The 57,671-nt window shown below is 38.1% G+C and carries 58 protein-coding genes (1 of these 58 running past the window's edge); 43 read left to right on the top strand and 15 right to left on the bottom strand.

The window, feature by feature from the left end:
* The 7 genes from BGO88_RS02000 to BGO88_RS01970 all read left to right on the top strand — a co-directional run.
* Positions 1 to 6,634: the 3' portion of an Ig-like domain-containing protein gene (locus tag BGO88_RS02000; protein WP_286705764.1), read on the top strand. 392 nt of this gene lie to the left of the window's left edge; 6,634 of the gene's 7,026 nt are visible here — the last part of the coding sequence; its start codon lies beyond the left edge, outside the window; it ends in the stop codon at positions 6,632 to 6,634.
* A 36-nt stretch (positions 6,635 to 6,670) separates the two neighbouring features.
* Positions 6,671 to 7,597: a PorP/SprF family type IX secretion system membrane protein gene (locus tag BGO88_RS01995; RefSeq protein WP_101472421.1), complete on the top strand. Its 927-nt coding sequence runs from the start codon at positions 6,671 to 6,673 to the stop codon at positions 7,595 to 7,597.
* An 11-nt stretch (positions 7,598 to 7,608) separates the two neighbouring features.
* Positions 7,609 to 9,543, top strand: a complete 1,935-nt coding sequence (locus BGO88_RS01990) for an OmpA family protein (RefSeq protein WP_286705763.1) — start codon at positions 7,609 to 7,611, stop codon at positions 9,541 to 9,543.
* Between the two features lie 155 nt (positions 9,544 to 9,698).
* Positions 9,699 to 9,899, top strand: a complete 201-nt coding sequence (locus tag BGO88_RS01985; RefSeq protein ID WP_056073815.1) for a hypothetical protein — start codon at positions 9,699 to 9,701, stop codon at positions 9,897 to 9,899.
* 14 nt (positions 9,900 to 9,913) lie between these two features.
* Positions 9,914 to 10,093 (top strand): hypothetical protein, encoded by a 180-nt coding sequence (locus tag BGO88_RS01980; RefSeq protein WP_056073817.1) that lies wholly within the window; start codon positions 9,914 to 9,916, stop codon positions 10,091 to 10,093.
* Positions 10,094 to 10,234: 141 nt separating this feature from the next.
* A complete protein-coding gene (locus tag BGO88_RS01975) occupies positions 10,235 to 11,089 on the top strand; it encodes an SDR family oxidoreductase (RefSeq protein ID WP_056073819.1) in 855 nt (284 codons plus the stop codon).
* Positions 11,090 to 11,234: 145 nt separating this feature from the next.
* Positions 11,235 to 11,486 carry a hypothetical protein gene (locus BGO88_RS01970; RefSeq protein ID WP_286705762.1) on the top strand — a complete coding sequence of 84 codons (252 nt, stop codon included), beginning with the start codon at positions 11,235 to 11,237 and terminating at the stop codon, positions 11,484 to 11,486.
* A gap of 82 nt (positions 11,487 to 11,568) precedes the next feature.
* On the opposite strand, the gene BGO88_RS01965 is transcribed toward BGO88_RS01970, so the two are convergent.
* Positions 11,569 to 11,874: a hypothetical protein gene (locus tag BGO88_RS01965; protein ID WP_101472425.1), complete on the bottom strand. Its 306-nt coding sequence runs from the start codon at positions 11,872 to 11,874 to the stop codon at positions 11,569 to 11,571.
* Positions 11,875 to 12,330: 456 nt separating this feature from the next.
* Between BGO88_RS01965 and BGO88_RS01960 the strand changes: the two genes are divergently transcribed.
* The 5 genes from BGO88_RS01960 to BGO88_RS01940 all read left to right on the top strand — a co-directional run bounded on the left by BGO88_RS01960 (position 12,331) and on the right by BGO88_RS01940 (position 18,557).
* Entirely contained in the window at positions 12,331 to 12,888 is a 558-nt protein-coding gene (locus BGO88_RS01960) for a helix-turn-helix domain-containing protein (RefSeq protein ID WP_056073824.1), read from the top strand.
* A 45-nt stretch (positions 12,889 to 12,933) separates the two neighbouring features.
* On the top strand, positions 12,934 to 13,380 hold the full coding sequence (locus BGO88_RS01955) for a response regulator (RefSeq protein WP_369814333.1): 447 nt from the start codon (positions 12,934 to 12,936) through the stop codon (positions 13,378 to 13,380).
* Between the two features lie 18 nt (positions 13,381 to 13,398).
* A complete protein-coding gene (locus BGO88_RS01950; RefSeq protein ID WP_286705761.1) occupies positions 13,399 to 15,177 on the top strand; it encodes an ATP-binding protein in 1,779 nt (592 codons plus the stop codon).
* A 158-nt stretch (positions 15,178 to 15,335) separates the two neighbouring features.
* Entirely contained in the window at positions 15,336 to 17,723 is a 2,388-nt protein-coding gene (locus BGO88_RS01945) for a TonB-dependent receptor (RefSeq protein WP_286705760.1), read from the top strand.
* Positions 17,724 to 17,735: 12 nt separating this feature from the next.
* Positions 17,736 to 18,557: a DUF4249 domain-containing protein gene (locus BGO88_RS01940; protein WP_277014742.1), complete on the top strand. Its 822-nt coding sequence runs from the start codon at positions 17,736 to 17,738 to the stop codon at positions 18,555 to 18,557.
* On the opposite strand, the gene BGO88_RS01935 is transcribed toward BGO88_RS01940, so the two are convergent.
* From BGO88_RS01935 to BGO88_RS01920, 4 genes are all read right to left on the bottom strand, one after another.
* Positions 18,558 to 18,941 carry a rhodanese-like domain-containing protein gene (locus BGO88_RS01935; protein WP_286705759.1) on the bottom strand — a complete coding sequence of 128 codons (384 nt, stop codon included), beginning with the start codon at positions 18,939 to 18,941 and terminating at the stop codon, positions 18,558 to 18,560.
* 424 nt (positions 18,942 to 19,365) lie between these two features.
* Positions 19,366 to 19,680 carry a rhodanese-like domain-containing protein gene (locus BGO88_RS01930; protein ID WP_082482263.1) on the bottom strand — a complete coding sequence of 105 codons (315 nt, stop codon included), beginning with the start codon at positions 19,678 to 19,680 and terminating at the stop codon, positions 19,366 to 19,368.
* Positions 19,681 to 19,693: 13 nt separating this feature from the next.
* Complete coding sequence (locus tag BGO88_RS01925; RefSeq protein WP_286705758.1) at positions 19,694 to 20,311, bottom strand: thioredoxin family protein; 618 nt, start codon at positions 20,309 to 20,311, stop codon at positions 19,694 to 19,696.
* A 24-nt stretch (positions 20,312 to 20,335) separates the two neighbouring features.
* Positions 20,336 to 20,863 (bottom strand): TlpA disulfide reductase family protein, encoded by a 528-nt coding sequence (locus tag BGO88_RS01920; RefSeq protein WP_286705757.1) that lies wholly within the window; start codon positions 20,861 to 20,863, stop codon positions 20,336 to 20,338.
* 146 nt (positions 20,864 to 21,009) lie between these two features.
* On the opposite strand from BGO88_RS01920, the gene BGO88_RS01915 reads away from it, so the two are divergent.
* The 9 genes from BGO88_RS01915 to BGO88_RS01875 all read left to right on the top strand — a co-directional run bounded on the left by BGO88_RS01915 (position 21,010) and on the right by BGO88_RS01875 (position 28,954).
* Entirely contained in the window at positions 21,010 to 21,471 is a 462-nt protein-coding gene (locus tag BGO88_RS01915) for a MarR family winged helix-turn-helix transcriptional regulator (RefSeq protein ID WP_286705756.1), read from the top strand.
* An 8-nt stretch (positions 21,472 to 21,479) separates the two neighbouring features.
* Complete coding sequence (locus BGO88_RS01910; RefSeq protein WP_273237452.1) at positions 21,480 to 22,112, top strand: NAD(P)H-dependent oxidoreductase; 633 nt, start codon at positions 21,480 to 21,482, stop codon at positions 22,110 to 22,112.
* Between the two features lie 28 nt (positions 22,113 to 22,140).
* Positions 22,141 to 22,710 (top strand): YceI family protein, encoded by a 570-nt coding sequence (locus tag BGO88_RS01905; protein WP_056073849.1) that lies wholly within the window; start codon positions 22,141 to 22,143, stop codon positions 22,708 to 22,710.
* Between the two features lie 206 nt (positions 22,711 to 22,916).
* Positions 22,917 to 23,486: an anthranilate synthase component II gene (locus BGO88_RS01900; protein ID WP_286705755.1), complete on the top strand. Its 570-nt coding sequence runs from the start codon at positions 22,917 to 22,919 to the stop codon at positions 23,484 to 23,486.
* 192 nt (positions 23,487 to 23,678) lie between these two features.
* Positions 23,679 to 24,305, top strand: a complete 627-nt coding sequence (locus BGO88_RS01895; RefSeq protein WP_101472434.1) for a TetR/AcrR family transcriptional regulator — start codon at positions 23,679 to 23,681, stop codon at positions 24,303 to 24,305.
* A complete protein-coding gene (locus tag BGO88_RS01890) occupies positions 24,295 to 25,638 on the top strand; it encodes a TolC family protein (RefSeq protein ID WP_286705754.1) in 1,344 nt (447 codons plus the stop codon). Before BGO88_RS01895 ends, BGO88_RS01890 begins: the two co-directional genes overlap by 11 nt.
* Before the next feature lie 11 nt (positions 25,639 to 25,649).
* On the top strand, positions 25,650 to 26,729 hold the full coding sequence (locus tag BGO88_RS01885; protein WP_286705753.1) for an HlyD family secretion protein: 1,080 nt from the start codon (positions 25,650 to 25,652) through the stop codon (positions 26,727 to 26,729).
* A 73-nt stretch (positions 26,730 to 26,802) separates the two neighbouring features.
* On the top strand, positions 26,803 to 28,389 hold the full coding sequence (locus BGO88_RS01880; protein ID WP_056073857.1) for a DHA2 family efflux MFS transporter permease subunit: 1,587 nt from the start codon (positions 26,803 to 26,805) through the stop codon (positions 28,387 to 28,389).
* A 217-nt stretch (positions 28,390 to 28,606) separates the two neighbouring features.
* Positions 28,607 to 28,954 (top strand): hypothetical protein, encoded by a 348-nt coding sequence (locus BGO88_RS01875; protein ID WP_143395042.1) that lies wholly within the window; start codon positions 28,607 to 28,609, stop codon positions 28,952 to 28,954.
* 418 nt (positions 28,955 to 29,372) lie between these two features.
* Here BGO88_RS01875 and yaaA read toward each other — a convergent pair whose 3' ends face one another.
* A complete protein-coding gene (gene yaaA / locus BGO88_RS01870; protein WP_286705752.1) occupies positions 29,373 to 30,131 on the bottom strand; it encodes a peroxide stress protein YaaA in 759 nt (252 codons plus the stop codon).
* A 149-nt stretch (positions 30,132 to 30,280) separates the two neighbouring features.
* Here yaaA and BGO88_RS01865 point away from each other — a divergent pair, with 149 nt between their 5' ends.
* The 7 genes from BGO88_RS01865 (at position 30,281) to BGO88_RS01835 (ending at position 34,694) form a co-directional block, all read left to right on the top strand.
* Positions 30,281 to 30,862 (top strand): Crp/Fnr family transcriptional regulator, encoded by a 582-nt coding sequence (locus BGO88_RS01865; RefSeq protein ID WP_056073862.1) that lies wholly within the window; start codon positions 30,281 to 30,283, stop codon positions 30,860 to 30,862.
* 440 nt (positions 30,863 to 31,302) lie between these two features.
* Positions 31,303 to 32,022, top strand: a complete 720-nt coding sequence (locus BGO88_RS01860) for a pirin family protein (protein ID WP_286705772.1) — start codon at positions 31,303 to 31,305, stop codon at positions 32,020 to 32,022.
* 44 nt (positions 32,023 to 32,066) lie between these two features.
* Positions 32,067 to 32,597, top strand: coding sequence for a YceI family protein (locus BGO88_RS01855; RefSeq protein ID WP_056073866.1), 531 nt, complete (start codon positions 32,067 to 32,069; stop codon positions 32,595 to 32,597).
* 50 nt (positions 32,598 to 32,647) lie between these two features.
* On the top strand, positions 32,648 to 32,956 hold the full coding sequence (locus BGO88_RS01850; RefSeq protein ID WP_101472436.1) for a hypothetical protein: 309 nt from the start codon (positions 32,648 to 32,650) through the stop codon (positions 32,954 to 32,956).
* 61 nt (positions 32,957 to 33,017) lie between these two features.
* Complete coding sequence (locus BGO88_RS01845) at positions 33,018 to 33,434, top strand: OsmC family protein (RefSeq protein WP_286705751.1); 417 nt, start codon at positions 33,018 to 33,020, stop codon at positions 33,432 to 33,434.
* A gap of 132 nt (positions 33,435 to 33,566) precedes the next feature.
* A complete protein-coding gene (locus BGO88_RS01840; protein WP_101472437.1) occupies positions 33,567 to 34,034 on the top strand; it encodes a response regulator transcription factor in 468 nt (155 codons plus the stop codon).
* A gap of 120 nt (positions 34,035 to 34,154) precedes the next feature.
* On the top strand, positions 34,155 to 34,694 hold the full coding sequence (locus BGO88_RS01835) for a DUF4199 domain-containing protein (RefSeq protein ID WP_101472438.1): 540 nt from the start codon (positions 34,155 to 34,157) through the stop codon (positions 34,692 to 34,694).
* A gap of 71 nt (positions 34,695 to 34,765) precedes the next feature.
* Here the strand turns inward: BGO88_RS01835 and BGO88_RS01830 are convergent, their stop codons facing one another.
* The 4 genes from BGO88_RS01830 to BGO88_RS01815 all read right to left on the bottom strand — a co-directional run bounded on the left by BGO88_RS01830 (position 34,766) and on the right by BGO88_RS01815 (position 37,444).
* Positions 34,766 to 34,957, bottom strand: a complete 192-nt coding sequence (locus tag BGO88_RS01830; protein WP_056073874.1) for a hypothetical protein — start codon at positions 34,955 to 34,957, stop codon at positions 34,766 to 34,768.
* A gap of 168 nt (positions 34,958 to 35,125) precedes the next feature.
* Positions 35,126 to 35,554 carry a DoxX family protein gene (locus BGO88_RS01825; RefSeq protein WP_056073875.1) on the bottom strand — a complete coding sequence of 143 codons (429 nt, stop codon included), beginning with the start codon at positions 35,552 to 35,554 and terminating at the stop codon, positions 35,126 to 35,128.
* Positions 35,555 to 35,798: 244 nt separating this feature from the next.
* On the bottom strand, positions 35,799 to 36,839 hold the full coding sequence (locus BGO88_RS01820; protein ID WP_286705750.1) for an RluA family pseudouridine synthase: 1,041 nt from the start codon (positions 36,837 to 36,839) through the stop codon (positions 35,799 to 35,801).
* On the bottom strand, positions 36,836 to 37,444 hold the full coding sequence (locus tag BGO88_RS01815) for a PASTA domain-containing protein (RefSeq protein WP_273237472.1): 609 nt from the start codon (positions 37,442 to 37,444) through the stop codon (positions 36,836 to 36,838). The genes BGO88_RS01820 and BGO88_RS01815 overlap by 4 nt, the downstream gene beginning before the upstream one ends.
* A gap of 173 nt (positions 37,445 to 37,617) precedes the next feature.
* On the opposite strand from BGO88_RS01815, the gene BGO88_RS01810 reads away from it, so the two are divergent.
* From BGO88_RS01810 to BGO88_RS01800, 3 genes are all read left to right on the top strand, one after another.
* Positions 37,618 to 38,604, top strand: a complete 987-nt coding sequence (locus BGO88_RS01810; protein WP_286705749.1) for a D-alanine--D-alanine ligase — start codon at positions 37,618 to 37,620, stop codon at positions 38,602 to 38,604.
* Entirely contained in the window at positions 38,592 to 39,050 is a 459-nt protein-coding gene (gene coaD, locus BGO88_RS01805; protein ID WP_056073884.1) for a pantetheine-phosphate adenylyltransferase, read from the top strand. The genes BGO88_RS01810 and coaD overlap by 13 nt, the downstream gene beginning before the upstream one ends.
* Positions 39,051 to 39,481: 431 nt before the next feature.
* Positions 39,482 to 40,048, top strand: coding sequence for a PhnA domain-containing protein (locus BGO88_RS01800; protein ID WP_056073886.1), 567 nt, complete (start codon positions 39,482 to 39,484; stop codon positions 40,046 to 40,048).
* A 125-nt stretch (positions 40,049 to 40,173) separates the two neighbouring features.
* On the opposite strand, the gene BGO88_RS01795 is transcribed toward BGO88_RS01800, so the two are convergent.
* Positions 40,174 to 41,505 (bottom strand): DEAD/DEAH box helicase, encoded by a 1,332-nt coding sequence (locus tag BGO88_RS01795; RefSeq protein ID WP_286705748.1) that lies wholly within the window; start codon positions 41,503 to 41,505, stop codon positions 40,174 to 40,176.
* 88 nt (positions 41,506 to 41,593) lie between these two features.
* Here BGO88_RS01795 and BGO88_RS01790 point away from each other — a divergent pair, with 88 nt between their 5' ends.
* Positions 41,594 to 43,330: a M14 family metallopeptidase gene (locus BGO88_RS01790; protein WP_286705747.1), complete on the top strand. Its 1,737-nt coding sequence runs from the start codon at positions 41,594 to 41,596 to the stop codon at positions 43,328 to 43,330.
* Between the two features lie 11 nt (positions 43,331 to 43,341).
* Here the strand turns inward: BGO88_RS01790 and BGO88_RS01785 are convergent, their stop codons facing one another.
* Complete coding sequence (locus BGO88_RS01785; RefSeq protein WP_101472444.1) at positions 43,342 to 43,944, bottom strand: NUDIX hydrolase; 603 nt, start codon at positions 43,942 to 43,944, stop codon at positions 43,342 to 43,344.
* 7 nt (positions 43,945 to 43,951) lie between these two features.
* On the opposite strand from BGO88_RS01785, the gene pyrE reads away from it, so the two are divergent.
* Positions 43,952 to 44,617, top strand: a complete 666-nt coding sequence (gene pyrE, locus BGO88_RS01780) for an orotate phosphoribosyltransferase (protein WP_286705746.1) — start codon at positions 43,952 to 43,954, stop codon at positions 44,615 to 44,617.
* A 16-nt stretch (positions 44,618 to 44,633) separates the two neighbouring features.
* Positions 44,634 to 45,026, top strand: coding sequence for an SRPBCC family protein (locus BGO88_RS01775; protein WP_286705745.1), 393 nt, complete (start codon positions 44,634 to 44,636; stop codon positions 45,024 to 45,026).
* A 54-nt stretch (positions 45,027 to 45,080) separates the two neighbouring features.
* Here BGO88_RS01775 and BGO88_RS01770 read toward each other — a convergent pair whose 3' ends face one another.
* Positions 45,081 to 45,812, bottom strand: coding sequence for a biotin--[acetyl-CoA-carboxylase] ligase (locus BGO88_RS01770; RefSeq protein WP_286705744.1), 732 nt, complete (start codon positions 45,810 to 45,812; stop codon positions 45,081 to 45,083).
* Between the two features lie 94 nt (positions 45,813 to 45,906).
* On the opposite strand from BGO88_RS01770, the gene rsfS reads away from it, so the two are divergent.
* From rsfS to BGO88_RS01735, 7 genes are all read left to right on the top strand, one after another.
* A complete protein-coding gene (gene rsfS / locus BGO88_RS01765; protein ID WP_056073898.1) occupies positions 45,907 to 46,278 on the top strand; it encodes a ribosome silencing factor in 372 nt (123 codons plus the stop codon).
* 16 nt (positions 46,279 to 46,294) lie between these two features.
* On the top strand, positions 46,295 to 48,235 hold the full coding sequence (ftsH, locus tag BGO88_RS01760; RefSeq protein WP_286705743.1) for an ATP-dependent zinc metalloprotease FtsH: 1,941 nt from the start codon (positions 46,295 to 46,297) through the stop codon (positions 48,233 to 48,235).
* A 111-nt stretch (positions 48,236 to 48,346) separates the two neighbouring features.
* The gene (locus tag BGO88_RS01755) at positions 48,347 to 48,946 is read left to right on the top strand and encodes a lactate utilization protein B/C (protein WP_056073901.1); all 600 of its coding nucleotides are present in this window, start codon (positions 48,347 to 48,349) and stop codon (positions 48,944 to 48,946) included.
* A 1-nt stretch (position 48,947) separates the two neighbouring features.
* Entirely contained in the window at positions 48,948 to 49,751 is an 804-nt protein-coding gene (locus BGO88_RS01750; RefSeq protein ID WP_286705742.1) for a phosphatidate cytidylyltransferase, read from the top strand.
* Positions 49,744 to 50,403, top strand: a complete 660-nt coding sequence (locus tag BGO88_RS01745) for a phosphatidylserine decarboxylase family protein (RefSeq protein WP_056073904.1) — start codon at positions 49,744 to 49,746, stop codon at positions 50,401 to 50,403. The genes BGO88_RS01750 and BGO88_RS01745 overlap by 8 nt, the downstream gene beginning before the upstream one ends.
* Positions 50,403 to 50,669 carry an acyl-CoA-binding protein gene (locus BGO88_RS01740; protein ID WP_056073905.1) on the top strand — a complete coding sequence of 89 codons (267 nt, stop codon included), beginning with the start codon at positions 50,403 to 50,405 and terminating at the stop codon, positions 50,667 to 50,669. Before BGO88_RS01745 ends, BGO88_RS01740 begins: the two co-directional genes overlap by 1 nt.
* Before the next feature lie 2 nt (positions 50,670 to 50,671).
* Positions 50,672 to 51,457, top strand: a complete 786-nt coding sequence (locus BGO88_RS01735; RefSeq protein ID WP_082482261.1) for a superoxide dismutase — start codon at positions 50,672 to 50,674, stop codon at positions 51,455 to 51,457.
* Positions 51,458 to 51,523: 66 nt separating this feature from the next.
* On the opposite strand, the gene BGO88_RS01730 is transcribed toward BGO88_RS01735, so the two are convergent.
* On the bottom strand, positions 51,524 to 54,157 hold the full coding sequence (locus tag BGO88_RS01730; RefSeq protein WP_286705741.1) for a valine--tRNA ligase: 2,634 nt from the start codon (positions 54,155 to 54,157) through the stop codon (positions 51,524 to 51,526).
* A gap of 234 nt (positions 54,158 to 54,391) precedes the next feature.
* Here BGO88_RS01730 and BGO88_RS01725 point away from each other — a divergent pair, with 234 nt between their 5' ends.
* Positions 54,392 to 54,820 carry a DUF1573 domain-containing protein gene (locus BGO88_RS01725; protein ID WP_056073909.1) on the top strand — a complete coding sequence of 143 codons (429 nt, stop codon included), beginning with the start codon at positions 54,392 to 54,394 and terminating at the stop codon, positions 54,818 to 54,820.
* A 26-nt stretch (positions 54,821 to 54,846) separates the two neighbouring features.
* On the opposite strand, the gene BGO88_RS01720 is transcribed toward BGO88_RS01725, so the two are convergent.
* Positions 54,847 to 56,172 carry a PDZ domain-containing protein gene (locus BGO88_RS01720; protein ID WP_286705740.1) on the bottom strand — a complete coding sequence of 442 codons (1,326 nt, stop codon included), beginning with the start codon at positions 56,170 to 56,172 and terminating at the stop codon, positions 54,847 to 54,849.
* Between the two features lie 127 nt (positions 56,173 to 56,299).
* Between BGO88_RS01720 and BGO88_RS01715 the strand changes: the two genes are divergently transcribed.
* Positions 56,300 to 57,493 carry a pyridoxal phosphate-dependent aminotransferase gene (locus tag BGO88_RS01715; RefSeq protein WP_286705739.1) on the top strand — a complete coding sequence of 398 codons (1,194 nt, stop codon included), beginning with the start codon at positions 56,300 to 56,302 and terminating at the stop codon, positions 57,491 to 57,493.
* Positions 57,494 to 57,671: the final 178 nt, after the last annotated feature.

Here is a 57,671-nt window from a genome sequence, read left to right as displayed (position 1 = left end):
ATTTACCGTTCAGGCAAAAGACGGAAATAACGTCCTTTTGCAGGGCGATAGCCAGGACATAGGCGAATTCGCAACGGAAAGGCTTCGAATTGTAACCGATGAAACAGGCGATTATTTTGTTGCCATAACTCCTGCCCAATCCTATAACAGAATCCGTTTGAGAAACAGGATAGGAAGTCTTTTGGGATTATTCAACACAAAACAACTGGGTGTCTTTGATGCTTTTTATATTTCAGACCCGGATGATTGTGGCTATGCTTCCTATACTTCTTATAGTGGACAGGGCATCAGCCTGGACCTTTTGAATCTTGGCGGTGCCGGAGTAACCAACCCAAAAAATGTATTGGATTCTGACCCTAACAGTTTTTCCCGATTGAGTTTGGGCGTTTTAGGCGTAGCAGCATCAATAGAACAAACCGTTTATTTTGACGGCCTCTCACAAACCACAGACGAGTTCGACATCAGGTTAAAAGTCGACCCGTCTTTATTAGCTTTAGGTGTCGCGAACAATATCCAGATTATTGCGTATAATGGCCCTGCAATTGTAGATTCCAGGTCTCTGAGTTCTTTATTAAATCTGGATTTACTGACATTGCTGCAAGGAAATCAAGTCGCTACTATCCCTTTTTCCCCAAATGCACCAGCCGATAGAATTACAGTCCGCTATACTTCCCTGCTCAATTTGCAGCTGACACAGCGTCTTGACCTTTATGATATTGTTCGCGTTCCTAAAATGCCTACCATAACAGACCCGGCTACTTTAAATGCTGTAGTATGTTCAGGAAGCACCGCTTCGCTGATTGCGAATACCGCTGCCGGTAATGAAATCCGATGGTACAATACTCCAACAGGTGGCCCTATTTTAGCAACTGTTGCATCCGGTGCGCCATTTCAAACAGCACAATTAAGTGCCAATACTATTTTTTATGTAGCTGCCGCAAAAATAGGCTGTACAGAAGAATCGCGAAGAGTAGCTGTTCCTGTAAAGGTTATCAGCCTGCCAACTGCTGCCGATATCAACATACAGAGTACACTTACCGCCTGTCAGGGAAATATTGTCCTTACTCCGACTACAACAATCGGAGGCGCACTAATCCGATATTATACTGACCAGAACAAAACACAGGAAATCACTACCGGATTTGCCGGACATGCCGGAGCAACCTATGTCAAAAATCCGGCTACAGGAGCGCTTACTATCACAGGATTAAGTGAGGCCAATTCACCCTACTCCTATTTTATATCTCTTACTTCTGAAGGTATTTGCGAAAATGCCGTTAATAATCTGAACGAAGTTACGGTAAACGTTTCCAGTATTCTTAACCTGCAAATATTGCCTGCAATATCAGGATGCGGCTCTGTTAACCTTGCCGATGCCATCCTAAACCTCAACCCTACCACTACCTATGTTTTCTTTGATGCTTCCAACAATCCTATTACGGCAGAAGCAGCATCAAATATTACCACAAGCGGAACCTATTACATACAGGCACAGGGAGCCAATAACACCTGCTCGTCAGATATACTTCCTGTAGCAGTAACTGTAAATCCGCAACCCAACCTGTCTATTACCAATACGGCTTTGGTTACACAAATAGGCAACACCGTTACTTTAGATGCTGTTTCTACAGGAACCATTACCTGGTATGCTCCTAACGGAACGGCCCTACCGTCAAACGTTGCCGGTCCTTTCACAGCAGCAGGCACTTATACTTTTACGGCTATTGCAACTAACGGAACCTGCTCTGTAAGCGGTTCAGTTACCATAACGGTATTAGACCCTAACGAATGTCCTCCGCTGTCAGAAAGAAAGTACGCCAACTCACAACGTTGGAATACGATATTAACAGGAGGCGTAGTTAATGCAGGAAGCGCTGTTGACGGTAATATCCAGACTTTCTCTACTATTACCACCGGAATTGGACTGTTGGGCATAGGAACAACTTCTCAGATTTTGGAATGGAGCGAAACTATTGCTGCGGGAACTCCTGTCACCTTAAAATTGGGGTCTGAATACAGCGGAGTTACTTTAGCAGGCGGCTTTTCGGTTGTTGGAACAAAAAGAAACGGTTCCGGAACACCTGTAGATGTAGGAACGCTTCAACCGGTTTCAGGGTCATTATTAAACCTGCTGTCCGGACAAAACAACTTTGAATATACTTTCGTTCCGGCAAACAATGCTGGTCCGCAAGCCTATGACGGTGTCCGTATTGAAATCACCTCACTGCTTAGTGTAGCACAAAGCGCAAAAGTTTATGAAGCTTATTATAAAACCCCGGCAACTCAAATTGCCTGCCAATCCGGCGATGCTGAAGACGTATTATACGGAGCAATTGACCTGGGAGTTGGGGCCGCTACTTCTTTAGTAGGTGTAACTACCCCACGCAATGCCATTGACAATAGCGAAACTTCCTTTGCCACTATGATTAGCAGCGTAGGGGTTTTAGCTGCTGCAGAACTCACCACCGTTTTCCGCACTCCTTCTGTAGTGGGTGATACTTTAAAAATAAGAATTTCAAGACCGGGTTCATTATTAAACCTGAACCTTCTTGCCGGTATTACCATCCAGCCAATGCTAAACGAAGCTATGGCAGGTCCGGCTATTAGCAATACCAGCGTACTGCTTAATCTGCAATTGCTTCCGGATGACCAGGGAGCCATCCTTACAGTTGTACCTCAACATTCATTCGACAGAATCAGAATCCGTTTTGGAGGAGTTGCCAACGTACTGGACCAATTGCGAATCCATACTATCGAAAGGGTTGCCAACACAAAAATCGAAGGCGGAGATGAAAACAATGCCGTCGAAGCCTGTCAGGGAGAAACAATCAGACTGGAAGAAGATTCTGTAGCCTGTACTTCCTTTATATGGTATGATGCAAAAGTTGGAGGAAATGTAGTTTCTACCGGAAATTCCTTCACGCTTCCCAACAACCTGTCAGCCGGAATACATGTTTATTATGTACAACCGGTTCGATTTGGATGTGAGTTCTTAGCCCGCGGAAGAGTTAGTGTTACGGTAACACAAACAGCTCCGGCAGATGCTATCGCTTCTGTTCAGATTAACGGAGGAAATTCGGCTTCGTTTTGTACCACAACCGGAAATGTAGTCCTGAGCGCTGTTCTGAACTCGACTATGACACTTTCTAATCCTGTTTATTACTGGTATAAGTTAGACGGTACCACACAAACTTTAATTCCGTCAGAAACCAATTCCAGTCTTGCCTTGACAGGACTTACACCGGGAACCTATACCTATTTTGTTGGGGTTAGCTCTGATGAATATTGCCAGACTGCTCTGGCAGACAGAAAGCAGGTTACTTTCACTATCCTGCCTCCTTCAACAGCGGGAGATGTGGTAATAGACAACAAAACGGTCTGTCTTAACAGCACTGTAACGCTAAATCCTACAAGTACTTTGGCAAATCCGCAGTTCACTTATTACCTTACGAACGATACGACACAGCCAATTACTAATGGTACTATTGGCGGTATCACTTATGCGCTTGGAGCCAACGGAACGCTTTCTATAACCGGTCTTGTTACTGCCGGAAGTCCTTACACCTATTATATTGCGATTACCAGCGACACTACCTGTCTGAATACGGCCGGCAATCTTAAAGCGGTTACGGTGACAGTGGGCAATCCTCCTGCACCAACAACAAATAATGCTACACAAAACTTCTGTAGCACTAACAATCCAACGGTTGCCGATTTGCAGGTGAACGAAGCTAATGTTGTGTTTTACAGTCTTCCATTAGGAGGTGTTCCGCTTCTTGCAACAACTCCGCTTACAGCCGGAATTTATTATGCTGCACAAATTGACGGAAGTTGCGAAAGCGATACCAGACTAGCCATTACAGTTACGATAGGGAATCCGCCAACACCAACAACAGCTAATCCTACACAAAATTTCTGCGAGCTCGACAACCCTACGATAGCATCAATACAGGTCAACGAAACTAATGTTGTTTTTTATGATGCCGCAGTAAACGGAAACCTGTTGCCTTCTACTACACCTTTAACACCGGGAATATATTTTGCCGCTATTTTAGACGGAACCTGCGAAAGCGAAAACAGATTGGCAATTACAGTAACCATTACTGACCCGGGAACGCCAACAACAGCTGCAACAACACAAAACTTCTGCCAGGGCGACAGTCCTACTGTAGCTGATTTGGATGTAAACGAAACCAATGTAGTTTTCTACAGCTCTCCTAATGGCGGTACGCCTTTAGCGCCAACAGAAGCTTTAGCAAATGGAACCTATTATGCCAGCCTGGTGGACCCGACAGGTTGTGAAAGTGTAACACGTCTTGCTATTACAGTAAATATTACGGTTGTGGGTACGCCAACAACAAATGACAATACACAGGAATTCTGTCTGGAAGACCGGCCAACAATTATGAGCATACAGGTTAACGAAACCAATGTGGTTTTCTATAACGCTCCTACAGGAGGAAGCCAATATGCTCCAACGGCTCCGCTAACCAGTGGAATTTATTATGCTTCGCTGGTGAATGGCGTTTGCCATAGCGAAACACGTTTGGCTATTACAGTAACGGTTTCCAACCCGAATACTCCTATAACCAAATTCCCAACCCAGAATTTCTGCCAGGCAAACAATCCTACTGTTGCAGACATTGATGTTAATGAAACCAATGTCGTATTTTATGATGCGCCAACAGGAGGCAACCTTCTTGCTCCAACAACACCACTGGTTGCAGGAATTTATTATGCAGCACTCCAGGTAGGCGATTGTGAAAGTGCTACCAGACTTGCAATTACAGTGACAATTAGCAACCCTGCTACTCCAACTACTAATGATGATACTCAGGAATTTTGTAGTGCGCAAAACCCGACAGTCGCTAATCTTCAGGTAAATGAGCCAAACGTAGTATTCTATACTTTGCCTACAGGTGGTACGCCACTTGCACCTACTGAAGCTTTGACAAACGGAACCTATTATGCGAGCCTGAGAGATGCAACAGGTTGTGAAAGCGTTACGCGTTTGCAAATTACGGTAAGTATAACAGTAGTAGGAATACCTACAACAAACAGTACAACGCAAAACTTCTGTCTGTCAAACAATCCTACCGTTGCCAATATACAGGTGAACGAAGCAGGAGTTGTATTTTATGATGCTCCAACCGGAGGCAATGTTATTGCGACAACCAGTGTATTAACAGCCGGTGTTTATTATGCTTCCCTGTTCAACGGAATTTGTGAAAGCGAAGCGAGACTGGCGATTACCGTAACAATAGGTAATCCTTCTACTCCAACAACCAATAATGGAACTCAAAGTTTCTGTTTGTCAAACAACCCGACAGTCAGTAACATTCAGGTAAACGGAGCAAATGTCATTTTCTACAATGCACCAAACGGAGGCACAGCATTAGCACCAACAGCAGCATTAACAAATGGTATTTATTATGCTTCAGCTACTGACGGAGTTTGTGAAAGCATCAACAGATTAGCCATTACGGTCACTATAAACAACCCGAATACACCTACAACGGCTAATACTACCCAAAGATTCTGTCAGGCAGATGGCCCAACAATTGCAGACCTTCAGGTGAATGAAACCAATGTAGTGTTCTACAATACGCCTGAAGGAGGAACAGCATTAGCCACAACAACACCTTTAGCAGCAGGAATCTACTATGTTGCTCTAAGTGACGGCACCTGTCAAAGCGCAACAAGACTGGCTATTACAGTACAATTCCTGACAGACGGTCAGGCAGTGATTACCGGAGGTGGCAACCAGGCCTGTTCTTCTGAAACCGTAACCTACACTACTGCAGCCGGAATGACAGACTATGTATGGGACGTAGTTGGCGGTACAATTACAGGTGGCGGCCAGACATCAGACAATTTTGCGACCGTTACCTGGAACACCGTAGGCACCGGAAACATTAGCGTTACCTTTACAAACACTACCGGCTGTTCCAGTGATAATTTTGCTACCAGAGATATTGCTGTCAATGTCTGCTCCGATATAACAATCAGCAAGACTGCCAGCAATCTCAAGCCTAGTATTGATGAGAATATCATATTCACGATAACCGTAAGCAATAACGGACAAAGCCAGTTCACAGACCTTATAATCAACGAGCCATTACAAAGCGGCTTCCAGTATGTGAGCTCCAATGCTTCAACCGGAACCTATTCCAATACATCCGGTGTCTGGACTATTCCAACTTTGGCTTCCGGACAAACGGCTACCTTACAGATTACTGTTAAGATACTATCGACCGGAAGTTATGTAAATACGGTAACAATAACCTCATCTACTCCTATAGATTCGAATACAGAAAATAATATAGCATCTATTTCTATCGAACCTATTTGTCTGATTGTATACAATGAGTTCAGTCCGAATAATGACGGTGACAACGATTTATTCCGAATTGACTGTATTGAGAATTATCCTAACAACACGTTGCAGATTCACAACCGCTACGGTGTTGAAGTCTATAAGACCAGAGGCTACCATAATACCTGGGACGGAACTGCGAATGTCAACTCTCCTATCAACGAAGACAAAAAACTTCCAACAGGAACCTATTACTACATTCTTGATTTAGGTGATGGAACTGGAACAAAAAGCGGATGGATTTATCTGATTCGCTAATTCCACAGGATAATTTCAATTTAAAACAGCAAGAGTATGAAAATCACTATATACAAAATCAGCTTAGTATTTCTTTTTATCCTGATTTCGATAAAAGCAAATGCACAACAAGACCCTGGATATACGCAGTATATGTATAATCCTCTGACAATAAACCCTGGTTATGCGGGTTCAACAGGAACGCTTGAAGCGGTCCTGTTGCATCGCTCGCAATGGGTAGGAATAGATGGCGCTCCTTCTACACAGGCGTTCACACTCCACAGTCCGTTGACAAATGACAAAATTGGTTTGGGTTTTACGGCAGTTAATGACAACCTTGGCCCTTCCAATGAAATCTATCTTGATGGAAACTTCTCCTACACCCTAATGTTTAGCTATAATACCCGATTGGCTTTGGGAATAAAAGCCGGAGCAAGGGTTCTGAATGTAGACTGGTCAAAAGGAAGATTCTATGATGGTTCTGATGTGTTATTAAACAGCAATATCAATAATAAGATAACGCCATCAATTGGTGCAGGTGCCTATCTGTATTCAGACAACTGGTATATTGGCGCTTCGGTTCCAAGCTTTATCAAAGGCGATTATTATGATGACATACAGGAATCCATACAAATCGAAAGACTTCATTACTATTTGATAGGAGGTTATGTGTTTAATTTTTCAGACAATTTCAAATTCAAGCCGGCAGTTTTGGCAAAAGGGGTCAGCGGAGCACCAATCTCGGTAGACGTTTCGGCTAATTTCCTGATTCAGGAAAAATTCACCTTGGGTGCCGGATACCGCTGGGATGATTCTGTAAGCGCATTACTTGGTTTCCAGATTTCAAAAGACTTTTTCGTGGGGTACTCTTATGATTACACCACAACCGACCTTAACAAATATAACGACGGTTCCCATGAAATCATCCTGCGCTATCAATTGTCCAGAAAAACAAGTCAAATCAAATCACAACGATTCTTCTAAAAAATAAGCTCATGAAAAATATATTCCTACTACTCCTGTGCCTTAGCATTGCTTCGGTAAACGGACAAAGCAAATTAAAAAAGGCCAACAAGCTTTTCAAGGAATTTTCTTATGTAGATGCTTCAAAAGCTTATGAAGAATATCTTGAAAAAGAAAAGTCGCCGTCAACACAGGCACTCAAAAATGCCGGAGACTCCTTTTATTATATCGATGACAAACGCAATGCCTTAAAATGGTATCAAAAGCTATACGACATACAAGGCACAAGTATGCCGGACCAGTATATGCTGCGGTATATAGAGTCTCTAAAAGGTGTTTTAGATTATGAGAAAGCCGATAAAGTGACCAAAGAATATCTGGCCGGAAAAGGCGACCAGAAAAGGATTGCAAGCTATAACCGTTTAAAAAAGCAGATGGATAGCCTGGCTAAAGAAAAGCCTTTGTATACCATCCGAAACCTGGAAATCAATACGGATAAATCCGATTTCGGAACTGCATTTTTCGGAGATAAAATTGTGTATTCTTCAAGCAAGGATACAACAAAATTCAAGGAAAAACTGTATAATTGGAACAAGCAACCTTTCCTGAACCTGTATGTGGCAGAAAGAAATACGGCTAATGGCAGTTTATTCAACGAAACGCTGTTTCTTCCTAATGCCATGACAAAATACCATGAGGCTACGGTGGCTTTTGCACCCGACCTTAAAACGGTATACTACTCCACGAATATTGTTCGGAAAAAGAAACTTGTCAATGACGAGGAAGGCACCAACAATTTCAAGATTGTAAAAGGTACAATTAGTGATGGTAAATTGAACGCTCCGCAGGATATTTTCTTCAACAGTAAAAAATATTCTGTTGGACATCCTGCCATAAGTGAAGATGGAAAATGGCTTTTCTTTGCTTCCGATATGCCGGGTGGTTATGGCGGTTCAGACCTATATGTTTGCCAAATTGCCGATGACGGAACTATTGGCCCACCAAAAAATCTGGGACCGGAAATCAACACCGTTGGTAATGATATGTTTCCTTCCTTTACAAATGGCATGCTGTACTTTGCTTCCGATGGCCATTTTGGCTGGGGTGGACTTGACATTTACGAAAGCCGTTTTAAAGAAGACCGTACTTTTTCAGAACCCCGAAATTTAGGTGCTCCTATCAACAGTAACAACGATGACTTTGCTTATATCGTAGACCCGAAAGACACCTATGGCTATTTTTCTTCAAACCGTGCGCAGGGAAAAGGCGATGACGACATTTACTATTTCACAAAAGAAAAAGCGCCTTGCAACCAAATGATTACAGGAAAAGTAATCAATTCAAAAAGCAAGTCTGTTATTGGTGATGCCAGTGTAAAAGTTTCAGACCTGTTTGGCGATAAGATTGCCGAAACGACTACTGCTGCAGATGGGACTTACAAATTAACCGTGCCGTGCAATATGAAAGTCAAGGTTACGGCCTCAAAAACGGGGCATAGTACCGAAGAAAAGGAAATCGAAAGCAAAAAAGTCAATGGTGCCGAAATTAAGGATGTTAATTTTGAACTGACCAAATATGATGACATTGTTATTGTTGATGGCAACAAGGAAAAAATAGATATCAACCCTATTTTCTTTGACTACGACAAATCCGACATCACGCCACAGGCTGCTGCTGAACTGGATAAAGTGGTCTTTGCCATGTCTAAATTTCCGAAAATTAAAATCAAGATTGAATCGCATACGGACTCCAGAGGAAAAGATGCCTACAACATGAAACTCTCTGATGCCAGAGCAAAATCAACACAAACCTATATATTGTCAAAAGGAATTGACCCGTCCAGAATCGAAAGTGCGATTGGATATGGTGAAAGCCGATTGACAAATAAATGCAAAAACGGTGTGAAATGCACCGAGGCCGAGCACCTGGCCAACAGACGCTCCGACTTTATCGTTATTGAAAAGTAGATTTTTTTGGGGAATCTTGATTGCGTTAGGACTGCCGTAAAAAAGCAGTCCTTTCTCATTTTAAACACATCATATAACTTTTTCTGTTAATTCTATAATACATTTTCCTGATAAAAGGAAGAAATTTGAGATATAGAAACCTTAAAAAACGGATTATGAAAAGTTTAGCGAGCAAATTATTTTTAGGAACATCAGTCATCCTGTTAGGCTTCATTACTTCCTGCAAAGAAAAAACGACAGAAAATAATGTAGATGTTGACATGGTAGATACTACTACCGTTGAGGAACCAACAGCACCAGCCATGCCGGATACAACCACAGTTCCTGCTGATACAACAAAAACACCTATGCCTTAATAATCAAAGAAATCATGGAAGATAATCAAAACAAAGACAGCCACCATTTAAATCTTGGGTCTGACAATGGTACCATTAACTTGAAATCCAAATTGCCGGATTGGCTTTTAGGATTTTTCAAGCCACCAATGGTTTGCCTGACAGACAGCAATGAAGGTTTGCCTGAAGGCTATCCGGATGATGATGACTTCTAATATTGCAAACCTTACAGGTAATTGATTAAACAATCAATTATTTAATTTTGGGGATTATTTATTTCTGAAATCCCTGCTATATAAAAATATAAGCAGGGATTTTATTTTTTCTATTTACAACCAATTTCAATTTCTTACATCATGAAAAAGCCAGATTCTTTTCCAGCTCAACAACAATCACCGCCCGGTAAGGAATATAAAATGTTTCCCGAACCCGAAATTATACAGAAAAACTATACCGGAAGCAACAAGCTAAAAGGCAAAACCGCTTTAATAACAGGTGGCGACAGCGGTATAGGAAGAAGCGTGGCCGTACATTTCGCAAGAGAGGGAGCCAATATTGCCATCGCTTATTACAGTGAAACAAAAGATGCGGAAGACACTAAAAAAATGATATTGAAAGAAGGCAGGGAATGCCTTCTCTTAAAAGGTGATTTGAAAAAGGAATCCTTTTGTAAAAGTATCGTTCAGAAAACCATCAGCAAGTTCGGTTCATTAAACATACTGGTAAACAATGCCGCAGTACAATTTCCGAAAGAAGAAATAGAGGAAATTGACAGCAAGCAAATGTTAGAAACTTTCGAAACCAACATCTACCCTTTTTTCTATACCACGTTTGAAGCCATAAAACACTTAAAAAAAGGCGATTGTATTATCAATACGACCTCAGTAACTGCCTACAGGGGTAGTCCGCATCTTCTGGACTATTCCAGCACAAAAGGTTCAATTGTTTCATTTACAAGATCTGCCTCCGGCATGCTTGCCGATAAAGGCATACGCGTAAACGGAGTGGCACCGGGACCAATCTGGACACCATTAATCCCATCTACATTTGATGAAAAAGAAGTTAAAAAATTCGGAAAAGACACCCCAATGAAAAGGGCCGGACAACCCAGCGAGGTAGCTCCAGCCTATGTCTTTTTAGCCAGCCAGGATGCCAGCTATATCACCGGACAGATCATACACATCAATGGAGGTGAAATTGTTGGAGGTTAACATTTCTTCTTTTTTTACAAATTTTATAAAATCATTAGTACATAACCATTTTTAAAGTTTGTAAATTTAATTGTGACAAATCACAAAACGATGCCTCATTAAAGGCTTTGATATAACTATTAAATTAACCTATAAACTTCACACCATGAAAACCAAAAATGTATTACTAGGAATTGCAGCCGGTGTAGCCGCAGTGGCTGTTGCCAGATTAATCCTGAAAAGAACCGGCGCCTGGGATTCCATGTGCGAAAAAGCATCAGACATGGAAGACAGAATGTTTCATAAAGGATATCGAAAAAAAGAGCGGGAATCGTTAAGCACCTTGCCAAAAGGAGAAGAAAAAACCGTAAGCAAAAAACATTACGAAGCTTCAAAACTTAAAAATGCCGTTTTATAATTAAACGGTTCTTCTATATAAAAATAAAAACGGCTTATGCTATGGGTATAAGCCGTTTTCAATTTAGCTAGCTTCAGTAAAGCTAAAAAGTATCCTGGTAGTTGGGTTCCTTTTTAAAATAATTATGCTTTTTCAATCGGATGCGTCTTGAATTAGCCGCATACTTTTTAGAAAAGCTATGATAAAGAAAAACATTCATTTTACGTTTTTCGCGAATCAGCAAAGGTATGTTTATCATTACTCCTAGTACACAGATAGACATCAGTATCAATAGCAGCAACATATAAATAATATAATTCAGCTCGAAAGAATTTCTAAAATCAGTGACAAAAAAATAAGCCGCGATTCCAAAAACAAAAATCGATAATAACAAGGAAACTATTTTCATGATTTTGCTTTTTTAGTGGACTTTTTCCTTCGTTGGAGAAAACCTTTTGTCAAATTTAAAAACTTTGTTAACAAAAATTTTTACATAATTTTAAGAAAGTCTTACAACATAAAAATATTTGAACAACTCTACATAAAATCCAATATTTCAACACAATGATTTTATAATAATGTAAATAAAAATAAAAATGATGTAATTATTTCCCTGTTAAAATAAATACATTTGAAAAGATGGTAACAACTGAGAATTAATCATCGAAGGGGGGAAAAATTGCTATACTGATTCAGCCAAATGAAATGGAGTATTTTGAAAAAAATGCTCCTTTTTTATTTATGCAAGTTGTTGAAATATAGCTTAAAACTAAAAACAATTAAACATTCTGATGATTAGTCGGCAAAAAGCTATAGGATTTAGAACATTTTTTAATAAATTTATTGTCCTAACCACAGCTACTACATGAAACTATATATCAAATACGACATCAATCAGGCCTGCAGGATAATCATGCAGGAACAGCTTGAAAAATTTGGCATCCAGTACCAGCTTCTCGATCTGGGCGAAATAGAATTCAAAGAATCTATCCCCGAAGAAACGTATAACGAATTAAGAGAAGCCTTAAAAAAATACGGTATCGAGTTACTGGACAACCAAAAAAGCCAGCTCATTCAAAAAATAAAAGATACTATTATAGAAATGGTATACGAAAAGGACAAATTGCCTACTTCAACCATTTCATCTTATCTTTCCGATAAGCTCAACCTGAGCTACGGCTACATTTCCAATATATTTTCGGAACATACCTATACTTCCATTGAGAACTATATTATTATGCAGAAAATAGAAAGGGCAAAAAAACTGATAATTGAAGACGGACTCACGCTAACCGAGGTATCCTATAAACTCAACTACAGCAGTGTAGCACACCTTTCAGGACAATTCAAAAAAACTACCGGTCTGACACCATCCATGTTCAAAAGGATTGTAGATAAAAGACGCAGCATGACTAAAGAATAATAAATAAAAACTTATATTTGAGCTATCAAAATCCCCCTGACTATGATTAAAGACCAGTCTATAAACATTATGCTTGCAGATGATGATGAAGACGACCGCAACTTTTTTAACGACGCCATAAAAGAACTAAAAATCAATAACAACCTGACGGTCTTTAAGAACGGGAGTGAATTAATGGATTATCTGGAACAGCCAGATACGCTATTACCACACATATTATTTCTGGATTTGAACATGCCCAGCAAAAGTGGTAATGAATGCCTTAGGGAAATTCGCCAAAACCCTAAGTTTAAAGACATGTCAATTGCTATTTATTCAACCTCTTCTTCAGATAAGGATATAGAAGAGACTTTTGTTGGAGGCGCGAACATTTATATCAAAAAGCCCAACGATTTTGGAAATCTGAAAAAAGTACTTAAAGAAGTTGTCAATATCAACTGGCAATTCCACACGTCCGGATTAAACAAAGACACTTTCTTTTTCAGTATCTAAAGGCCAAAACCAACAGACATGAAACTAAAAGAATTATTAACCCCTAATCTGGTTTACAGAACGGCACAAGGGGTATCATTTATTTTGGTTATTAGTGTTGCCATAGTGTTTCATGTCCAGATGAAAAGTCTCAATCAATCTGTAGACCTTATTTCTACTTCCAACAAAAAGCAGTTTGAGTTGGAAAAAATTATCTCTGAAGTCATCCAGAGAGAAAATGAAATGCGGAGCTATATCATCACAAAAGATTCGGCGTTTTATAACAATAACCTTACTACAAAAAGAAAAATATTCAAAAGTCTGTCATTATTGAAAGACAATTTTTCGACCCGACAGGATTTGGAAAACATTAAAAATATTGACGACATCCTACAAAAAAGGCTGGCTCTTTTTGATGAAACTTTGGCAATTTCGAGTGCCCAGCCTATTGATTCGGCATTGCTGAATGCCAAACTATCAGCAGGAAACAGGCAGACAAAAGAATTACAAAAAAAAATATACGAGCTCATTGATCAGGAAGTTACCAAACTAAAAATACACAATATCAATCACCGTTATGATATTGAAACATCAACAATTACTGCCTTTTCTCTTACTATCCTGACTCTGGTCATCCTACTTTTTTCACTAAACAAAATCAATATTGACTTCCAAAAAGTACGCAAACTGAACGAAGAACTCAAATTTGTGAATCAGGTATCAGACAATGCCGAAAAAGTAGCCGGAATAAGCCACTGGAAAATCAATATGCACACCGGCAAATTCTTTTATTCCGACAATTTTTACAGAATATTAGGTGAGGAACCCAATGCTTTTGACTCCAAAGTCGAAAACGTAACGCCGTATATCCATCCGGATGATTATGAAGAAACTATGAAGCAGCATGAGGAATCCATGAAAAACCATACGCCAACTTCAATGATTTACAGAATCATACGCAAGGACGGCCAAATACGGTATATCAGTTCAACAGGCGATTTCACATACAACACTAAAGGAGAGCTTGTCAAGATTGGCGTAAGCAATGACATCACAGAAGAATATACCATCAAGCTGGCTTTGGAAGAAAAAAACAAGACACTCATTGCCATAAATGCCGAACTGGAATCGTTTAACCAGATTGTCAGCCATGACCTTCAGGAGCCTTTGCGAAAAATACAAATGTTTATTTCCAGAATTGAAGAATCAGAAACAGAAACCATATCAGAAAAAGGCAAAGACTATTTTTTAAAAATTAAAAATTCTGCAAACAGAATGCAGAACCTGATGATGGACCTTGTTGATTATTCCAAGACCATGAAAGACGACAAGGTTTTCGTAAAAACCAGCCTCAACAAGCTTCTTGCGGATGTATTGCTGGAACTCAACGTTAATATTGAAGAAAAAAATGCTACTGTGGAAATAGGCAATCTGCCAAAAATAAACGCCATTCCTTTCCAAATACATCAGCTTTTTGTCAACCTCATCTCAAATTCACTGAAATACAGTAAAAAAGATGTTCCTCCCGTTATCAAAATCAGAACTGAAAAAATTAAAGCCGGTGAGAAAATAAACGACATCGAACTCTTTGGAAAAAAATACCATAAAATAACCATAACTGATAATGGCATTGGTTTCAGACAGGAATTTTCAGAAAAAATCTTTATGCTGTTCAAACGCCTGGAAACCGACATTAATTATAATGGTACGGGAATAGGGCTTGCCATCTGCAAAAAAATTATAGAAAACCATAAAGGATACATCAAAGCGGAAGGAAATCCTGAAATTGGCTCTACTTTCACCATCTACCTTCCTTAAATAACATAATTATTTCTTAAAGTTAAATAATGTAACAATTCGATTTATTTGTCGTCCTACTGTTGTAAAACGTTAAAATCTGTTTTTGTAAAATAATTCTTAAAAATAGGCGTTTTCAGGAAAGTGAATTTTCTCACAAGAACATTAACAAATAAATCATGAATCAAAAAAATCAAAAAACACACGTTCCTTTACTAATTCTGCTCTTCCTCATCGGAAGTTGGGCAAAAGCCCAGGACAAAGTCACCATAAGCGGTACTATTGTCAATTCGCAAAACAATGAAACTCTTATTGGAGTTAGCATTTACATCCCTGAACTTCAATCAGGCACTACCACAAACGAATACGGTTTCTTTTCGTTATCCATCCCAAAAGGAGACTATACACTACAGGTTAGCTATATGGGTTTCCAGACTTCGGAAGAAAAAATTTCATTGCAACAGAATCTTCGAAAAAACATCAGCTTGGAAAGTTCTACGCAAAATCTTGAAGAAATCGTAATTACCGAAAGAAAAAACATTGCCAACATCAAAAAACCTGAAATGAGTGTCAACAAGCTTACCATTCAGGAAATCAAAAAAATGCCGGCGGTTATGGGTGAAACAGACATTTTAAAATCCATTCTCCAGCTTCCGGGTGTTACCAATGCCGGTGAAGGAGCTTCCGGCTTTAATGTGCGTGGAGGTGCTGCAGACCAAAACCTTATTCTTCTGGATGAGGCACTGCTTTACAATTCCTCTCACCTGTTTGGCTTCTTTTCTGTTTTCAATTCAGATGCTATCAAAGACCTTAAACTTTACAAAGGAGGCATTCCTTCGCGTTTTGGAGGTCGTGTTTCTTCTGTTTTAGACATCTACCAAAAAGAAGGAAACAGCAACGAATTTCATATGAACGGTGGTATTGGTGTGATTTCGAGCCGACTTTTGGCTGAGGGCCCTCTCGAAAAGGGAAAAGGCTCTTTCCTTGTAGCCGGAAGAAGTTCGTATGCACACCTGTTCTTAAAATTGACAGACAACAAGAACAGCGCCTATTTTTATGACCTGAACACAAAACTAAGCTACAAGCTTAACGAAAACAACAGCCTGTTTTTGTCCGGTTATTTTGGGAGAGACGTTTTTGACATTGGCGACCAGTTCAACAATGTTTATGGAAACGCGGTCCTCAACCTGAGATGGAACCATTTGTATTCAGAAAAACTTTTCTCCAACCTGTCTATGATTTACAGTGATTACTATTATGGACTTAAGTTAGATGTTGCCGGACTGAACTGGGATTCAGGCATTAAAAACTACAATATCAAATACGATTTCAAGCATTATATTAGCGACCGATACAAAATGACGTATGGTCTGAACGCGGTTTACTATGATTTTAACCCGGGAACCGTATCGCCAACAGGTGCTTCATCCGGAATTAACCGCGAGCAATTAGACAAAAAATATGCCCTGGAACCGGCCTTATATGTAGATGCTGAACACGAAATAACCGATAAACTTAGCATAAACTACGGTTTCCGTTACAGCATGTTCTACAGAATGGGACAGCAGGACATGAATATTTATGCCAATAACGAAGCTGTTACCTTTAACCCGGAACTTCAAATTTATGAAAAAGGCAAACCTATTGGGACAGAACATTTTGGAAGCGGCAAAACAATTGCCTCATTCGACAATCTTGAGCCGCGATTGGCCGTATCCTACCAACTGGATGACAACCAATCCATAAAAGCGAGCTACAACCGTATGAGCCAGTACATTCATCTGGTTTCCAACACGGCATCACCTACTCCGTTAGACGTATGGGCGCCAAGCGATAATTTTATCAAGCCACAGCTTTTAGACCAGGTAGCCTTAGGTTATTTCAGAAATTTCCATAATGATGACTATACATTGGAAACCGAAATCTATTATAAAAAAGTCAAAAACAGAATCGACTATATTGATGGCGCAGACCTTATTGCCAACAAGGCAATCGAACAGGTAATCTTAAACGGCAGGTCGAGGTCATACGGATTGGAGGTATTATTACGTAAAAACTCCGGCAAGCTAAACGGATGGATTTCCTATACACTATCCCGCTCAGAACAGCAGACACCGGGAAGAACCGCTCTTGAAACCGGAATCAATAACGGAAAATGGTATAGTACAGGTTATGATAAAACGCATAACCTGGCAGTTACCGCATCCTATAAATTAACCGAAAAATGGTCTTTCGGAAGTACTTTCGCTTTGCAATCCGGACAACCGGTTACTTTTCCTAACGGACAATATGAATATGGTGGGGTAATTGTTCCAAGCTATGGTGCCAGAAACGAAGACAGGCTTCCTGCCTACCATCACCTGGATGTTTCAGCAACGTATATCCCAAAACCGGATAAGAAAAAAGGATGGCAGGGAGAATGGGTTTTCAGCATCTACAACCTTTACAACCGTATGAACTCCGCCTCTATGACATTCAGGCAAAATGAAGATACCGGAAGAAACGAGGCTGTAAGACTTTCTATCTTCGGTTTTATTCCAAGCGTTACCTATAATTTCAAATTCTAATACGATACCATCATGAAAAATATAAAATATATAGCCCTGCTTTTCCTGTCAGTTCTTTGCTTTAGCTGTGAAGAAGTAGTAGATGTAGACCTTAAAACGGCACCTCCCCGACTTGTCATTGACGCTTCAATAGACTGGGTCAAAGGAACAGACGGCACAACCCAAAAAATAAAACTGACCACCACCACCGGCTATTTCCAAAATGTAATTCCTGTGGTGTCCAATGCTACCGTATTTGTTACGAACAGCAGCAACACGGTCTTCACTTTTACAGAAACTCCGGGCACAGGAGAATATATCTGTTCTGATTTCCAGGCCGTAATCGGTGAAACCTATGTCCTGACCGTTGTTCACAATGGCCAGACCTATACGGCAACCGAAAAAATGACTGCCGTGCCCGATATTACCAGAACAGAACAGAATAACGAAGGTGGATTTTCAAACGATGAAATCGAAGTCAAATTTTTCTATAACGACAATGGTCAGGAAGACAACTTCTATCTAAGCAAGTTTGAAACCAGCCGTCTTCCCTATCCTGATTATGACGTACTTGACGATAAGTTCTTTCAGGGTAATGAAATGTTCGGGCTTTTCACACACGAAGATTTCAAACCCGGAGACCAGCTTAAAATTTCTCTTTTGGGAATTTCAGAACGTTACTATAACTATATGTACATCCTGATAGGCATTGCAGAAGGAGCCGGAGGCGGTCCTTTCCAGACAACTCCTGCCAACGTAAGAGGAAATATTGTCAACCAAACCGACAAAAACAATTATGCATTAGGCTACTTCAGAGTATCTGAAAGAACCGAACTGATTTATACCATACAATAATTATTGCTCCAGAGGTAGGCCGGTTTCTGTCCAGGAATCGGTTCCTCCTTTGAGCTCTATAATGTTCTTAAAACCTTGAGCCTGCATAATTTCAACTGCTTCTGCACTTCTTCCGCCAGCCTTGCAGTACACATAAACAGGCTTTGTTTTATCTAATTTGTTGATTCGGTCTGTAAAATCCTGGTCGTAAAGGTGAACATTTTTAGCGCCTTTCAAATGGCCCTGCTTGTACTCTTTTGGAGTTCTGACATCTACCAATTGCACATTTCCTTTTTCAATTCTTTTGGAAAAAGCCTCAGGAGCAATCAATTCAGGAGATTTATTCTGCGATTGACAGGAAACAAAACTAATCAGGACAAATAAGAAAGAATATAAAATTTTCATGTTTTAAATTTTTAGGACATAAAAGTAATTTATTTTTTATAAAAGAGCTACTAAGGTTCTAAGATGCTAAGGCACTGAGGTACTAAGGCACTAAGGTACAAAGGTTATGAGATGCTAAGTTTAATAGGCTTCTAAATCTGCATAATTATTCTAATCTGTGGCTAAAAAAGAGGTGCTAAGGTTCTGAGGTGCTAAGATTAATAGACTTCTTAAATCCGCGTAATTATTTTAATCCGTGTATCAGCGTGCTAAAATAAAAGAGGCACTAAAACTGCTAAGTTTCGGAGGTACTCCGTTTAATAGACTTAAAATCTCTGTAATCATTCTAATCTGGGGCTAAAATCTAAAATCATAAATCAAAAAATCTCAAATCCAAAATCATAAATCCGAAAGGTCATAAAAAAAGGAGCAATTGCTCCTTTTTTTATTCCGGTAAAACAACGGGGCCATCCCATTCTGACATGCCGCCTACAAGATTGTAAGTAGTGGCAAAACCTAACTGTTCCATCACACTGCAGGCTTTGGCACTTCGCATTCCGGCCTGACAATAGACATAATAATTTTTAGTTTTATCCAACTCCTCCACTTCATAAATAAATCCCTGACCTTTATAGATATCTATATTTTTGGCTCCGGGAATCATTCCTCTGTTGCATTCGTCTTCGGTTCGTACGTCAAGAATCACAGCATTTTCATCTTCCTGTGCCTGTGACCACCATTGTTCTTGTGTTATATTCATCATTGTATTTAAGTTATGCCTTAATCGAACATCCGATAGCCTTGGTTTCTTTTACCGCAACTTCCTTGTTCTTTAAAAGAGCGTCTACCGCATTTTCTACATATTTTTGTTTTACTGCCTTTTCATCTCCATAATTGTCATCAATGGCACCAATATATTTCACCTGGTTTCCTTTTGATGTTTTTTGAAGGATATAAACATGAGGTGTTTTTGTAGCACCATATTGAGGATAAATTTTTTGTCCTTCATCTAACAGATACGGAAATGTAAAGCCTTTTTCTTTAGCACGCACTTTCATCAGGTCAAAACTATCGTCTTTTTGTTTTTCCGGATTGTTCGGATTGATTGCAATTACCGGATAACCCTGTTTCTTATATTTTTTGTCCAAAGCAATAATTCTGTCTTCATAAGCCTGAGCATACGGACAGTGATTACAGGTAAAAATCACAATATATCCCTTGGCATTTTTGAAATCTTTAAGAGACACTTTCTTGTTATCGATATTCTTTAGGCTAAAATCAGTCGCAATATCGCCAACCTTATAGCCCGTTGCGGCATCCATATTTTTATAAGTAAAAGCACTTACCAGTCCGGCAAGCAATACAAAAGCAAAAATTTTAATTGTTTTCATAGTAGGATTGTTTATAGTTTTCTTTTAAAATTGTTTCACTTCATTTTCAAGTTCATCAAATGAAAAACTCTTTTCATAAAAACGGCGTTTGTCACCTTTATAAATTAGCGTAGCCGGAATCGCACCACTCCAGGTAGAATCTACCTTATTAATCCAGTTGTTTGCATCCGGGTCATTCAGCAACAAAACTTCCGATTTAAGATTATGTGTTTTTATAAAAGGCAGTAGTTTGGTTTCCGCCATTTTAGGAAAATCAATACTCACCAAAAGCACTTTTACTTTTTTGTCTTTATAATCTGCATTCAACTTTTCAAAATGTGGCAATTCTTCCACGCAAGGAACACACCACGTAGCCCAAAAATTAACCACATAAGTCGTATCATTATTCCTTTTTAAGTAAGGTTCCAATCCTAAAAAACTATACGAATCGACAGAAATACCATCCTGCGCATATGTTTTTAGCGGTTTTGGCTCGGCAACAGCCTCTTTTTTCTCATCATTTTTACAGGAAACGAGCAAAAAAACGATGCCCAGAGAGATAATTTTCTTCATTTATAAAAAAGTATTTATTCTTTAAACCCAATAAAAATAAGCATTCTACACATTAGATAATTATTTTAACAAAAATTTAATCAACATTTGTATATACAATTAAAAATAATACTACATTTGTACATACAAATTTTGTAATTACAATAATGAAAATAGAAGAAATCATAAAAACAACCTCTCCTATGGCAATCTGCAAAAGAACGGTGCTGAACATTATGTATACGCAAAACGTCCTGTCAGAACGATTCAACGAGATTTTAAAAGCTTACGATTTATCGCCGGAGCAATTTAATGTCTTGCGAATCCTGAAAGGACAGAATGGAAAGCCGACCAACATGTGCGTAATTCAGGAACGAATGATTGCCAAAACCAGCAACACGACACGACTGGTCGACAAATTACTTTTAAAAGAGCTGGTTACCCGTGAAATCTGCCCGGACAACAGGAGAAAGATGGAAATAGCCATAACCGAAAAAGGTCTGGAACTACTGGCAGAACTCAATCCAAAAGTAGAATGTCACGAATCTGCCCTATCCCAAAACCTTACGACAGAAGAATTGGAACAGCTCAACTACCTACTCGAAAAATTCAGAACAATTAATCAATAAATAATAAAATGAGTACTATCATAAATAACCTTAACTGGAGATATGCAACTAAAAAATTCGATGCCTCCAAAAAAATCTCAAACGAAGACCTTGAAAAATTAAAAGAAGCGATACGATTAAGCGCCTCTTCCTACGGACTTCAGCCATACAAAGTCCTGATTATTGAAAACCCGGAATTAAGAGCAAAAATACAACCGGCTGCATGGGGTCAGTCACAAATAGTAGACGCTTCACACCTGATTATTTTTGCAAACGAAACTAACTTTGGCGATGCCGGAATTGATTCTTTTGCTGACAATATTGTGGCAACAAGAGGAATTCCTGCAGAAAGCATCCAGGGTTATGTGGATTTCATGAAATCAAAAATCTCGACACTTCCAGTAGAAACAAGAAACCACTGGACTTCAAAGCAGACCTATATTGCCCTGGCAAACCTTTTGAGCGCTGCTGCCGAATTAAAAATCGATGCAACTCCAATGGAAGGTTTTGAAGCTGAAAAAGTGAACGAAATCCTGGGACTTGACAAATTGGGATTAAACACTTCACTCATAGCAACTTTAGGCTATCGCCATGAAGAAGATGCAACTCAGCACTTCAAAAAAGTAAGAAAATCTAACGAAGAACTATTTATCAATTTATAATAATAACCTAAATTCAAATTTAAAAACAATGAAAAATTTCAAAACTATTGCAATCGCTCTTTTAGTAGCAGTCGGATCATTCTCAGCAACAGCTCAGGAGAAAAAAGTTGATGTTAAAGCTAGCAAAATCAACTGGGTTGGTAAAAAAGTAACAGGACAGCACGAAGGTACAATTGACCTAAGCAGCGGTGTTCTTATCTTCAAAAGCAACAAATTGGTTGGTGGAAACTTTACAGTAGACATGAACTCTATCTCAACTACTGACCTAAAGGCAGGGCAAGGTAAAGAAAAACTGGACGGACACTTAAAAGCTGACGATTTCTTTGGTACTGAAAAATACCCAACAGCTAAATTGGTTTTCAAATCAATCGGTAAAAAATCAGCTAATGTTTACACTGTAACAGCAGATTTGACTATCAAAGACGTTACAAATCCTGTGAAATTTGAGATTACAGTTAACAAAAACAACGCAACAGCTGCTCTTAAAGTAGACAGAACAAAATACGGTATTAAATACGGTTCTGGAAGCTTCTTTGACGGCTTAGGAGACAAAGCAATCTACGACGAATTCGAATTGAATGTAGATTTGAAATTCTAATTCCAAAACAATTATTTTTCCCAAATCCCTGTCAGAACTAACCTGACAGGGATTTTTCTTTTGGGCGAATCCCTCCGGGTCAGGCTATCCGCTCTATCTTTTGTTCCATTACATTCCACAAGAGGATGCCGCTGCTATCCTTTTCGCAGTACATTTACAGCCAAAAACTTCCGTAACTTTGCCCTGTCATAACAATAAAACATCCCATGAAAAACATACTTGTAGTAGACAATTACGATAGCTTCACTTACAATCTGGTTCATTATTTAGAGGCGTTAGACTGTAAAGTTACGGTGCTAAGAAACGACGAAATTGAGCTGGAAGAAGTCAAAAACTACGACAAAATTCTGCTTTCTCCGGGTCCGGGATTGCCTTCTGAAGCAGGTTTATTAAACAAAATCATCAAAGAATATGCTTCCTCAAAAAGCATTTTAGGCATCTGTTTAGGGCAACAGGCCATTGGAGAAGTCTTCGGTTCGACCCTAAAAAATCTTGAAAAAGTATATCACGGAACCGCTACCAAAGCAAAAATTTTGGTTGACGACGAAACGCTTTTTAAAAATATTCCGACTGAATTTTGGGTAGGGAGATACCACTCCTGGGTGGTAGAAAAGTCAGATTTGAGTCCTGATTTGGAAGTAACTTCAGTCGATGAAAACGGAGAAATCATGTCACTCAGACACAAATTTTTTGATGTAAGAGGCGTACAATTTCATCCGGAATCCATCCTGACGCCACACGGGAAACAAATTTTAGAAAATTGGATCTCTAATTAACCATTACTAATCTTATTGTTTATATAAACTACTTCAAACAATTGGACTAAAATAAATTAAACAATCATAATAGAAATTATCTATTGTCATTTTCGCAAACGTTTTTTGTTAAAAAACAGTTAAAAACAAATTAAACAATCGTTTAATTTAAACATCTGTTTAATTTTGTAGCCGTTTTTAAATGACAAAAAAATGACGGCAGATTTCAATGAAAAACAATTAGAAATCCTTCAGGTTGCCGAAGAGCTTTTTGCAGAAAAAGGATTCGACGGAACTTCGATTCGCGACATCGCAAAAAAAGCCAATATCAATATCGCAATGATATCTTACTATTTTGGCTCCAAAGAAAAATTACTCGAATCTCTCATCATCTTCCGTACCTCCGATTTGAGATTGAAACTGGAAAGTCTTTTTAGTGAAGACCTCACTCCTATCGAAAAAATTGAAAAGCTCATCGAACTTTATATTAATCGCCTAAACAAAAACAGATGCCTCTACCAAATTCTCCATTTTGAATTTTCTTCAAAAAAGAGAATCATGGATTTTAAAGTTTTTACTGATGTAAAAAAACAGAACCTGCTCTCCCTTCAAAAAATAATTTCCGAAGGACAGGAAAAAGGAGTATTCCGCAAAAACATCAATTCGGCTCTTTTGCCTCCAACCATAATGGGCACTTTTTTTCACTTCCACACCAACAGGCCTTTTTATGAAGAACTCTTCGACCTGAAAACAGATGAAGCTTACGACCATTTCATCAAAACAGAAATAATTAATCACATTAAGCAAACAATTAAAGCCTTTTTAGTTTATGAAAACTAATCCACTGTTGATGGGAATGCTTTTGATTTTGGGATTTGCAGAAGTTGCCGCCCAGGAAAAAAAGCCCCTGACACTCAATGACGCCATTAGCCTGGCCGTCACGCAAAGCAATGAAGCTGGATTGGCAGACACCAAAGCCCAAACTTCGAAGTATGAATTAGAAACCGTTAAAAACAACCGCTACCCTAGCCTGAAAATTTCCGGCCAGTACCAACGATTGACAGAGGCCAACATCAACTCAAAGATTTCAATGGGAGGTTCAGAGCCTGCAGAAGGCGGAGCTACTTCATCGCCAAAAGTAAATCAGTTGATTTTAGGGCAGGCAAGTCTATCCATGCCCCTGTTTTCCGGATTCAAATTAAAAAACAGCGTAAAAGCCTCAGAGAACAGATACCAGGCTGAGCTGCTCAATGCCAAAAACACCAAAGAACAATTGGCAATGAACACCATCATCCTGTATGTGAACCTCTACAAAGCACAGCAATCTGTAAAATTGATTCAGGAAAATCTGAAAAGCTCACAACAACGCGTGAAAGATTTCACCGCCATGGAAGAAAACGGGCTGATTGCCAGAAACGACCTCTTAAAATCGCAGCTGCAATCTTCCAATGTTGAACTATCGCTGGAAGACGCCAAAAAGAATGTCACTACGATAAATTATCAGCTGGTCAACCTGCTAAAACTTCCGGAAGGAACACAGATTTTACCGGACGAAGCCGTTTTTTCTAAATTAGGCTTCTCAGAGGCGACTTTGAACGAAAGTGACGCATTATCCAGCAGAAGTGATTTAGGAGCCTTACAATGGATGCAGAAAGCTTCAGAGGCCAATATAAAAGCTGCCGAAGGAAATTATTATCCGTCAGTATCGTTACTGGGCGGTTATGTGGCTTTTGACCTGAAAAACGTATTGGAAGTGAACAATGCCATCAATTTTGGAGTTGGCGTTTCCTATGACCTCTCTTCCATCTTTAAAAATGGTAAAGATGTAAAATTGGCCAAAAGCCAGGCTTCGGAAACCAAACAATCTGCCGATATCCTGACAGACCGCATTAAAGTAGAAGTACACGATGCACAGGAAAATTATGCCCTTTCTTTAAAACAATACAAAGTGTATCAGGAAGCCGTAGTACAGGCATCAGAAAATTTCAGAATTGTAAAAGACAAATACGATAATGGACTTTCAGACACCAATGACCTTTTAGAAGCCGACGTACAGGAACTTCAGGCAAAATTAAACGAAGCATTTTCAAAGGCAGATATTGCACAGAGCTATTACGAACTGCTAAATGTTTCCGGCAAACTAACCGATTCATTCAACATCACTAAAAACTAAATTCTTTCACGATGGAAAAGAAAAAAACCAATAAAAAGTTTACCTACATACTTATTGCGCTTGTGGCAATTGGCGCAACCTACGGAATCTACAAATACGTTCACTCTCTTTCACACGAAACGACAGACGATGCACAGATTGAGAAAAACATGAACCCGATTATTCCAAGAGTTTCAGGCTATGTGACAAAAGTATTCGTCAAAGACAATGACTTCGTTAAAAAAGGCGATACTCTTTTCGTAATTGACAACAAAGACTATCTGGTAAAAGTTGAAGAAGCTAATGCCGCTTTGATAGCAGCACAGGGCAATCTGGAAGCTTCAAAAGCAGACATAGGCGGTGCTTTGGCTAGTATTTCAATATCAGAAGCCAACATCTCTTCTGCGGGCGGTAATATCGAAACTGCTAAAATCAGGTTGACAAGAGCCACTAACGATTTCATCCGTTATCAGAATCTTTATAAAAACAGGTCTATCACAAAGCAGCAATTCGAACAGGCAGAAGCAGCAAAACTGGAAGCAGAAAGCGAATTGAAAATTTTGCAACAACAGCAAAGAGCCAGCACCTATCAAAAATCGGTTGCAGCTTCACGTTCTAACGTAAGCAGCAAACAGGCAGAAATTGCTGCGGCTAATATTAAAAAAGCACAGGCCGTACTTGATGCTGCTAAACTGAATCTGAATTATACCGTAGTTACAGCTTCTATTGACGGACAGGTTTCTAAAATAAACATACAGCCGGGACAATTTGTACAACCGGGACAATCCTTGTTCTACATTATCAACAACACCGAAGCCTGGGTTATTGCCAACTTTAAAGAAACCCAATTGAGTAAAATGGTAGCAGGACAAAAAGTAAGCATTCATGTTGACGCTTATCCTGATTATGAATTCAAAGGTACTATTACTTCATTTTCACCTGCAACCGGAGCGCGTTTCTCCCTATTGCCACCGGACAATGCTACCGGAAACTTCGTAAAAACCGTACAAAGGCTTCCTGTTAAAATCACTCTTGATGCGGAAAATGCTCCTGACAAAGTAAAAAATCTACGTCCGGGTATGAACGTTGACGTTGATGTGCACTTAAAATAAACCTCTTACCTATTGATGATTTCAGAATGTGGGTTTCACTTTCTGAAATCATCAATATAAAATCTAAATAACAATGGAAGCAACTTCAGGAGAAGACAGCTTAGTTGAATACGGCTTCAGAAGGGTTATCATTACGATTACAGCAGTGCTTTGTGCCTTGCTGGAAATTGTAGATACGACCATCGTTAACGTAGCCCTGACAGACATGCGGGGAAGTCTTGGTGCTACGCTGACGGATGTTGCCTGGGTCATTACTGCCTATGCTATCGCCAACGTAATCGTAATCCCGATGACCAGCTGGCTGTCGCAACAATTCGGCAGAAGGAATTATTTTGCCGTGTCCATCATCATATTCACCGTTTCATCATTTCTCTGCGGAAACGCTACCAACATCTGGGAACTTGTCGTTTTCCGTTTTGTTCAGGGTCTTGGCGGAGGAGCATTATTGGTAACCGCACAGACAATCATCACAGAAAGTTATCCTGTTGCAAAACGAGGAATGGCACAGGCTATTTATGGTTTGGGTGTAATTGTTGGGCCAACACTTGGACCGCCTCTGGGAGGTTATATTGTAGAAAATTATTCCTGGCCTTATATATTCTATATCAATATTCCTTTGGGTGTTATTGCTACCATATTGACTTTATCTTATATCAAAAGTCCTAAATATGGCGAAAAGCTAAAAGCAAGCCAGGTTGACTGGTGGGGAATTTTATTACTTGCCATGTTTATCGGGTCGTTGCAATTTGTTCTGGAGCACGGACAACAGGATGATTGGTTTGACGATAAAATGATTACCACTTTAAGTATTGTGAGCGTTGTAGGATTGATACTGTTCATTTGGAGGGAACTTACCTATAAACACCCGATTGTAAACCTCAGCGTACTAAAAGACGGTAATCTTAGGATTGGAACCGTAATGTGTTTTATCCTCGGATTTGGTTTGTACGGCTCCACATTAATTCTCCCCATCTATACACAATCCGTTTTAGGCTGGACTGCCTTAGATGCCGGATTATTATTAATCCCGGGGTCTATCACCACGGCATTCATGATGCCTATTGTGGGTAATCTCATCCAAAAAGGTGTACCGCAGGGCTATATGGTTGGTGTAGGATTCCTTATATTCTTTTTCTTTACGTTCTGGATGCATAATGTAATTACGCCGGATACCGGGGTAGAACACATGTTCTGGCCGTTGATATTGAGAGGAATAGGCTTAGGATTATTATTTGTTCCTATTACCACATTGGCACTATCAACATTAAAAGGCAAACAGATTGGTGAAGGTGCTGCTTTTACAGGAATGATGAGACAATTGGGTGGTTCTTTTGGTATCGCCATTATCACAACATTCATTACACGATTCAGTCAGAACCATCGTGTGGATTTGGTTTCTCACCTCAGCGCAGACAAATTGGAAGTCCAAAACAGGGTTCAACAGCTCCAACAAGGATTCATGGCCAAAGGTTTTAGTGCCAGTGAAGCACTCAACAAGGCCTATCAGGTATTGGATGTTTCGGTCATGAAACAGGCAACGGTCTTATCCTATATGGATATTTTTCTATATCTCGGTATTATGTTCCTATGCTGTATCCCAATTATCCTGCTCATCAAAAAAGGCAAAAACAAGATTAATCCGGCAGATGCCATGCATTAATATTTTTCAAGGTTATTATTTAAGAAAGCTTCGGAAATTCCGGGGCTTTCTGCTTTTTAATTAGCGTTTATTTAATATCGGCTTAATTTGCTTCCATGATTTTCCGCCTACTTTAGTTCCGGCATCAAAATAAATGCTTCAAGAAAAGCAACCAATCTTTTTATTTTATATATTTGATTGAATTTAAGATAGTTGCATTAATTTTAAAATGATTACCATGGGACTATTCGGAAAAAAAGAAAAGAAAATATTCAAGGAATTCAGCAAAAAAAGTGTAGAATACCTGACAGACATCAATAAGGACACCGATGAGCTTTTAGAAGAACTTCAGGAAAGCTATTCGGAAAACCGGTTTGCAATTCCGGAATTCATGAACCTTATCGAATCCATCAAGGCTAAAATTTCGTTCGAGGAATCAGAAAAGCTTGAGGAACTTTCCAAAAAAATTGTCCAGATAAAAAAATGTGCCAAGAAAAGTGTCAGCGCTGTAGCTGAACTTTCAAGAAACCAACGCAAGACAACCCGCGAAGCAATTCGTGAATTCAACGAGTTTGTGGAATCGTAATAATTTTAGATTTCAGATTTTAGATTTTAGCCACAGATTAGAATAATTACACTGATTCGAGGAGCCTATAAACTTAGCACCTTAGCATCTTGGATTTGAGATTTCTGATTTTAGCTACAGATTAGAATAATTGCACTGATTCCAGGAGGCTTTAAACTCAGTACCTCAGAACTTTAGTATCTTAGCACCTCTTTTTTTAGCCACAGATTAGAATAATTACACAGATTCGAGGAGCTTATTAAACTTAGAACCTTAGTATCTTGATTTGAGATTCTGATTTCTGATTTTAGCTACAAATTGGAATAATTGCACTGATTCCAGAAGGCTTAGTACCTCAGAACCTTATTATCTTAGCACCTTAGCATCTTAGTCCCTCAGAACCTTAGTACCTTAGTCCTCTCAGTACCTTTACAAAACTTTATCGCGTAAAAACCAGCTTATTACCTTTAGACAAGTTGGCATCAAACTGATAGCCTTCGTAATTAAAGCCTTTTAAATCGTCTATGGTTTCGGCATTGGTATCAATAATATAACGCACCATCATACCTCTTGCCTTTTTAGCAAAAAAGCTGATCATTTTGAGCTTGCCGTCTTTGTATTCTTTAAATTCCGGAGTAATTACAGGAACCTTTAGTGTTTTCACATCTACCGAATCAAAATATTCGTTGCTGGCAAGATTCACAAACAATTCCCCTTTTTTCAATTCATCATTCAGTGATTTGGTAATTTTCTTTTTCCAGAATTCATATAGATTTTTATTTTTTCCAACCGGCAGCTTTGTTCCCATTTCCAAACGATAAGGCTGAATTAAATCCAAAGGTTTTAGCAAACCGTATAAACCGGACAAAATTCGGAGTTTGTCCTGCAAATCATCTAATTTCTCCAATGGTAAGGAATAAGCATCCAAACCAATATACACATCACCATTAAAAGCATAAACCGCCTGACGTGAATTTTCCAACGTAAACGGAGTTGCCCATTCCTGATTTCTGTGCCAGTTCAAATCGGCCAGCTTTTCTGAAATATCCATCAACTCTGAAAGTTTTTTGGGTTTCAGCTTCTTCAATACTTTGTGAACAGTATTGGATTCTTTTAGGAAAACCGATTCTGTATGTCGGTCTGTTGGCACTGCGGTTTCAAAATCTAATGATTTGGCTGGAGAAATAACAATTTTCATTTTCTGATATTTGACTTCAAAAATACAAAATCAGGAACAGCAATTTTAGAGCAATCGTCATTTTTTATACCCAAATCCTGATTTTCCAAATCCCAAATCAATTGGTCTCTTTTTAGTATATTTGTGTAAAACCTCAAAACTCCTTTGCCTTGTACACACAAATCAATGCTAACATAAGCCGTTATGTTTCTTTTTCGGAAGAAGAATTTGCTACATTCAACTCTTTTCTGGAATACAAAAAAGTGCCTAAAAAAACCATTATGCTCCATGAAGGAGAAATGTGCAATTTTGAAGCGTTTGTAGTCAAAGGCTGTGTCAGGAAATATTACATAGATGCCAACGGTTTTGAAGTCATACTCCAGTTTGCCATTGAAAATGCCTGGGTTAGTGACATTTCCTTTAGTATTTATGAAACAAAACCCAGTCAGGTATATATTGAAACGCTGGAAGACTGTGAATTTTTAATGTTTACTCCTGAATCCAAAGAAGAACTTTTTGCAAAAGCACCCCGATTTGAAAGAGCCTTCCGTATATTGATGCAAAGAAATCTTGCCGTAACCCAAAACAGGCTGTTTCATACAATTTCCCAAACTGCAACAGAAAAATACCTTGAATTTCTGGAACTATACCCTACCATCCCGCAACGCGTTCCACAACATTATATAGCTTCCTATTTAGGAATCTCACCGGAGTTTCTGAGTAAAATCAGGGCGAGAATAGCTAAACAATAGTGGATAGTTGTTAGTGGAAAGTTTATAGTTTGTAGAATTCGGATAGATCATTTTTGATTTGAGATTTCAGATGGCAGATTTCTGGTAGCAAATATCGGAACTAAAAAGAATTTGTTTACTCTAAATATATACCCTACCTGAATACCTCCACATAAATACCAAATCAAAAATCTGCCATCTGAAATCTGCCATCTGAAATCTGAAATCTAATTTTTCTTGTCCTAGTTCAATGCCCACAAAAATTTTCTATCGGAAATTTGTCATGTAATTAAAAAGCACTGATTATGGACCGTAAAGATTTTATAAAAAAAGGATTAATGGGCACCGGAATGTTTATCACTTCTGCTGCCGTAGGCGATGTAATTAAAAATGACATTGACGAAATCAAGGAATTGGAACCACTAGGATTTAACCATTTACCAAATCCGGAGTCTTTGATTGTGGAAAATACAGTATTGCACAAAGCAGCTACCCGCGGACACGCCAATCATGGCTGGCTTGATTCAAATCATACTTTCAGTTTTGCGAATTACCACAATCCGGACAGAATGCATTTTGGTGTATTGAGAGTCTTAAATGACGACCGCGTAGATGCCGGAATGGGTTTTGGAAAACATCCGCATGACAATATGGAAATTATTTCAATTCCACTGGAAGGCGATTTGGAACACCAGGACAGCATGGGCAATACTGCCGTAATTAAAAAGGGCGATATTCAGGTCATGAGTGCCGGAACCGGAATTTATCACAGCGAATTCAATAAAAACAAAGACAGGCTGACTAAATTCCTTCAGATTTGGGTGTATCCAAACAAAAGAAATGTAACTCCAAGATACGACCAGATTTCTTTAGACGAGAAAGACCGTCATAACAAATTACAGCAGATACTTTCTCCAAATCCGGATGATGCCGGAGTATGGATTCATCAGGACGCCTGGTTCCATTTGGGTAAATTTGATAAAGGCATCACAACCGAATACAAACTGAAAAAAGAAGGCAATGGTATTTATGCCTTTGTCATCAATGGCGATTTCAATATTGGAAATATCAGCCTGAACGAAAGAGACGGATTGGGAATCTGGAGTACTTCGGCAATAGCCATAGAATCACTCTCTCAAGATGCGGAAATCTTATTGATGGAAGTTCCAATGGTTTTATAATTCATTATATTTAAAATAAAAACAACTATTTAAAAAACAAGATTATGGCAACAACAAAATGGTCAATTGACACAGCACACTCAGAAATCGGATTCAAAGTAAAACACATGATGTTTACCAATGTATCCGGAAATTTTGAAAAATTTGACGCTTCCATCGAAACAGACGGCGACAATTTCGAAACCGCTCAATTTGAATTTACAGGCGATATCGATTCTATTTCTACGGGAAATAAAGACCGTGATTCACATTTGCTAAGCGCCGACTTTTTTGACGCTTCCCAATTTCCAAAAATCAATTTCAAATCTACTTCATTTAAAAAACTAAATGAAGGAGAATACAAATTAACAGGTGACCTGACATTACATGGCATAACAAAACCTGTAACATTAGACGTTGAATTTGGAGGATTGGCAAAAGACCCTTGGGGAAATACCAAAACGGGATTGTCCGTTTCCGGAAAAATCAACCGAAAAGATTGGGGACTAAACTGGAACTCTGCTTTGGAAACAGGAGGTGTTTTGGTTGGTGAAGAAGTAAAACTTCAAATCGAACTTCAATTTATCAAACAATAATTATCTGCAAGCCTCTCTTTATTGAAAGGCTTGCTTCTTTTTCGAAAGCCATGAAAAATATTTTATACATAGGACGGCACCCGGAGATATTAGGAACTGTTATAAGACTCATCAACAACAATGAAGATTGGTTTGGCGCCGGGGCAGAAACAGATGAGGATGCGATGGAATTGTTTGAACGCATTCATTTCCACATTGTCTTATTAGGCTGTGGTATTGAACCTGAAAGCGAAGAAAAATTACGTACTTTCTTCAGAAACACCAATCCGGATTGCGTAATTGTACAACATTATGGAGGCGGAAGCGGATTGCTTACGAATGAAATTCTCATGGCTTTAGAAAATCATAACATAGCCTAAAGTTTTTGGAGTACTATTTTTCTCTAACTTTATGCTTATTAACCAACCTAAAATAACACACATGAAATTTACCAGAAATGCCAGTGCCAATTGGCAAGGAACAGGAATGGAAGGAAAAGGAACCATTTCTACGCAAAGCACTACCCTGGATAAAGCACAATTATCATTCAAAACCCGTTTTGCTGATGGAGTTGGCACCAATCCTGAAGAACTGATTGGAGCAGCTCATGCGGGCTGTTTCACTATGAAACTTAGTTTTGTATTATCGGAACTAGGATTTATACCTGAAAATTTAGACACAGTTGCCAAAGTGACGTTTGAAGACGGAAAGATAACCACCATAACTTTAGACCTTACAGCAACGATAAGCAATATTTCGGAAGAACAGTTTCAGGAGGCAGCCAAAAATGCAAAAGAAAACTGTCCGGTATCGCAACTACTCAATGCAGAAATCATTCTGAATGCGAAATTGACATAAACAATAAAGACAACTATTAACTTTGAACCGCTTCCAAAAAAGAAGCGGTTTTTATTTTTTCATTCCCTGACATAGAAATTATGAAAGTCTTTTTAAGGATACATTTTTTATCTTTGGGTATAAAAATCATCCATGCAGAAATTTTTACAGAAATATAAATCCACAATGCTATATGGCATCTCCCTTGCCCTATTGCTGTTTTTGATGAAATGGCTGGAATTCCGGTTTATGGTTATAAACCATACTCTGGAAATTTACATTGGTTTGATTGCTATTATATTTACTGCTCTTGGAATATGGCTGGCCTTAAAACTAACGAAACCCAAAAAAGAAACCATAATAATCGAAAAAGAAATCTATGTTAGCGATGCTGAATTTATACAGGACAGAAATCAGCTTGAAAAATTAAATCTGAGCAAACGCGAAATGGAAGTCCTGGAATTGATTGCCCAAGGCTGCAGCAATCAGGAAATTGCATCACAGCTTTTTGTTTCATTACCCACCATCAAATCACACTCCTCAAAGCTTTTTGAGAAACTTGACGTCAATCGCAGAACACAAGCCGTCGAAAAAGCAAAACGCCTCAAATTGATACCTTAAACAGTCATACTTTAGTTGCAAACAGACTGCTCCGGAGCAAAATCATCCTTAAGTATGACTTTTACCCCTCCAAAAAAATTCAATTTTGCATCATTGAAAATCAACTAAAAATTAAAAAAGATGAAAAAAACGATTTTGATTAACGGACTAATTGCCGGATTTATCGTCACGGCAATGATGGTAATTTCTTCGGCATTGTGCTACAACGACCCAAATTTCAAAGGAAGTATGGTTCTTGGTTATCTGGGAATGCTACTGGCTTTTTCTTTTGTATTTGTGGGTATCAAAAGCTATCGTGACAAACATAATTCAGGAGTCATTACTTTTGGTAAGGCTTTTAAAATCGGATTGCTTATTACACTGATAGCCTCAACAGCATATGTAGCCGTATGGCTCGTTGAATATTATTTCTTTATTCCGGATTTTATGGAAAAATATACGGCCCATATTCTCAAACAGGCAGCTGAAAGTGGTGCCACCGTAGCTGAAATCCAGGCCCAGACCAACGAAATGGAAATGTATAAGGAATGGTATAAAAATCCAATTCTGGTCGTAATTCTGACCTATGCAGAAGTGCTTCCCATCGGATTGATTGTTACCCTGATTAGCGCATTAATCTTAAAGCGGAATCAGAAACCGGAAAATTATACCACTGCATAAAAAAATCCCTGCTTTTGGCAGGGATTCTTTTTTCTCATCTCATCTAAGGGTTTTCTTTTCGCCATATATCGCTAAAACAGCATCATGTTGATGTCGTTGCTTTTCAAAAGCTCAAAATTCGTTTTTAAGAGATTCCTCAATTGCAAATTCTTGTCCTTCATCTTCTTTTTAAGTTCCTCCTTCTTACTGATTAGCTCTTCAGTAAAGCTCGGTTTTTGGAAAAGGTTTCTTTGCTCCGTTCCAAAAGTAATTTTCGTTTCCATTATATAGCAATTTCAAGGTTAGTGGTCTGTGCTTTTCACATCTACAAGATACAACATTTTATCTCCTCCTATGCTAATTTTAACTTAAGAGATGATTAAATAATCTATTTAACAAGAAAAGAACAGCCTTATTGACTGTTCTTTTCTTAAATTTAGTTTATTATTTCTTTATTTCTGCATCTTAAAATAGTAATCCAACGAGTGCTTTCCGCTACCATACATCAGGAAAAATACACAAACAATAAGTGTTATGAGCGATACTATCAGATTCGTCACGACCATTGGCCCGGCGAAATTAATCAGTACGGCTCCAATCAAAATTGGCAGCTGCGCCCATATAGACCATCGCGTCAGGAGTCCGAATACAATCATAATACCTCCCATAATATGGGCAGCAACTACATAATGATAGATAAACATACCCCCATCAAAATTTCCCAATGGAGCAAGTAAATCAATAAGCCTGTGGCTTTCTTTGATAAATGTTACTCCCTTTAAAAACAGGAATACCCCCAAAGCAATCCTTAAAATGTCAATTGGATAAGAAGTATGGGAATTGGCCCATTTGTTCAGCTTTTTAATTTTTATCGTTTCCATGACGAGATAATTTAGAATTACCTATCTAAATTACTAATATTTAAGTACATAAATCATCTTTTTAAGATTAATTTTATGAATCACCAAAGCTGTTTACTAAAAATAGTTTCTGACAAGCCTACATATACTTTGCGGCTCTGCGTCTTTGCGTGAAAATGTTGCTCGCAAAGACGCAGAGCCGCTAAGTCCGTAAGAGAATATATTATCAGAAATAAAAAAGCAACGCTAAAACGTTGCTTGCTTTTTAATCTTCTTCTTCGACTGTATGTGAATTAGAATAAACCCGCCATTTTGCAATACATTCTTTCATGTCCTCCGGGAGTTCTGTGTCAAAACTCATAAACTCTTTTGTCGTTGGGTGCATAAAGCCTAATGTTTTTGCATGCAGTGCCTGTCTTGGCAATATTTTAAAACAGTTATCAATAAACTGCTTGTATTTTGTAAATGTAGTTCCTTTTAATATCAGATTACCACCATAACGTTCATCATTGAAAAGTGTATGCCCTATGTGTTTCATATGGACACGAATCTGATGCGTTCTTCCCGTTTCCAACTTACAGGAAACCAAAGTCACATATCCAAAACGTTCCAAAACCTTATAATGGGTTACCGCATGTTTTCCTTCTCCGTCCGGAACTACAGCCATCTGCATTCTGTCTTTGGCATGTCTGGCGATATCTCCGATAACTGTACCTTCATCCTCTGCTATATTTCCCCAAACCAGAGCAACATACTCTCTTTCTGAAGTTTTTTCCTCAAACTGTTTAGCCAGAAAAGCCATAGCCTGATCGGTTTTGGCAACAACCAAAAGCCCGGAAGTATCCTTATCAATCCTGTGAACCAATCCCGGACGCTCACTGCTGTTCAATGGTAAATTCTCAAAATGATACGCCAAAGCATTCACTAAAGTCCCGGTATAATTTCCATGACCCGGATGAACAACCAGGCCTGCAGGTTTGTTGATTACTATCAGCGCCTCGTCTTCATAAACAATATCAAGCGGGATATTCTCGGGCAGGATAAGATTCTCAAAAGGCGGATGTGATAACAGAACCCTTACAACATCAAAAGCTTTTACTTTGTAATTCGATTTTACCGGAACATCATTAACATAGATATTCCCTGCCGTAGCGGCCTGCTGTATTTTATTTCTTGTCGCATTTTCAACAAGATTCATCAAAAACTTATCTACACGCAAAGGCGATTGCCCTTTGGCTGCCTCAAATCTGTAATGCTCAAACAATTCGTCATCTAACGCCTCGTCTGCAATCGGATTGTCTATCATTCTGCCGTTTCTGTATCTGTATTTTTAATTGTATCCGTTTCAGACTCTTCAAATCCTACTTTTCCATCACCCAAAACCAAATCAATTTTGGATGCTTTTTTCACTTTGTCTCCAACTTTTAATTTCTTGCCGTCAGCATACATTTCCAAAACCATATCTTTTCCCAGATAAGGCTTGTATGTCTTTTTACCCACTTCAAGACCTAATGCCATAAGAGACGACTCTGTCTGACGCAATGTTTTTTCAATCAAATCCGGCATGGTTACCATTCCGAAATCCGCTGAATTTACTTTGATATAAATTTTTCTGCCATCTTTTACTTTCGAGCCTGGAAGCGGATCCTGCTGAACGACTGTATATTTTGGAAAATCTTTATTATAATCCACCGTATCCAGCAAAACATACTCTAAATTAAGCTCATCCAGCTTTTCTTCAACTTGCTGCTCTGTCAGTTTTCTCAAATCCGGAACCGTGATTTCGTTGCCATGGTCAGTAGCATAGCTAAGCCATTGCAGTAGTAAAAAAACCAATACTATTACAATCCCAAAAGCCAGTAAAAGCTGCTTGAAAAAAGATTTGCTGGTAAGATATTGTCTTAAAGTCATAAAAATTACATTTCGTGCAAAGATATAAAAATACTAAAGGTTTTTAGTTTCAATAATTAGTGATATTTTTGTGAGAGGTTTCGGCAGTTAGCAGATGGCGGTTTCCTGTCTGCAGACTAAACTTTTGATGTTAAACTGTCTAAAATCTGCAATCTTTAAATCCAAAATCTTATATGAACATAGCCGTTGTAATGGGTGGATATTCTGACGAATCAGTAATATCGCTCCGTAGTGGTCAGCTAATCCTTAACAATCTCGACAAGAATAAATACAAAACGTTTGAAGTTCATATTTTATTGGATGGATGGAACGTAATAATAGGAGAAGAAAAATTCCCGATTGATAAATCTGACTTTACGTTTACCCAAAATGGAATAAAGACAAAATTTGATGCCATCGTCAATACAATTCACGGAACTCCCGGCGAAGACGGGCATATGCAGGCATATTGGGAACTTTTGGAAATTCCGTATTCCGGATGCAATTTTTACCAGTCAGCACTGACATTCAATAAAAGAGATACCTTATCCGTGCTTTCAAAATTTAACATTCCAAAAGCAAAATCTATTTACCTTTCCAAAGGCGATGCGATTAATGCCGAAGAAATAAAAGCTGAACTTGGCTTGCCGTTTTTTGTAAAACCAAACCAATCCGGAAGCAGTCTTGGGGTTTCCAAAGTAAACGACTTATCTGAATTTGACAAGGCCCTGGATTTTGCTTTTGCAGAAGACAGCGACATATTAATAGAGTCCTATTTAAAAGGTACCGAAGTATCTGTTGGTGTACTCAATTACAAAGGAGAAACAAAAGTTTTAGGTTTAACCGAAATTGTTCCCCATAACGACTTTTTCGATTACGAAGCCAAATACCTAGGCAAATCTGATGAGATTACACCGGCAAGGCTATCCGCAGAAGTAGAACAAAAAGTAAGAGAAACGGCCGCAAAAGTGTATGAGGCTCTTGGTATGTCCGGTTTTTCCAGAACTGATTTTATTGTAATGGACGGAATACCTCATTTTATTGAAATGAACACCAATCCGGGATTATCCGGGCAAAGCATCTTTCCACAACAGGCCGCCTATGCTAAAATTGCCTTTTCGGACCTTTTGGACAATGAAATTGAACTGGCCTTAAAAAGAAAACTATTATGGAGAAAATAGCCGTATTTCCGGGTTCGTTTGACCCTATAACTCTGGGGCACTATGACATCATCAAAAGAAGTATTCCGCTTTTTGACAAGATAATTGTGGCAATTGGTGTCAATGCCGATAAAAAATATATGTTTTCTTTAGACGAAAGAAAACGCTTCATAGAGGAATGTTTCGAAAACCATCCTTCTGTTTCTGTTACGACATATGAAGGTCTGACAATTGATTTTTGTAAAAAAGTAAATGCAAAATTCATTTTAAGAGGCTTAAGAAATCCGGCCGATTTTGAATTTGAGAAAGCGATTGCACATACAAATCGTAAGCTTTCAAAAATCGAAACTGTCTTTTTACTGACTGCCGCCAATACTTCTTATATCAGCTCAAGCATTGTAAGAGATGTTATCCGAAACGGAGGAGAATACGAATTGTTAGTTCCGGATTCTGTTAGAGTAAAATAAAAAAATCAGTGATTTTTTGCCGCTGATTTCTCAGATTCTCACAGATTTTTATTGGGCTCTATGGAGTTCTTAATCATATTATTGTTAGATTTTAACGCGGATTAAGTGGATTTACGCCGATTTTCACGGATTTTTGATTCATTTTAATCATCATTCAGACTTTAAATAACTCTTTTTCCCTCTGATTATGCAGATTCTCACAGATTTATTGGACTCTGAATCTCTTTAATCATCTTAATCTGCGGCAAAACATAACCCTTTTTTAGCCGTTGATTAAAAAGATTATCACAGATTAATCTACGTCTTATTATTTTTTACTACAGATTAACGGATTTCCATAGATTTTAACAATTAAAATCATTTTAATTCGTGATATATTTCAAATTCATTTTAATTAACTGTACTTTCGCCAAAAATAAAATCCATTAAAAATGAGTTTAGAACGAGATTTGATGAAACGTAGTGGCGGGAAGTGCGAACTTTCCGGAGCAACAGAAAATTTAAAAGTATACCAAATACTTCCAACCCGAAAAGGAGGCATCGAAGAGAGTATACTTGCCAGTGCAACTTGCATTGAGCAGATAGAAAACCCTGAAAAAACAGACCCTAATCTTTGGAGATGTCTTAATGAAAGCATGTGGAGCGAGCACCTGCCTGTTCAGGTTGTGTCATGGAGAATGTTGAGCCGTTTGGGAAAACAGGACCTGTTGGAACAAATGTATCTGGAAGAAGAAGATTTAGCCTGGGCAAAAGCAACCGGAGAAGGTGACGATGACGATACTAAAATTGTACATAAAGACAGTAACGGAGTAACCTTACAAACCGGAGATTCTGTTGTTTTGATTAAAGACCTGAAAGTAAAAGGTTCCAGCATGGTTGCCAAACAGGGAACCGCAGTCCGAAACATCCGTCTTGACCACGAAAATGCAGAATATATTGAAGGAAAAGTGGATGGACAGACTATTGTTATTATTACACAATACGTGAAGAAGATATAACTTTTAGATAGCAGATTTCAGATTTGAGACGGCAGAAAGTAGAGAGATGTTTAACATTCTTAATCTGAAATCTGAAATCTGAAATCCGAAATCCCAACTATCCATTATCCACTACCAACTATCAACTATTTAATCACTTGCCTGGCGATTTCAACCTTAAACTTCTTTCCTTTCATCTTTTCATCTTTGATATTTTTAAGAAGTTCTTTTATCTTTTTTGATTTGACCGCTGCGAAAGAAACAAAATCTTTCACTTCAATCAGACCCAAATCACCTTTTTCCAATTTTCCTTTCTGCGAAAAGAACCCGACAATATCGATCTTGTTCAATTTATTCTTCTTCCCTCCGGAAATATATAATGTCTGAAATACCGGAGGCTCCGGCAAAGAAACAGTATTCGCAATATCAAAAACTTCCTGGTTGTAATCAATATAATCCAGCTTCTTTTCGCTTTCATGCACAATTACATAAGCTGTTCCGTAAGCCGTCATCCTTGCCGTACGTCCATTTCGATGTGTAAACTCATCTTCTTTCATTGGGAGATGATAATGGATAACATGTTTCATTTCCGGAATATCCAATCCCCTGGCAGCCAAGTCTGTCGTAACCAGATAGCTCACACTTCCATTCCTGAACTGAATTAAGGCACGCTCCCGCTCCTCCTGGTCCATTCTTCCGTGATAATAAGTCGTGTAAATTCCTCTTGCATTCAGTAAATCACTAATTCGTTCAGCGGCATCGCGATGGTTACAGAAGATTAATGCCGATTCAGAACCTAAAGAACAAATCAGTCGGAATAAAGTATTGATTTTGTCTTTCTCTTCAGAAATGACGGTTTTTATAGAAAGATTGCTTTTTTCTTCATTATCGGAAGTAAAATCCAAAATTTCAGGATTCACCACCCTTGTATATTTGGGAATTTCAATATCAGAAGTGGCAGAAACCAGAATACGTTTGTCCACTTTTGGCAAACGGGACAAAATAAAAGACATCTCCTCATGGAATCCAAACTGCAACGACTTGTCAAATTCATCTAAAACTACAGTACGTATCTTATCTGTCCTGAATGTTTCCCTGTCAATATGGTCGGCAATTCTTCCGGGTGTTCCAATCAGAACGGCCGGCGGATTACTCAGATTTTTAATTTCCGTTTCCATTGAATGACCACCATAACAGGTATTGACCTTATAGCCTGTACCCATTTTTTTCCAAACCTGTTCAATCTGTAAACCTAGTTCCCTGGATGGCACAATAATCAGACATTGCACAGAAAGAATTTCAGGCTGTAAGGTTTCAAAAACAGGCAATAAAAAAGCCAGGGTCTTCCCTGAACCTGTTGGCGATAATAATAAAACCGAATTATTCTCTAAAATGGCTTCCTGCGCCGCGAGCTGCATTTCATTCAGGCTTTCAATGCCTAAATTCAGCAGCAGATTGTTGGAATGGTGATTGTTCATACTGCAAAGTTAATTTTTTAATGATGAATTACGAATTATGAATTACGACCGACACAAATTCGTAATTTTGATATTTTCAAATCAACCTATGAAATATCTTCTTCCAATTTTCTTACTTTCGATTATGGCCAACGCTCAAAATACAGATTTCCTGACTCCTTATGAAAATGGAAATGGAAATCAGACTGCTACTTATGAAGAAACAATTGCCTATTTCCAGCTTTTAGACAAAAATTTCGAAACGATTTCCATGCAGGAAATGGGACTTACCGATTCGGGCGAGCCACTACATATCGTAACCTATAATAGTGACAAGGAGTTTGATTTTGAAAAAATTCAAAAAGACAAGGCTGTCCTTTTAATCAACAATGGCATACATCCAGGTGAACCCGACGGGATAGACGCCACAATGATGCTCTTTAGAGATTTGGCTTTAGGAAAAATCAAAATTCCAAAACATTTGGCCATAGTTGCTATTCCTGTCTATAATATTGGCGGTGCTTTGAACCGCAACTCTTTTTCGAGAGCCAACCAAAACGGCCCGGAAAGTTATGGTTTCAGAGGAAATGCAAGAAATTATGACCTGAACCGCGATTTTGTGAAGTCTGACACCCGCAATGCCAGAAGTTTTGCCCAGATTTTCCATCTTGCCAATCCTGATATCTTTATCGACAATCATGTCAGTAATGGTGCGGATTACCAATATACGTTCACTTATATTGCCACGCATTATCAAAAACTGGGTGGTAATCTTGGGAAATTTTGGAATACTGACATGTTGCCCTCTTTATTATCCGACTTAAAAAAGAAAAAAACAGAATCGGTACCCTATGTAAACATTCACGACCAGAAACCTGATGGCGGTTTTGATGCGATGATGGATTATCCAAGATATTCAACCGGTTTTGCATCTATGTTCAACACCATTGGCTCAATGCCCGAAACCCATATGCTGAAAGATTATGCATCAAGAGTAAAAGTAACCTATGACTATATGGCTTCTACAATTGAATATGCTGATAAGAATCATGCAAAAATCAAGAAACTGCGAAAAGAAAACCTGCTGAATTACCTTCCGGGGCAAAAATATACGTTGCTATGGACACTGGATACGGACAAGGTTTCAAGTATCCCGTTTTTAGGATATGAAGGAGCTTACAAGCCAAGCGAAATTTCGGGCAAACCGAGGCTTTTTTATGACCGTTCCAAACCTTTCAGCAAAAACATACCCTATCATAAGGAATACAAACCTTCGTTAGAAATAATTATTCCGGAAGCGTATATCGTTCCAAAATCATGGTGGCCTATTATCGAGCTTCTAAAAATCAACAATATTGAAATGTCACCTCTTGAAAAAGCTGTTGAACTTGAAGTAGAAAGCTATCGAATTAAAGATTTCAAAACCAGTTCCTCTGCCTACGAAGGCCATTATCCACACCATTCCGTTTCCGTCATTCCTACCAAGAAAAAAGTAACGTTTAAAAAAGGGGACTTTTTAATACAGACGCAGCAACCTGGTGTTAAATATCTGTTGGAAACTTTAGAGCCGCAAGGTAATGACTCTTATTTTGCATGGAATTTTTTCGATTCGTTATTGCAACAGAAAGAATATTTTTCAGCTTATGTCTTTGAAGACCTTGCCAAACAATTACTGGATAAAAATCCGGAAATGAAAGCCGAATTTGAAAAGAAAAAATCAGAGGACTCAAAATTTTCGGATTCAGGCGAAGCCCAATTGGACTGGATTTACCGCCATTCCGATTACTATGAAAAAACACATATGGAATACCCGGTTTTCAGAGTAATGGCACCAATTAAACAGTAATAAAAAAGCTCCTATTTCTGGAGCTTTTCTGTTTCAAATAACAGCTTGATATTTTCGTAAGAGTTTTTTAACGCTTCCTGAATCTGCTCGGGATTGAGCCAAGCCACTTTTTCTATTCCTTCTTCTTCCTGAGGTTTGGGAGTTCCTTCAAAATTAGTTTTCATTTCAAACCAATGGGTAATCTTTAGCTTATACCTTCCATTGCGAATAAAAACATGATATGTTTTTTGAAGTTTTTTTGTTATTGACAAACCGGACACACCTGTTTCTTCACTAACTTCACGAATTGCCGTATTTTCAATCTCCTCGCCTTTTTCAATACCGCCTTTTGGCAAATCCCATTTCCCGTTTCTGAAGATAAAAAGTACCTCCCCTTTTTTATTATAAACCAATCCGCCCCCAGCCTTATTCACCGGAATCTTTTCTTTGAGCTTTTTCATAATTTCCTTTTCGTCAGGATGATACAGATAAGCCTTTTGAATTTTATTTTGAAACATTTTCACTATAAGCTGATGAATATCAACACTTTCCAAAAGAAAAAATTGAAAATCGGTTTCTTTAACTATCTCATTAGTTAAAAAAAGTGGTTTATCGTTGACAAAAACTTTATACATTTGTAGTATGATTTTTAATAAAGACACCGCCCAAAAAACAGCCGAATTGCTTTTACAAATAAATGCAATTAAATTGAATCCTAAAAATCCTTTTACATGGGCTTCCGGATGGAAATCTCCCATTTACTGTGATAATAGGATAACACTCTCATTTCCACCAATCAGAAATTACATCCGCGAAGAATTTTCCAAAAATCTGGAAAAACAGTTTGGAAAACCTGATGTGATTGCCGGTGTGGCTACAGGAGCTATAGGAATTGGAATGCTTGTTGCTGAGTATATGGGACTTCCGTTTGTTTATGTACGTCCGGAGCCAAAAAAACATGGAAGACAAAACCAGATTGAAGGCTTTTTACAAAAAGGCCAAAATGTTGTAGTCATTGAAGACCTGATTAGTACCGGAAACAGCAGCCTTCTGGCCGTTGAGGCATTAAGGGAAGCCGGAGCTAACGTAAAAGGAATGGCAGCCATTTTCACCTATGGATTTGATGTTTCTGTTGAAAACTTCAAAAAAGCAAACATCGACCTGTTTACTCTGAGCAATTATGAAAATCTTCTGGAATTGGCAGTAGCTAAGAAATACATCACAGAAGAAGAGCAAGAAACATTAAAAATCTGGAGCAAGAGTCCTTCGACCTGGAATGTTGAAAATGACAATGCTTCTGTAAAATAACATTAACCGCAGCAACATGAATTTAGAAAGTCCGAAAACGAGCGTCCAAAAACCAGCTCAATATATGTTTGACCAATTGACAGACGTAAAGAATTTTGAAAAATTAATGCCGGATAACATTGCAAAATTTGAAGTTACAGGCGAAGATTCTTTTATTTTTGGATTAAAAGGAATGCCTGAAATCAAATTAAAGATGAAGGATAAAGTAGCCCCTACTAAAGTAGTTTTAGGAGCTGCAAGCGACAAACTTCCTTTTTCACTTACGGCAAACATCACTCCTGTTTCTGACGATTCAAGCGATGTACAGCTATTTTTTGAAGGCGAATTTAATGCCATGATGGCCATGATGGTCAAAGGGCCTATCAGCAAATTCATCGAAACCTTATCCGGAAACATGCACAAGCTGTAAAAAGCCGATAAACAGATATAACAAAAGCCTTTCGTTTGAAAGGCTTTTTTATTTTTAATATAACATTCTGATTTCCTTTATTTCATAAGATTTCACAAAATCATCTTCTAATGTCAGATGAAGTTTACCGGATTGGTCAACACCATTGATGATTCCCATGAATTTGTTTCCTTTTACATTTTCAAAAGGCATGGGTATTCCTTTTTTGTAAAGACAGGCGTGGTATTTTTCCCAAATGGATTGGGTGTTTTTATTCAAGATTAGGGAAACATTTCGTATCAGGCATTCAATAATCGGAATCAAAATGGCATCCTTATCAAGTTCCCTGCCCATCAAAAGTGACAAGGAAGAAGCTTTTGGAAGATTTTCAAAATCTCTTTGGTTGACATTAAGCCCAATACCAATAATTGAAAAGATTTCGCCATTGCTTTTGATACTGTTTTCAATCAATATGCCACCTATCTTTTTACCTTCTGCCAAAATGTCGTTTGGCCATTTTATCGCCAAATCCTTAATTTCTAAAAAAGATAAAGCTTCAATAATACTCACCGCAGTCGCCACATTCAAATGAAAAATCTGATTCACTTCCAGCAACAAATCTTTAACCAAAACACTAAAAGTCAGGTTTTTACCCGATTCAACATTCCATTTCGACCCCATCTGACCCTTCCCATCTGTCTGGTTTTCAGCAGTAACAATAGTGAAGTTTTCAACGAATTGTTGCTGCAATAATCCCTTAAGATAATCGTTGGTAGAGTTAATGGCATCGAGTTTGATGATGTTCATAAAAAATAATTGAAGTTTATCGTTTTTAATCTTATGTTAAGGTTCAAAAATAACGACAAAAAATGATAACTTTGCGAAAACATAAAATTTTTAAATGGCGAAAAAAAATATAAGCAATGACGATCTGTTAGCCCACATCATCAAAGGGATTGAAGAAGTAAAAGGCAATGACATTGATATTTTAGATTTAAGAGCAATCGACAACACCGTTTGTGATTATTTTGTAATCTGCAACGGTACTTCAAATACTCAGGTTAACTCCATAGTTAACTCTGTCCAAAAAACAGTTTCAAAAGAATTAAAAGACAAGCCCTGGCACGTTGAAGGTACAGAAAACGGCGAATGGGTGTTGATGGATTATGTGAATATTGTTGTTCATGTTTTCCAAAAGCATATCCGCGAGTACTACAACATCGAGAGCTTGTGGGGTGATGCTAAAATCACTACAATCCAAAACAAATACTAAAAAAGAAAAGATAGCAATGGCTAAAGATAACAATACAAATCCTAACCCTAAAAAATTCAGGTTAAGCCCATGGTGGATTTACGGTGGCTTGATCTTGTTTTTCTTTATCCTGAATTGGGCTTCAGGAGGCTCAAGTTGGGGAGAAACCAGTAAGGCATCAGCTTCTGACTTTAACAAACTGCTTGAAAAAGGGCAGATTGAAAAAGTTGTTGTGTATAACAAGAGCGAAGCTGAAATTTTCTTAAACAAGGAAGGACTAGCTGATCCGGCAAATAAAAAAGTAACCAAAGATATTTTCGACAAGCCAAACCCAGGGCCTCACTATATCCTTGACAATATTGGAAATGATGAGCTTTTCCAGAAGAAACTGGAAACAGCACAATTGGAAGGAAAGCTAAAAGATTACAACTTTTTGCCAAAAAGTAACTGGAGCGAAATCTTTATCGCTTTATTGCCAATCCTGATTATTGTTGGTATCTGGCTTTTCATCATGAGAAGAATGTCAGGTGGTGGCGCTGCAGGAGGTGGCGGGCAAATTTTCAATATCGGAAAATCCAAAGCAAAATTATTTGATGAAAAGACCGACGTAAAAGTAACATTCAAAGATGTTGCCGGACTTGAAGGAGCAAAAGAAGAAGTACAGGAAATCGTTGAGTTCCTGAAAAACCCTGAAAAGTATACTAATCTGGGAGGAAAAATCCCGAAAGGAGCGCTTTTAGTAGGCCCTCCGGGAACTGGAAAAACCTTATTGGCAAAAGCAGTTGCCGGCGAAGCAAAAGTACCGTTCTTTTCGCTTTCAGGTTCTGATTTCGTTGAAATGTTTGTGGGTGTTGGTGCTTCCCGTGTAAGAGACTTATTCAAACAGGCAAAAGAAAAATCTCCTGCCATCATATTCATTGACGAGATTGATGCTGTTGGGCGTGCAAGAGGGAAAAATAATATTTCAGGCTCAAACGATGAACGTGAGAATACATTAAACCAGTTGCTTACTGAAATGGACGGTTTTGGCACAAATACCAACGTAATTGTTTTAGCAGCGACGAACCGTGCCGATGTATTAGACAAGGCATTAATGAGAGCCGGTCGTTTTGACAGGCAGATTTATGTAGACCTGCCGGACATCAGAGAACGTAAGGAAATTTTTGAAGTGCATTTGGGTCCATTGAAAAAAGTGGAAGGTCTCGATACAGACTTCCTGGCAAAACAAACCCCTGGATTTTCAGGAGCTGACATTGCCAACGTATGTAATGAAGCAGCTCTTATTGCAGCCAGAAAAGATAAAAAAGCCGTTGACAAACAGGATTTCCTCGATGCGGTTGACAGAATTATTGGAGGTCTTGAAAAGAAAAACAAGATTATCACACCGGAAGAAAAACGAGCTATCGCTATCCACGAAGCCGGTCACGCAACTGTAAGCTGGATGTTAGAACACGCTGCACCACTAATCAAAGTAACCATTGTTCCTAGAGGACAAAGCTTAGGTGCTGCCTGGTATCTTCCGGAAGAAAGACAGATTGTAAGGACAGACCAGATGCTGGATGAAATGTGTGCTACAATGGGTGGACGTGCGGCAGAAAAAGTAACTTTCAACCGAATCTCTACAGGTGCATTGAGCGATCTTGAAAAAGTCACAAAACAAGCCAGAGCAATGATTACGGTTTATGGTTTGAATGATAAGTTAGGAAACGTTACGTATTATGATTCATCAGGACAAAGCGAATACAACTTCTCAAAACCCTATTCTGAAGACACCGCAAAGATTATCGACAAGGAAATTTCAGACTTAATCGAAGGTCAATACCAGAGAGCAATCAAAATTCTTGAAGAAAACAAGGATAAATTGAACCAATTGGCAGATATTCTGATAGAAAAAGAAGTAATTTTCAAAGATGACCTTGAGACAATTTTCGGCAAACGTGCTTTTGGTGAAGCAGTTGAAGAAGTCTTCGAAGAATAAATTTCACTTTTTAAGAATTTTTACAAAAATCTTAATTCGAAAGCAGTTTTGAATTAAGATTTTTTTATCTTTGATTGTTTTGAAATTGCAAACAAAGAATTTGGCCAATTTATGAGTCTGTTTAAAAAACTTTTTGGCGCCAGCGAATCCTCTGATGACGATAAAGATGGCAACTTAAGTCCATTCAATCCCGAAACTGTAATTCCGGCGGATGAATTATTTACCCTGAACTTTAAAAAGAACGGAGGCAAATTCTTGTATTGCGAAAATCTTGAGGAAGCAAAAGACCATTTTGAGCACATCCTTGAAGAAAACGATTGGTTTGAATCAGAAGCACTCTGTTTTGAACCAAAACTTTTCAGTCTGCTTGAAGAAAACAAGCTTTCCTATACCAAACCTACAAATCCGAGATTTCTTTTAGCCAGTTGCGAAAATCTGATTGCTGACGAAGGTTCCGTTTTGTTTTCATCCAACCAAATCAAACAATACAAACCTAACGAATTGCCTGGCAATATTGTTATTCTTGCTACAACAAGTCAAATCTTGGGCAGCAAAAGTGATGGGCTTCGTGAAATCAAAAGAAAATATGAAAAGGATTATCCTACCAATATTACCACAATAAAATATTTCGAAAAAGCAAAAGACGAGGATTTTCTCCAATACGGAAGCGTAGCCAAAAATCTCTATCTTCTGCTTTTAGAAGATCTTTAAAATGCGCGAAACCCTAACGAGATCACTATCCGGACTGGTCTACATACTTCTATTGATTGGGGCCACTCTCTATTCCCATGACAGCTTTCTTCTGCTTTTTGGAATGTTTCTGGCTGTATGTACCGCCGAATTCTGTGATTTGGTAAACCTGCAGAAACCGATTCCCATATTGCTTGCCATTGGAGCCTATGCCCTGTTTGCGTATTTCAACACCTTTAACAAAACCAATGACTGGCTACTGACAGGAGCAGCACTTTTTGTTTCCGTCAGGCTCATCCTATTCCTGTTCAGCGAGAAAAGACAGAAAGTAGACAGGCAATCAAAATATGTTTATCTGATTGGCTATATCATACTTCCTGTTATTATCCTGACCAAAATTCCGTATGAAGGAACAGTATTCAATCCAAAAATCCTGATTGGTATATTTATTCTGATTTGGACCAATGACACCTTTGCTTACATTGTTGGAAAATCTATTGGTAAAAGAAAACTTTACGAAAAAATATCACCTAAAAAAACCATAGAAGGCTTTCTGGGAGGATTAGTCTTTACAATAATCGCCAGTATTCTTATCGCTATTTATTTCATCAATCAGCCGGTAATCCTATGGATTATCTTTGCCCTGATTGCCGGAATCTTTGGCACCATTGGAGATTTGGTCGAATCTAAATTCAAGAGAATTGCCGGAGTTAAAGATAGCGGCAAAATTATGCCGGGACATGGGGGCATCCTAGATCGGCTAGATAGTATTATATTTGTATCACCATTCATTTTTTTGTTTTATCAAATTTTAGATTATGTTTAAGTTTCACAAAGAAGGAGCAAAAATTATTCTTATTACCTGTGCAGTAGTCGTAGCAATAGTTTTGCTGACTGATTCGCTGATTCCTAATTTCTGGGTTTTAAAAACCATTCAGGTTATCTCGTTATTATTTCTTATATTAGTGCTACAGTTCTTTAGAAATCCAAAAAGATATACCCAGATAAACGATAATCAGATAATTGCTCCGGTTGACGGAAAAGTTGTCGTGATTGAAGAAGTTTATGAAGGCGAGTATTTTAAAGATAAAAGACTCATGGTTTCCATTTTCATGTCTCCGATTAATGTGCACGTTACCCGATATGCCATGAATGGAGTAATAAAATACAGCAAATATCACCCTGGCAAATATCTTGTGGCCTGGCATCCGAAAGCAAGCGAGGAAAATGAAAGAACGACAGTAGTTATTGAGAATACTACTTTCGGAGAAATATTATACCGTCAGATTGCCGGAGCTTTAGCAAGAAGAATTGTTAATTATGCCAAAGAAGGAATGCAGGTAATCCAGGGAGAAGATGCCGGATTTATAAAATTCGGGTCAAGAGTAGATTTGTATCTTCCTATCGGTACTGAAATTAACGTAAAACTGAATCAAAAAGCAGTTGGAGGAATAACCGTAATCGCAACAAAGTCTTAATGTCGGAAAAAGATTTAGATACTCTGTTTGAAGAAGCCTATGAACTGGCATCAAATATGACAGAACCTTTACCACAGGATGTCATGCTACGCATTTATGCCTATTACAAACAGGCAACCCAGGGCACTGCTAAATCAAAAAGGGTTACCAGTGTAGATTTAAGGGATGCTTTCAAAACAAACGCCTGGATACAGATTAGTCACCTGTCCAGCGACGAAGCAAAACGACTTTATATAGAAACAATTCATTCACTTATTAAAAAATAATTATGAAAAAAACGCAATTATTTCTTTCGAGCCTGGTATTGGCTTTCGTATTGCAATCTTGCAATAAAGAAAAAAAATTAGAAGAAGTAGAAGTACCATTGCCAGTAACTGAAGAGAAAGCACCTATGGGCAATCCTGACGATGTAGCAGCAGAACCGGGAGCTTTTAAAATGATGAAACTTCCTTATGCCTATGATGCATTAGAGCCGCATATTGATGCTAAAACCGTTGAAATCCACTATTCAAAACACCACGTTGGATATGTAAACAATCTGAACAAGGCTATCGCCGGAACAGCATTGGAAAAACAAACCATCGAGGAAATCCTGTCTAAATTGGATTTAGAAAATAAAGCGGTACGCAATAATGCCGGAGGATACTACAACCACAACCTTTACTGGGAAATCATGGGACCTAAGAAAGGCGGCGAGCCTACTGGTGCTCTTGCAGAAGCAATCAACAAAGACCTTGGTTCTTTTGAAAACTTCAAGACACAGTTGACGGAAGCGGCTACAAAACAATTTGGTTCAGGATGGGCATGGTTAGTAGTTGACAAAACAGGTAAACTTGTTATTGGCAGCACACCAAACCAAGACAACCCATTGATGCCAAACATGTCAGTTTCCGGTACTCCAATCCTAGGTTTGGATGTTTGGGAACATGCTTACTACTTAAAATATCAAAACAAAAGACCAGATTATATCACTGCCTTTTTCAACCTGATTAACTGGGATGCTGTTGCTAAAAAATACGAAGCTGCAAAAGCTGCTTCTGCTCCTAAAGCATAACAAATTCATATAATAATAAAAAGCCCCAAATTATTGGGGCTTTTTTATTTGATATACTATTGCATATTATTTTAAGCTGGCAAGACTTTGCTCAATAGTAGCAATCTTGGCCAAAGCATCAGCTTCTTTCTTTCGCTCTATTTCCAATACTTTTTCAGGAGCGTTGTTCACAAATTTCTCGTTAGACAATTTCGCCTGAACTGATTTTAAGAAGCCTTGTGTATATTTCAATTCTTCAGTAAGCTTTGCTATTTCTTCTTCCACATCAACAGAACCGCTGATAGGCACAAAATACTCGTTGGATTTTGCACGGAAGGTTAAAGCGCCTGTTACAGCTTCAGAAACATATTCCAAAGAACTTAGGTTGCCTAATTTTGTAATTACCGCATCAAAATATGTAGAAGAATTATCATTGTTGATAGCTTTCAATTCGATGGCATCTTTGAAAGGGATATTTTTCTCTTTTCTGATAGTTCTTATTCCGGAAATAACTTCTGCTGCAAAATCAAAATCTGTAATCAATTTGGCATCAAATGATTTTGATTCCGGCCAGGTCGAAATGATTAAGGCCTGTTCAGGAGTCCTTTCCGTAATATGTTGCCAAATTTCTTCCGTCAGGAACGGCATGAACGGATGCAGTAACTTTAAATTGCTTTCCAACATCTCAATTGCCTTGGTCAATGTTTTTCTGTCAATTGGTGACTGATAAGCCGGCTTAATCATTTCAAGGAACCACGAGCAGAAATCATCCCAAACCAATTTATAGATAGCCATTAAGGCATCTGAAATTCTGTATTTTTCAAAATGATCTTCAATTTCTACCAAAGTCTGCTGCAATTTTGCTTCAAACCATTCAACAGCCACTTTTGACGATTCCGGCTGCGGTATAGTATCACTTACCTCCCATCCTTTTATCAGACGGAAAGCATTCCATACTTTATTGGTAAACGCCTTACCCTGATTGCACATTTCTTCATCAAACAGGATATCATTTCCGGCTGATGCACTCAATAGCAACCCAACACGAACACCATCTGCACTAAAGTTATCAATCAAATCCAGCGGATCAGGAGAATTTCCTAATGATTTGGACATCTTGCGTCGTTGTTTGTCACGAACCAAACCTGTCAGGTAAACATTGGTAAAAGGTTTTTCACCGGTATATTCATATCCGGCAATAATCATCCTGGCTACCCAGAAAAACAGGATATCCGGACCTGTAACCAAGTCGTTTGTTGGATAATAATATTTAAAATCTTTGTTTTCAGGTTCCATAATGCCTCCAAAAACAGACATTGGCCATAACCAGGCTGAAAACCATGTATCTAAAGCATCAACATCCTGACGTAAGCCCTCTGCTTTCAAATCTGCCTTGCCTGTTATTTTTTGGGCAAGAACCACAGCATCTTCTATTGTTTCGGCTACAACAAAATCTTCTTTGCCATCACCATAGAAAAATGCAGGAATTCTGTGTCCCCACCAAAGCTGACGGGAAATATTCCAATCGCGGATATTTTCAAGCCAATGACGGTAGGTATTTTCAAAACGTTTTGGATATAATTTGATTTCTTCAGTTTCAAGAACTGCTTTGATGGCAGGCTTAACCAATTCATCCATTTTCAGGAACCACTGGTCTGACAATCGAGGCTCAATTACCGCCTTTGTTCTTTCAGAAGTTCCTACTTTATTAAGATGGATTTCTGTTTTTGCAACACTTCCATTAGCTTCCAATTCTTTTTCAATTTCTTCACGAACTACAAAACGGTCTTTTCCGGCATAGTGTAATCCAAAAGAATTTAGCGTTGCATCTTCATTGAAAATATCAATTACTTCCAGGTTATGTTTATCCCCTAAAGTCTTATCATTCATATCATGTGCAGGAGTTACTTTCAGACATCCTGTACCAAATTCTACATCAACATACTCATCTTCGATAATAGGAATTACCCTTCCGGCTATCGGAACAATTGCTTTTTTTCCTTTCAGGTGTGTAAAACGCTCATCATTCGGATTGATACAGATAGCAGTATCCCCAAAAATAGTCTCCGGACGTGTTGTTGCAATAGTCAGGAAATCATTACTCCCTTCAATCTGATATTTCAGGAAATACAATTTCCCTTGTCTTTCTTCAAAGATTACTTCTTCATCAGACAAAGTTGTCTTTGCTTCCGGATCCCAATTGACCATTCTATAGCCGCGATAAATCATACCTTTGTTATATAAATCAACAAAAGACCTGATTACAGAAGCAGACATATCCGGATCCATAGTAAACTTCGTTCTTTCCCAATCGCAAGAAGCACCCAGCTTCTTTAATTGATCGAGAATAACACCTCCATATTTATGAGTCCAATCCCAGGCATGCTCCAAAAATTCTTCACGGGACAAATCATTTTTATTGATTCCTTCCGCTTTTAATTTTGCCACAACTTTTGCTTCGGTTGCAATCGACGCGTGATCCGTACCAGGAACCCAGCAGGCATTGAAACCCTTCAGGCGCGCACGACGAATCAGAACATCTTGTATAGTATTATTCAACATATGCCCCATATGTAGTACGCCTGTGACGTTTGGTGGCGGTATTGTAATAGTATAAGGTGTTCTGTGATCCGGTTCTGAATGGAAATAATTATTTTCCATCCAGTAGCTGTACCATTTTTGCTCTACTGATTTGGCATCGAATTGTGCTGGAATTGTCATCTTTTCGTCTTCGTTTTTTCTATTTTGTTTTTGTCTGCTTATTAAAATCCGTAATTGTCAAGTTTTTCTTGCTTTCAATCTCTTTAAAAAACAAAAAATAAGCTTGGTATGAAATTTGCGAATATTAAGGCACAAAAGTAATTAAGTATGTGCAGTATAAAAAATTAAGATTTAATAATTTGCACTTTAATCAAAACTAAGTAATTTTACTGAACACTAACTAAAATTTTTATGATGAAAAAAATACTAAGTCTATTTGCAGTTATGATGTTTGCCGTTTCAGCAATGGCACAAACCGGACCAAAAATCGAGTTTAAGGAAGAAACAATAGATTATGGAACTGTCACTAAAGGTGAAGACAACGGCTTGAGAGTTTTTGAATTTAAAAACATTGGTGATGCGCCTTTAATCATTAACGATGTAAAATCATCCTGCGGATGTACCGTACCTACAAAACCACAAGAACCAATCATGCCTGGAAAAACAGGAAAGATTGAAGTACAATATAACATGAATCCGGGTCCTATAAGCAAGACTATTACTGTACAGTCTAATGCTGTGAATAAAGATAGCGGTATTATTCCTTTACGAATAAAGGGAAATGTCATTGTCAAAGAAGAAGTTAACCTGATGGAGAAAAAGAAAACACTTCCAAGTTCATAAAAAAATCCCGCAATTGCGGGATTTTTTTATAATATTTTCTTAAGCTGAAACTTGAAGGCAATAATTTTGGATTCTCTTTCAACATCTATATAAATCCATTTCCCTTCTTCCGATTGTAACAGATCACTTATTTTCTGGATTGTATAACCATGGGTCATTTTTTTATTTATTCTAACAATTTTATCTCCCGGCTGTATGCCTGCAAGATCAGCAGGAGAACCAGTTCTCACACTGGCAATTTCAAAAACCGGTTTAAGTGAAAATTTATATCTGAAATTGTTATCATTAAAATTATCCAACCCTCCATCTACTTTCACACCATAATTGGATTTTGTTTCAAGTCTTATCGCTTCTTGTACAAATTCTACCCCTTTATGCTGTACTACAATACCACTCATGTTGTAGTTAAAGGGCTTTTTAAATTTTGAATTTTTTTTCAGATATATAAATTGTTCCTGATAATCTAAAACAACATTAAATCTATGCAAAATTTCACCTCCAACAGAACCGTTTCGTCCTTCTATAATTCCAATCTTAGGAAAATATACTTCTTCAGGATAGGAAACCAGAGCTTCATCTAAAGTAAAATCTGCAATCCTTACTGTCCTGACCCTGGATTTTTTTCCAATAATCAGTCCATTAAGCCCGCTGCCTAAAATATCTTCAAAATAATTGTTTCCGGCTCTTATTTTCTTATTTTGAAATAGCCATAAGCCATCACCCAAGCCAATATCTATCAAAAGCTTCAAGTCTAACGTATCTTCTTCAATCTTAGCAACCACATCAATATAAGGTCGCTTGTCTATAACCTTTATAGGATGTTTGAGATACTTTTTAAATTTTTTCTTTGCAAGGAATTTTCTGGTCCTATGAATTGTCACTATCTTTTTTTGATAATTAATTTCTATTGGATACTCCTTAAAAAACGAATAACCTATAACCCCATTCACAGGAATACCCAATCTCGATGAAAAATTTACATCCTGATCAAGTACTATTAATATGGGAAACTTATTATCCTCATAGGAAGATATTTTAATTTTATTATCAACGGAAAGCAAGGCTTCAATAATTTCTTCCGACCCTATGCCTCTAACTTTTACTTTTTTATAATTTTTAAATTGTATAGTATCATTTTCAGGAAGACTAAAAATCATTGAATTATCAGCTCCGGTATCTAGCAACATATTTAGTTTGACATTATTAATCTCAACAGGAATAATAATAAGGTTGTAAATATGCTGAAAAGGAATTTCAATCTTATCTTTATGTGAATTCCATTGAAAACCTTTCTGGGCAAAAAGCGAACTCGAAACAACCAATAAAAAAAGAACGAGTATTCTTAATTTCATATGCAGTTTTTTAATATTAAATGTAGAAAATTTTAATGAATTGATAACATTTTAACGTTCTTTTGGACGACTTTTTTTCTAATTTTCTTGAAAAAAAGTCGCAAATTTGCAGACAAAACAATAAGTCATGCCAAAAATTTCTACTAAAGGACAGCACATGCCCGAATCGCCAATACGAAAATTGGTTCCCTATTCAGAAATAGCAAAAAAGAAAGGCCACAAAGTCTATCATCTTAACATTGGCCAACCTGATATCAAAACTCCGGAAGTTGCTCTGAACGCAGTAAAAAATAGCAATATTACAGTTTTAGAATACAGCCATTCTGCAGGTTTTGAAAGCTACAGAAATAAGCTATCGCAATATTATCAAACCCACGGATTACCTATCAATACTGCTGATATAATCATAACAACAGGCGGATCAGAAGCTTTGCTTTTCGCTATGGGCAGCACAATGGACCAAGGCGATGAAATCATCATTCCTGAACCATTCTATGCAAATTACAATGGGTTTTCAACTGCTTCGGGAGTTACAGTTGTTCCTGTAATTTCAACAATTGATGAAGGTTTCGCATTGCCTCCAATTGCAGCTTTTGAAAAGCTAATCACACCAAAGACAAAAGCAATCCTTATTTGCAACCCTGGAAACCCAACCGGATATTTATATTCAAAAGAAGAAATACTACAGCTTGCCGAAATTGTAAAAAAACACGACCTGTTCCTGATTGCTGACGAAGTATACAGAGAATTCATTTATGATGGCGAAGAACACTTTTCTATCATGAATGTTCCTGGCTTAGAAGAAAATGCTATCATGATTGATTCTGTTTCCAAAAGATATAGCATGTGCGGAGCACGTATTGGATGTATCGTTTCTAAAAACAAAGAAGTAATGGCTACTGCTATGAAATTTGCACAGGCGCGTTTAAGCCCACCTACTTTAGCGCAAATTGCCAGCGAAGCTGCTTTGGATACTCCTCAAAGTTATTTTGATGATGTTATCACAGAATACAAAGACAGACGTGATACTCTTATTGCAGGATTACAAAAGATAGAAGGTGTTAAAGTTGCTACTCCTAAAGGAGCTTTTTATTGCATTGCTAAACTTCCTGTAAAAAATGCAGACAATTTCGCACAATGGTTATTGGAGTCCTACGATTTAAATGGTGAAACTATTATGGTTGCTCCAGCTGCAGGATTCTATTCTACACCTAATGTGGGATTAGATGAAGTGCGAATTGCCTATGTACTTAAAAAAGAAGATCTGATTCGATCAGTAGAAATTCTTGAAGACGCATTAAAGAAATACAATAATAAATAAGAATAAAATAATAAAAGAAAGCTCCTGAAACGGGAGCTTTTTTTGTACCTACTATTATCCCTAAAATATTACAAATTAAAAAAGGCTTCCAAATCTGGAAGCCTTTTTTAGTAGTAACCTTTATAATTATTATCTCTTCAGCGAGAAGTGAGCCTTGAACTCCTTGCTCGCGTTGTTC

It is taken from the genome of Flavobacterium sp. 38-13 (genome assembly GCF_001899155.1).
Classification (GTDB): domain Bacteria; phylum Bacteroidota; class Bacteroidia; order Flavobacteriales; family Flavobacteriaceae; genus Flavobacterium; species Flavobacterium lindanitolerans.
Note: the sequence above shows the minus strand (reverse complement) of the source record. Positions and strands in the feature narration are given on the sequence as shown.

Bases quoted from the DNA above. Each gene is read 5' to 3' on its own strand.
- BGO88_RS01995 (WP_101472421.1), top strand. From the start codon at position 6,671: ATGAAAATCACTATATACAAAATCAGCTTAGTATTTCTTTTTATCCTG.
- BGO88_RS01990 (WP_286705763.1), top strand. From the start codon at position 7,609: ATGAAAAATATATTCCTACTACTCCTGTGCCTTAGCATTGCTTCGGTA.
- BGO88_RS01985 (WP_056073815.1), top strand. From the start codon at position 9,699: ATGAAAAGTTTAGCGAGCAAATTATTTTTAGGAACATCAGTCATCCTG.
- BGO88_RS01980 (WP_056073817.1), top strand. From the start codon at position 9,914: ATGGAAGATAATCAAAACAAAGACAGCCACCATTTAAATCTTGGGTCT.
- BGO88_RS01975 (WP_056073819.1), top strand. From the start codon at position 10,235: ATGAAAAAGCCAGATTCTTTTCCAGCTCAACAACAATCACCGCCCGGT.
- BGO88_RS01970 (WP_286705762.1), top strand. From the start codon at position 11,235: ATGAAAACCAAAAATGTATTACTAGGAATTGCAGCCGGTGTAGCCGCA.
- BGO88_RS01965 (WP_101472425.1), bottom strand. From the start codon at position 11,874: ATGAAAATAGTTTCCTTGTTATTATCGATTTTTGTTTTTGGAATCGCG.
- BGO88_RS01960 (WP_056073824.1), top strand. From the start codon at position 12,331: ATGAAACTATATATCAAATACGACATCAATCAGGCCTGCAGGATAATC.
- BGO88_RS01950 (WP_286705761.1), top strand. From the start codon at position 13,399: ATGAAACTAAAAGAATTATTAACCCCTAATCTGGTTTACAGAACGGCA.
- BGO88_RS01945 (WP_286705760.1), top strand. From the start codon at position 15,336: ATGAATCAAAAAAATCAAAAAACACACGTTCCTTTACTAATTCTGCTC.
- BGO88_RS01940 (WP_277014742.1), top strand. From the start codon at position 17,736: ATGAAAAATATAAAATATATAGCCCTGCTTTTCCTGTCAGTTCTTTGC.
- BGO88_RS01935 (WP_286705759.1), bottom strand. From the start codon at position 18,941: ATGAAAATTTTATATTCTTTCTTATTTGTCCTGATTAGTTTTGTTTCC.
- BGO88_RS01930 (WP_082482263.1), bottom strand. From the start codon at position 19,680: ATGAATATAACACAAGAACAATGGTGGTCACAGGCACAGGAAGATGAA.
- BGO88_RS01925 (WP_286705758.1), bottom strand. From the start codon at position 20,311: ATGAAAACAATTAAAATTTTTGCTTTTGTATTGCTTGCCGGACTGGTA.
- BGO88_RS01920 (WP_286705757.1), bottom strand. From the start codon at position 20,863: ATGAAGAAAATTATCTCTCTGGGCATCGTTTTTTTGCTCGTTTCCTGT.
- BGO88_RS01915 (WP_286705756.1), top strand. From the start codon at position 21,010: ATGAAAATAGAAGAAATCATAAAAACAACCTCTCCTATGGCAATCTGC.
- BGO88_RS01910 (WP_273237452.1), top strand. From the start codon at position 21,480: ATGAGTACTATCATAAATAACCTTAACTGGAGATATGCAACTAAAAAA.
- BGO88_RS01905 (WP_056073849.1), top strand. From the start codon at position 22,141: ATGAAAAATTTCAAAACTATTGCAATCGCTCTTTTAGTAGCAGTCGGA.
- BGO88_RS01900 (WP_286705755.1), top strand. From the start codon at position 22,917: ATGAAAAACATACTTGTAGTAGACAATTACGATAGCTTCACTTACAAT.
- BGO88_RS01895 (WP_101472434.1), top strand. From the start codon at position 23,679: ATGACGGCAGATTTCAATGAAAAACAATTAGAAATCCTTCAGGTTGCC.
- BGO88_RS01890 (WP_286705754.1), top strand. From the start codon at position 24,295: ATGAAAACTAATCCACTGTTGATGGGAATGCTTTTGATTTTGGGATTT.
- BGO88_RS01885 (WP_286705753.1), top strand. From the start codon at position 25,650: ATGGAAAAGAAAAAAACCAATAAAAAGTTTACCTACATACTTATTGCG.
- BGO88_RS01880 (WP_056073857.1), top strand. From the start codon at position 26,803: ATGGAAGCAACTTCAGGAGAAGACAGCTTAGTTGAATACGGCTTCAGA.
- BGO88_RS01875 (WP_143395042.1), top strand. From the start codon at position 28,607: ATGGGACTATTCGGAAAAAAAGAAAAGAAAATATTCAAGGAATTCAGC.
- yaaA (WP_286705752.1), bottom strand. From the start codon at position 30,131: ATGAAAATTGTTATTTCTCCAGCCAAATCATTAGATTTTGAAACCGCA.
- BGO88_RS01855 (WP_056073866.1), top strand. From the start codon at position 32,067: ATGGCAACAACAAAATGGTCAATTGACACAGCACACTCAGAAATCGGA.
- BGO88_RS01850 (WP_101472436.1), top strand. From the start codon at position 32,648: ATGAAAAATATTTTATACATAGGACGGCACCCGGAGATATTAGGAACT.
- BGO88_RS01845 (WP_286705751.1), top strand. From the start codon at position 33,018: ATGAAATTTACCAGAAATGCCAGTGCCAATTGGCAAGGAACAGGAATG.
- BGO88_RS01840 (WP_101472437.1), top strand. From the start codon at position 33,567: ATGCAGAAATTTTTACAGAAATATAAATCCACAATGCTATATGGCATC.
- BGO88_RS01835 (WP_101472438.1), top strand. From the start codon at position 34,155: ATGAAAAAAACGATTTTGATTAACGGACTAATTGCCGGATTTATCGTC.
- BGO88_RS01830 (WP_056073874.1), bottom strand. From the start codon at position 34,957: ATGGAAACGAAAATTACTTTTGGAACGGAGCAAAGAAACCTTTTCCAA.
- BGO88_RS01825 (WP_056073875.1), bottom strand. From the start codon at position 35,554: ATGGAAACGATAAAAATTAAAAAGCTGAACAAATGGGCCAATTCCCAT.
- BGO88_RS01820 (WP_286705750.1), bottom strand. From the start codon at position 36,839: ATGATAGACAATCCGATTGCAGACGAGGCGTTAGATGACGAATTGTTT.
- BGO88_RS01815 (WP_273237472.1), bottom strand. From the start codon at position 37,444: ATGACTTTAAGACAATATCTTACCAGCAAATCTTTTTTCAAGCAGCTT.
- BGO88_RS01810 (WP_286705749.1), top strand. From the start codon at position 37,618: ATGAACATAGCCGTTGTAATGGGTGGATATTCTGACGAATCAGTAATA.
- coaD (WP_056073884.1), top strand. From the start codon at position 38,592: ATGGAGAAAATAGCCGTATTTCCGGGTTCGTTTGACCCTATAACTCTG.
- BGO88_RS01800 (WP_056073886.1), top strand. From the start codon at position 39,482: ATGAGTTTAGAACGAGATTTGATGAAACGTAGTGGCGGGAAGTGCGAA.
- BGO88_RS01795 (WP_286705748.1), bottom strand. From the start codon at position 41,505: ATGAACAATCACCATTCCAACAATCTGCTGCTGAATTTAGGCATTGAA.
- BGO88_RS01790 (WP_286705747.1), top strand. From the start codon at position 41,594: ATGAAATATCTTCTTCCAATTTTCTTACTTTCGATTATGGCCAACGCT.
- BGO88_RS01785 (WP_101472444.1), bottom strand. From the start codon at position 43,944: ATGTATAAAGTTTTTGTCAACGATAAACCACTTTTTTTAACTAATGAG.
- pyrE (WP_286705746.1), top strand. From the start codon at position 43,952: ATGATTTTTAATAAAGACACCGCCCAAAAAACAGCCGAATTGCTTTTA.
- BGO88_RS01775 (WP_286705745.1), top strand. From the start codon at position 44,634: ATGAATTTAGAAAGTCCGAAAACGAGCGTCCAAAAACCAGCTCAATAT.
- BGO88_RS01770 (WP_286705744.1), bottom strand. From the start codon at position 45,812: ATGAACATCATCAAACTCGATGCCATTAACTCTACCAACGATTATCTT.
- rsfS (WP_056073898.1), top strand. From the start codon at position 45,907: ATGGCGAAAAAAAATATAAGCAATGACGATCTGTTAGCCCACATCATC.
- ftsH (WP_286705743.1), top strand. From the start codon at position 46,295: ATGGCTAAAGATAACAATACAAATCCTAACCCTAAAAAATTCAGGTTA.
- BGO88_RS01755 (WP_056073901.1), top strand. From the start codon at position 48,347: ATGAGTCTGTTTAAAAAACTTTTTGGCGCCAGCGAATCCTCTGATGAC.
- BGO88_RS01750 (WP_286705742.1), top strand. From the start codon at position 48,948: ATGCGCGAAACCCTAACGAGATCACTATCCGGACTGGTCTACATACTT.
- BGO88_RS01745 (WP_056073904.1), top strand. From the start codon at position 49,744: ATGTTTAAGTTTCACAAAGAAGGAGCAAAAATTATTCTTATTACCTGT.
- BGO88_RS01740 (WP_056073905.1), top strand. From the start codon at position 50,403: ATGTCGGAAAAAGATTTAGATACTCTGTTTGAAGAAGCCTATGAACTG.
- BGO88_RS01735 (WP_082482261.1), top strand. From the start codon at position 50,672: ATGAAAAAAACGCAATTATTTCTTTCGAGCCTGGTATTGGCTTTCGTA.
- BGO88_RS01730 (WP_286705741.1), bottom strand. From the start codon at position 54,157: ATGACAATTCCAGCACAATTCGATGCCAAATCAGTAGAGCAAAAATGG.
- BGO88_RS01725 (WP_056073909.1), top strand. From the start codon at position 54,392: ATGAAAAAAATACTAAGTCTATTTGCAGTTATGATGTTTGCCGTTTCA.
- BGO88_RS01720 (WP_286705740.1), bottom strand. From the start codon at position 56,172: ATGAAATTAAGAATACTCGTTCTTTTTTTATTGGTTGTTTCGAGTTCG.
- BGO88_RS01715 (WP_286705739.1), top strand. From the start codon at position 56,300: ATGCCAAAAATTTCTACTAAAGGACAGCACATGCCCGAATCGCCAATA.